Here is a 57,671-nt window from a genome sequence, read left to right as displayed (position 1 = left end):
TTGTAGTGGAGTACACCGAAGAAGTTGTTGGGCGCATGGCTTTTGACTTTGCTTTTGGATTAATCCAAGCAACCCTCAATGATGTGCCGTTTGATTTAGCAGCCGCCCTCTCCGAATTAGAGGCCCTGTATGAAGATGTGCGCTTAGGGCCAAGCACCGGATCTATCGTAGATGCTGCCGTACAAAGAAACATCCCCTATCGCCGCATGACTGAAGGCAGCATGGTGCAGTTTGGTTGGGGTAGCAAGCAAAAGCGTATTCAAGCTGCTGAAACTAGCGACACCAGCGCAATTGCAGAAGCTATTGCACAAGATAAAGAGCTTACCAAGAATCTATTGGCAGCTGCGGGCGTATCTGTTCCGATTGGCGAAGTAGTTACTACTGCTGATGATGCGTGGCGCGCTGCCCAAAAAATTGGTAGTCCAATTGTTCTTAAACCTAAAGATGGAAATCAAGGCAAAGGTGTTGTCGCTAACATTCAAACTGAAGCGGAGGTACGCGCAGGCTTTGTAGTTACGCAAGCCTTCGGACGTGAAACCATTGTTGAGCGTTACTTACCTGGGGCCGACTATCGCCTGCTAGTAGTTGGCAATCGCCTGTCTGCCGCTGCACGTCGCGAACCCGCTCAAGTAGTTGGCGATGGTAAACATACCGTCTCTGAACTAGTAGAGCTAGAGAATAAAAATCCATTGCGTGGCGATGGCCATGCAACTGCATTAACCAAAATTCGTTTTGATGACATCGCTCTTGCGCATTTAGCGAGCAATGGCTTAAGCCCACAGTATGTTCCCAAGACTGGTGAGCGCGTTTTACTTCGCAATAATGCCAATCTCAGCACTGGCGGTACCGCCACCGATGTGACTGATGATGTTCATCCGGATGTTGCAGCCAGCGCAATTGCAGCAGCCCAAATGATTGGCTTAGATATCGCTGGCGTCGATATTCTGTGTGAGGCAATTTACAAACCTTTAGAGACCCAAGGTGGTGGCATTGTTGAAGTTAATGCTGCACCAGGGCTACGTATGCATCTCAAGCCCTCCTATGGCAAGAGCCGCCCTGTTGGCGAAGATATCGTCAATATGATGTATCCACTGGGTGAGGATGGTCGCATTCCAGTGGTAGCTGTCACTGGCACCAATGGCAAGACCACTACTGTTCGCCTGATTTCTCATTTATTGAATGAGACTGGTTTACGCGTTGGCATGACGACCACCGATGGCGTGTATATCAACCATCGTCTAATTGATTCGGGTGATTGCAGTGGTCCCAAGAGTGCGCGTAATGTCCTCATGCATCCTGATGTCGATGCTGCCGTATTAGAAACAGCCCGCGGAGGAATGTTGCGTGAAGGTCTTGGCTTCGATCGTTGCGAAGTTGCGGTTGTGACCAATATTGGTGAAGGCGACCACTTAGGTCTTAACTACATCACCAGCGTAGAAGACTTAGCGATTCTGAAACGGGTCATTGTGATGAACGTTGCACCAACAGGCGCTGCAGTTCTGAATGCTGCTGATCCGATAGTTGTGAAAATGGGTGATGTTTGTACTGGTCGTGTGATTTTCTTTGCGCAGAATCAACACCACCCTGTCATTGCAGCCCATCGTGCCAAGAATAAGAAAGTAATCTACTTTGATGGCACCTATATCGTTTGCTCAAAAGGAGCGCGTGTACTCTTCCGCTTCCCTGTGAGTGAGATTCCGCTAACTCAAAATGGTGTTTTAGGCTTCCAGATTGAAAATGCAATGGCTTCCATTGGCGCTGCCTGGGCTTTAGGTCTAGATGCTGAAAAAATTGCGCGTGGACTTCATTCATTTGAAAGCTCAGCCAATGCCGTACCAGGACGTTTCAATCAATTCCAGCACAAAGGCGCCACTGTGATTGCTGACTACGGTCACAACCCAGATGCCATGCGTGCTTTAGTAAGCGCTATCGAGGCTATGAAGCCTAAGAAGAGTCACGTAGTCATTAGTGGTGCCGGCGATCGTCGCGATGAAGACATTCGTGATTTAACCCGCATTCTTGGGAATAGCTTTGACAATGTCATCCTCTATCAAGATCAGTGTCAACGGGGCCGAGAAGATGGGGAAGTTCTTAAGCTTCTACAAGAGGGTTTGGTAGGCACCAAGAAAGCCAAGCAGGTTAAAGAAATTACTGGTGAATTCCTCGCCATTGATACCGCCCTCAATGATTTATCTGCTGGCGATATTTGCTTGATCCTGATTGACCAAGTGGAAGAGTCTCTGGCTTACCTTAAAGAGAAGGTAAAGCCTTAATCCTTTGATTGATTATCAGGTGATCATCTGAAATATAAAAAGCCCAATCAGTGATTGGGCTTTTTTAATTTACTACCACCTAAGAGATATTAGCAGCTAGTTATGCCTGAGAGTGATAGTGCTGAAGGCGCTCAATCTCCTCCTTAGACCCCAACATGACAGAGACACGCTCATGTAGTTCGGTAGGAACCATATCCATGATCAGTTGCTCACCATTAGTCGACGCACCGCCAGCCTGCTCCACCAAGAAGCTCATTGGGTTTGCCTCATACATTAGACGCAGCTTTCCTGGCTTATGCGGCTCACGTTGATCCCACGGATACATAAAGATACCGCCGCGCGATAAGACGCGGTGTACATCGGCAACCATGGATGCAATCCATCGCATATTGAAATCTTTATCACGCTCTCCACTCACGCCAGCCAAGCACTCATCGACGTAGCGACGCACGGGCTCAGCCCAGTGGCGCATGTTCGACATATTGATAGCGAACTCTTTGGTTGAGTGAGCAATCTCGACGGCATGTTTAATCAAAACAAATTCGCCAGTCACCTTGTTTAAAGTGAACATGACAACACCATCACCCAAGGTTAATGCCATGGTGGTTTGTGGGCCGTACACAACGTAACCGGCTGCCACCTGGTGACGGCCTGACAATAAGAAATCCTCGGTCTGCAATGGTGCTGCAGGATCTTGTTTCTTGAGTACAGAAAAAATAGTGCCGATGGATACATTCACATCGATATTTGAAGAGCCATCCAACGGATCAAATAACAACAAATAGTCACCAGTACCTTGGACCGGGAGCGGTAACTCCATTTCTTCAGAGGCTAGACCAGCCAATGATTTGCATCCCTGTACGCCATCAATCAATAAGTCGTTGGCAATCACATCCAGTTTTTGCTGAACTTCGCCCTGGACATTGCCAGTACCAGCAGAGCCAAGTAAGCCAATCAAGGCGCCTTGGGCAACTTCATGGCTCAAGGTTGAGCAAGTATCAGCAACTGCTAATAACAACTCCTGTAGACCTGCAGGAATGTCTACACCCTTCACCTTGGTAGATGTCAGGTATTGCTTGAAATTGGTATTAAAAGTACTTGAAGCGCTCAAAAGGAGTTTCTCCGTGATGGGTTTATTTCTGTATGGACTCTATTTTGCCCTGTTCTAGCTGACTGAATTGCCCAAAGCCTTAGAAACCACCTCTTTTACATCTGCAGAGAGGGTTTCGCATGCTGCAACCCGCCTCAGAGCCAGCAGCATCTGCTCCTGATAGATCGGGGCAAACTGACGCCAGCGATCCAATCCCCTGGCCAAACGAGCGGCTACCTGCGGATTGATTGGATCTAAGGCAAGAACGGATTCGGCCCAAAATGCGTAACCGCTACCATCCACTTGATGAAAGCTGGCGGGATTGTTCATACAAAAAGCGTGGATAACACTGCGAACCCGGTTGGGGTTGTTCATTTTGAAAGCTTCGTGTTCACGCAAACGTTTGACGTCATTCAAGGTGGATTCAGCGTTTGCTACTGGAGGTCTACTCGACTGCACTGCAAACCACTTATCAATCACTAAAGCATCGTCAGCAAATCGGGTATGAAAATCTTCCAAACAAACTGCTGCTGATTTACATCCATGAATCACTAAACCAGCCAAGGCAGCGTATCGGTCAGTCATATTGTCAGCATTTTGATATTGATTGACCGCCATAGGTGCCCAGATCAACGGGTCAGCTTCAAGCAGCATGCTGAGTGCAAGATTCTTTAAAGAACGCTTGCCAGCACTTGCTGCATCAGGATTAAACGGTCCTGGTGTTTGCATCTGCTGGTAGAGGGCCGCCCACTCGATACGCAATTCGCTCGCATTAGCGTGACGGAAAGCACGACGTGCGGCATAAATCCGTTGAGGATCAACGCTTGCGCACTGTTCGTATAAATAAGTCTCAGCAGGCAAAGTCAGCGCCAGCTCTTTGAATGCCGGATCTAACTCCGGATCAGTCAAGAGAGTGCGATAAGCCTCAATCAGCTCCTTATCAGGTAAGCGATCAGCCAAAATCATCTGCATAGCTAATTTTTGACCAGCCTCCCAGCGATTAAAAGCATCGTCATCGCTCGAGAACATAGTCAGTAGGTCGGCCTCACTTTGATAAAAATCCAAATTGATCGGAGCTGAGAAATTACGATTGATCGACAGCACTGGACGACTTGTCACTTGATCAAAAGTCCAGGTTTTCTGATCTTGAGTTAACTCCAATAATGTCTCAACCTGATCATCTGCAGGAGTTAATAAGCGCATCTTCAATGGAATATGAAAGGGCTTGCTATCTTGATGTGCTGTATTTGCAGAGGGGCTTTGCGTCAAAGTAATTTGATATTGCTTTTTGTCCGCATCGTAGGATTCTTCTACCTTGACCTTGGGTGTACCCGCTTGGCTATACCAGCTCTTAAACTGGGAAAGATCGCGGCTATTGGCATCAGCCATCGCTGCCAAGAAATCATCGCAAGTCACCGCTTGACCATCATGACGCTTGAAGTAGAGATCCATGCCTTTGCGGAAACCCTCAACACCCAATAGGGTTTGATACATGCGCACGACTTCAGCACCCTTCTCATACACCGTCACGGTATAGAAGTTATTAATCTCTTGATACTCGTCTGGACGAATTGGATGCGCCATCGGACCCGCGTCCTCAGGGAACTGTAGTTGGCGCAATAAACGCACATCTTCAATACGCTTTACCGCCCTGCCAGATTCACTACCCATTTGATCCGCAGAAAACTCTTGATCACGGAATACAGTTAAACCCTCTTTAAGAGAAAGCTGAAACCAATCTCGACAAGTCACGCGGTTACCAGTCCAGTTGTGGAAATATTCGTGGGCTACCACGCTTTCGATATTGGCAAAGTCAGCATCCGTTGCAGTTTCTGCCTGGGCGAGGACATACTTGGTATTGAAAATATTGAGACCTTTGTTCTCCATCGCGCCCATATTGAAATCACCTACCGCCACAATCATGAAGCGCTCGAGATCAAGTTCGAGACCGTAGCGTTTTTCATCCCAATGAATCGATGCAATCAAGGAGTCCATTGCATGACGAGTTTTTTTCAGGTCATGTGGCTCAACCCAAATCTGCAATAACTTTTTTGCACCACTACTAGTAGTGATAGTTTCTTCAATGCACTCGAGCTTTCCGGCAACCAAGGCAAACAAGTAAGAAGGTTTTGGAAACGGATCTTCCCAAACAGCGCTATGCCAGCCATTCGGCAATTTTTCAGTACTAATGAGGTTGCCATTGGACAGCAACACTGGGCACTCTGCCTCACGAGCACGGAGCGTTACACGATAGCGCGCCATCACATCCGGTCTATCGAGGAAGTAGGTAATTTTTCTGAATCCCTCAGCCTCACACTGGGTGAAGAAATTTCCATTCGAGACGTACAGCCCCATCAGCGAGGTATTTTTCTCAGGTACACAAACGCAAATGATTTCAACAACGAAAGCTTGTCTACCTTCATTAGGCAGCGCATGAATCGTTAATGTTTCTGGAGTCAGCTCAAACTGACGGTGGGCTTCGCCATTAATACGCAAACTCACAAACTCGAGTTCATGACCTTGTAATACCAAAGGGGTGCCTGCTTCATGACCAGCACCAGGGAGAACCTCTAGGCGACTCTTCACAATCGTCCTAGCAGGATCTAAAGCAATACCTAACTCAACCTGGGAAAAGGTGTAATTGGGAGCGCGGTATTCGAGCCTGCGAAAGCTCTGTGGCAGATCAGTTTTCATAGGGCAATTTTAAGCCCCATGGAAAAATTCAACCTAACCCCAAATAAGGGTAGCAATCCCGATAGCGATGAAGGTCACAGCGGCTACAGCATGTACCCACTTAATGGGCATACGTTTGGTGAATTTCTGACCAATCCAAACAGCCGGAGCATTAGCCAACATCATCCCCAAAGTGGTGCCAACTGTCACAGAAAAGACATCGGAATATTTAGCGCCCAAGGCGATCGTAGCGATCTGGGTCTTATCCCCCATCTCCGCCAAGAAAAAGAGTCCAACCGTCAGGATAAATACCTGAAAGGCCTTATCGGCAACCTTGGATCCTGCTGCATCATCGATATGATCCGGCACCAAAAGCCACAAACCAATTCCCAGGAAGCTCAAGCCCAAAATCCACTTGAGCAGATCCGGACTCATAAAGGTAGTTAACCAGTGTCCCAATAAAGCTGCGCAAGCATGATTGGCAATCGTCGCAATCAATATGCCGCCAATAATGGCGAGCGCCTGTTTTGGATAACGCGCAGCCAACATCAAGGAGAGTAATTGGGTTTTATCACCCATCTCAGCGAGAGCGACTACACCAGTAGAAAGTGCTAATGCAGATAAGTCCATGCTCTCAATGATAGAGGAAAGCTTGGAAGCATAAGCTCCCAAGACATTCAATCATGACAGCTTAAGTGAATCTACTAAGCAACCAGCAACTCCTCCGCTGGTACGAAGTCAACTTTCTGCGCTTTAGCTACTGGCTCAGAAGTGAGATTACCTCGATGCACACTCAAGCCATTTCGCAAATGATGGTTATGTGAAAGCGCTTTCACCATTCCACTATTTGCCAAGACCTCAATGAATGGGTAGGTCGCATTCGTTAACGCAAAAGTGGAGGTTCTAGCAACCGCTCCAGGCATATTCGCAACGCAGTAGTGCAGCACACCATCTACGATAAAGGTGGGATCTGCGTGAGTAGTGGCTTTAGATGTCTCAAAGCAGCCGCCCTGATCAATTGCTACATCGACTACCACTGCGCCCGCTTTCATTTTGCGCACCATCTCTCTGGTCACCAGCTTAGGTGCTGCAGCGCCAGGCAACAATACGGCGCCAATCACGACGTCTGCCTCACATACCTCTAACTCCACCAGGAGTGGATCAGCATAGAAGGTTCTCACACGATTGCCGTAGAGCATATTTATCTGCCTTAAGCAATCAATGTTGCGATCGAAGATGCAAACGTCTGCACCCATACCCACGGCCATTTGCAGAGCATTTCGCCCCACTACGCCCGCACCCAATATGACCACCTTTGCAGGCGCCACTCCTGGCACCCCCGCCATCAAGATACCTAAGCCGCCATTTGTTTTTTCCAAATGCGAGGCCGCCGCCTGAATCGACATCCTGCCCGCAACTTCACTCATTGGAGCTAATAGCGGTAAGGCACCAGTACAGGAGGTTACCGTCTCGTAAGCGATACAGCTTGCGCCTGATGCAAGCAATGCTTTGGTCTGCTGCGGATCTGGCGCCAGATGTAAATAGGTAAACAGAATTTGATCTTCACGCAACATTGCGCACTCTTGTGGCTGAGGTTCCTTCACCTTCACCACCATCTCTGCTTTTGCAAAAACTTCAGCAGCGCTATTAATCAAAGTGGCACCAGCTAAGCGATACGATTCATCGCTTAGGCCAATTTGCTCACCAGCTCCTCGCTGTACTAAGACTGAATGACCTTGCTTACATAAGCCCCTCACATTACCTGGGGTTAAGCCAACACGAAATTCATTATTTTTTACTTCTTGAGGTACGCCAACAATCATTTATGTCTCCTTATTTGAATTCACGACTCAGTTTTGTTTTGCGATGCAAGCCAACGATGTAGAACATGGCGAGATACACACCTAATAAACACGGACCCAAGACCAATGCAATCCGCGCATCCTCATGAAAGCCCATTAACACCACTACCAAGGCAATGAATGCCAATGCGAACCACGAGGAATGGGGCCACCAAGGCGTGCGATATGCCAATTCAGCAACCTGGGCTTTCGTAAGAGAGCGGCGAAATTGAATTTGGGTGAGCAAGATTGCAATCCATACCATCAGTCCAACAAAGGTAACCGCAGCCATGACGTACTGAAATGCCTTATCTGGAACAAAGTAGTTGAGCACCACTCCGGTCATACAAACCGCCACTGTCGCCATAACCGCACGATGTGGCACGCCGTATTTAGATAGCTTGGCAAATGGCGAAGGTGCATAGCCATTCACTGAGAGCGCATACAAGAGACGTCCACCGCTAAAAATACCTGCATTGCAAGACGACAAAGCGGCAGTAATCACTACAAAGTTAATGATTCCAGCGGCTTCACGCAAACCAATTCGCTCAAACATCACCACAAATGGACTGCCTTGCTGACCAACCTCATTCCAAGGGAAGATTGCCAAAATGACAAGAATTGCGCCCATGTAAAAAATCAAGATGCGCCATGCCAAGGAATCAATCGCCATCGGAATAGTCTTGCGAGGGTTCTCTGCTTCACCAGCAGATAAGCCAATCATCTCAATACCAACGTAAGCAAATAAGACCATCTGCAAGGACAGCAACATGCCACTAATACCGTTGGGGAAGAATCCACCGTGCTGCCATAAGTTACTTAAGCCAATCGGATTCCAGTCATTGGTAAAGCCAAAGAAAATGACCGAACCACCCAATGCAATCATGGCCACAATGGCAACGACTTTGATGAGAGCAAACCAAAACTCAAACTCGCCAAATACTTTTACAGCTATGAGGTTAATCAATCCCATCATGAGAATGGAAGACAAAGCCCAGATCCACTGTGGCGTCTCAGGGAACCAAATTCCCATATAAATACCAACCGCAGTGACTTCAGCTATTCCAACGACGATCCAGTAAGTCCAATAACCCCAGCCCACCATGTATCCCGCAAGTGGTCCTACATAGCTATTGGCATAAGCGGCAAATGAACCTGCAACAGGCTCATGCACCGCCATCTCACCCAAGGTGCGAAGGACGATGAAGGCAACGATGCCAGCCAGTAGATATCCCAATAAGATTGAAGGTCCTGCGATCTGAATCGCGCTAGCTGAGCCTAGAAATAATCCAACCCCAATAGTGGACCCCAATGCCATGAGGCGAATGTGCCGTACTTTGAGGTGGCGTTGTAAACCAGTTTGTTCAGTCTGCAAAAGAGACCTCCTTTCGATTTGTCGTTGGTAAATCACCAACGAAACAAAGTCTAGGGAGGACTGCGCTTCTGCACTAGAGGATAGAAATGCGCAAAGTTCTTAAATAAATAAATGTGATGCGATATAAATGAGCACTCTACGAATGTACGAGCCCTATGCGGTATTAATTAATTTGGGATGACATCAGAATCCGTAATTTCCTACAGGGATTCCCCTTAAGGATTTGCCACCTGATTTGAAGAAATCACTTGTTGGTCAGCAATTAGATTTAAAACTTCGGCGGCTGCAGCTAAACCGCAGGCTGCAGTAACCATCACTGTAGAACCATAGCCAGAGCAAGCAAGGCCGCCACTAGCAACGCCGGCGCGAGGCTCGTGTGAGTAAATTGCGCGAATCCCAATTTTTCTTTTGAGGTTTCTTGAAAAGCCGTGATCCTGTCGGAGGCCTTGACGCACCTTTGCCAGCAACGCATCTTGCTCTGTTCTAGAAAGATCGTCACATCGCACAGAGGTGGGATCTGATTTTCCACCAGCCGCTCCACACATCACTAAAGCGCGCTGATTTTTATTGGCCCAAACTGCTAAAGCAATTTTGGTTTGCACGGAATCCGTAGCATCTAAAACAATTGCATTTTCAGGAATCAAAGCATCCAGATTTTCTGGCTCTAAAAATGCATCATGGGTAGTGAGCTTAATCTCAGGATTAATGAGTCTAATGCGATCCGTCATGGCTTGTACCTTTGCCTTACCGAACTCGCCCTCAAGCGCATGTAACTGACGATTAGTGTTGCTCTCGGCAATGTGATCAAAATCAATCAGAACAAGATGCCCAATGGCGGTACGAGCTAAAGCTTCAGCAGCCCAAGAACCTACCCCACCTAATCCAGCCACGACGACTGTGGCATGACGAAAACGCTCACGCAGCTCTGGTCCATATAGCCGTGCTACGCCCCCAAAGCGGCGATCTCCCACACTGTCTTCCATCTTGTCTTCTGCCATAGCTTCTCTTTATACTGAAAAAATGGACTCCATCGCTCAACTCCGCAAAAACTATACCTTCGGCCAGCTTTCAGAGACTGAGGTTCCGCCCAATCCACTGAGCTTATTTCAAGTTTGGTTTGATCAGGCCGTCAAAGCGGAATGTCCTGAACCCAACTCGATGACTTTAGCAACAGCAGATACAGCAGGCAATCCATCAGCTCGTATTGTCTTACTAAAAGGTGCTGATGAGACGGGCTTTACCTTCTTCACCAATTACGAAAGTCAAAAAGGCAAGGATTTGGCTGCTCGCCCTCATGCCGCTTTGTTATTTCATTGGCATGAACTAGAGCGCCAGGTTCGCGTCAAAGGGATGGTTGAGCGTGTCAGCGCCGCCGAGAGCGATGAATACTTCCACTCTCGCCCAGCAGCTTCCCGTATTGGAGCTTGGGCTTCGCCTCAGAGTGCTGAGATCCCCAATCGAGAATTTCTTGAGGAAGCTGAAAAGCGTTTCGCAGCTGACTTTGGGGATAAACCACCAAGACCAGAGCATTGGGGTGGATATCGCTTACACCCTACTGAAATTGAATTCTGGCAAGGCCGACCCTCGCGATTACATGACCGCATCCACTATCAACTCGATGGCGCTCACTGGCGCATTGCTCGCTTAGCGCCTTAATAGATTACTAGCGCTTGCCCTAGCGAAACTCTGACGCAATCAGAGATTGAAACTTTGCTCTAAATTTTGCTAGCTTAGGAGCAACTACTGCCATGCAGTAGCCCTGCCCTGGATGCTGACGAAAATAATTCTGGTGATAATCCTCAGCCGGATAAATAACGGGCGCCGTATCAATTTGGGTCACCACCGGATTGGAATAGGTCTTCGCCTCCTCCAGCTCTTTAACTACCTCGTGGGCGGTTGCGCTTTGGATGTCGCTATGCGTAAAGATCACTGAACGATATTGGGTGCCATGATCATTGCCCTGATAGTTCAAGGTAGTTGGATCATGAATAACAAAAAAGATTTCCAATAAATCACGGTAAGAGACTAGCGCCGGATCAAAGTAGACATCAACGATTTCAGCATGTCCAGTTTGGCCTGAGCAAACAGACTCATAGTCAGGGTTTGGCATCGCTCCTCCTGCATACCCTGAAACTACTGCACTCACGCCGGTGATTTGCTGGTAAACCGCCTCCAAGCACCAGAAACAGCCACCTCCCAAAGTGGCGCGTTCAAGGCTAGGGTGGTTTTTGAGGATAGATTCGTTCATACCTTTATCCTAATACCTTATTCAATCGTTTGCTTGCCACTTAAAACCCCATGTCGATAAATCGCTTCACACTCCAATTAGATGAAATCAAGGCAGCTTATGCTGCAGAACCCAACCCTACGCTAGAGGTTCGCCTTGAACGAATTGGGCGTATTGAGCAAATGATTTCCGCCAATGAAGAAAAAATCTGCAAAGTCTTGGCTGCAGACTTTGGTATTCGCCACTCGATTGAAAGTCGACTTCTAGAATTTCAGATGATTTATCAGGCATGCAAACATGTTCGCAAACATCTGAAAGAGTGGATGAAACCTCAGCTAGTGGCAACACCAGGATTCTTAGGCTCATCTCATGCTTGGACTCAAATGCAATCGATGGGAGTCGTTGGCATCATGAGTCCTTGGAACTACCCCGTGCAACTGGCGTTAGCTCCAGCTATCGCTGCATTTGCAGCTGGTAATCGCGTTTGGCTCAAACCATCAGAAAGAAGCTCACGTACCTCCGGATTTTTGGCGACATTGATCCAAGAATATTTTCACCCTAGCGAATTTTCCGTAAGCGTTGGCGGTGCTGATGTTGCCGAATCATTCGCAGCACTCCCCTTTGACCACCTCTTTTTTACGGGCTCAGGAGAGATTGGCAAGAAGGTTATGCGCGCAGCTGCAGATCACCTAACACCGATTACCCTTGAGCTAGGCGGTAAATCGCCGGCGATTGTCGATTCCTCAGCCAAGCTCAAAGACGCTGCCGCCAGCATCATCTACGGCAAGTTGGTGAATGGTGGTCAAACCTGCATTGCGCCTGATTACGCGGTGGTTCATGCAAGTGATTGCGAGGCATTTATTCAAGAGTTACAGAATGCAGCTCAAAAACAATTCTCCAATCCAGAGGAATTGACTGGTGCGATTGATGAGCAGCAGCTAGCGCGTTGGCATCAACTAGTTCAAGATGCAGTGGATCGTGGAGCACAAGCAATCCCACTTATCCATTCTGCTGATATCACTGAGTTGTCATTCACACCCGTAGCGCTCTTCAATGTTTCTGAAGATGCACTCATCATGCAAGAAGAAGTTTTTGGGCCCATCTTGCCAGTTGTGGCAATTAACGATATCGACTCCACAATTCGCTATATCAATGAACGTCCAAAGCCATTGGCTCTGTACTGGTTCGGCAAAGATAAAAAAGTGATGCAACGCATTCTGAATGAGACTAGCTCTGGTGGCGTAACAATCAATGACACGCTATTGCATGCAGCTATTGAAGATTTGCCGTTTGGCGGCATCGGTGCAAGCGGTATGGGCGCCTATCATGGCAAAACAGGTTTTGAGGCGTTTAGTCATCGCAAATCGGTTTTAGAAGTTCGAGGTTTCTTTGGACTCAATTTCTTAAGCGGCACCAAATTGGCTAGACCACCCTACGGCAAAGGTGTTGAGCGCTTACTGCGCTGGATACGTTAATCGAATTACTTGCAATTAATTCGGGAAAACCCTTGTAATTAGCATCTTAAAATGCCATAATGGCAGGCTTTTTAAAGCAATTTGATTCATCGCCCCCCAGCTATATTTCAGCGTACCGTTTAGAAGTCATAAACACCGAAGTTTAAAAAACGCGCTGCCGCCTGTCTGATGGTCGATGCCTTTGACCATCACACTCAAAAAAACAAAGAGTGTATACACGGAGACATCCCTTAAAGGGGATGTGTAATAGCATGACTTTTTCTAAAGAAACCAATCCCTCTGGAAATGATTTCCAGAATTTCGCCCTCGCGGCGCCACTCCTTAAAAACGTTGCTGAACTGGGTTACACCCAAGCCACTGAAGTGCAAGCTCAGGTTATTCCTGCAGCTCTCGCTGGCGGTGACTTATTGGTCAGCAGCCAAACTGGTAGCGGTAAAACCGCAGCCTTCTTATTGCCTTTGATTAATCAACTCATCGAAGACAACCCAAACGGCTCACCCGTACCAGGCCGCGCACAACCTAAAGTGTTAGTGCTCTGCCCTACTCGTGAATTAGCTCAGCAGGTTGCCGCAGATGCAGTGAACTTAGTTCGTGGCATGAAAGGTATCCGTATTGCAACCGTCATGGGTGGCATGCCTTATGGCAAGCAAATCCAAGCGCTGAAAGGTGCATTGTTAGTTGTCGCAACTCCTGGCCGTTTACTCGACCTGACCGATAGCAAAGCAATTCGCTTAGATGATGTCAAACAACTCGTTATCGACGAAGCCGATCGCATGCTAGACATGGGATTTGCCGATGATCTCGAGGCGATTGATAAGCGTTGCGCTGCTCGCACCCAAACATTGATGTTCTCAGCAACTTTTGCACCAAAGATTATGTCTTTGGCTAATGAATTGACTACTAACGCCAAACGTATTGAGCTTGCTCATGCTGGCGAAAAGCATGCAAACATTGAGCAGAAGCTCCACTGGGCCGACAGCATGTCACACAAGCATAAATTGCTTGAGCACATTTTGGCTGACGCCTCTTTGGATCAAGCAGTAGTGTTTGCAAGCACCCAAGTAGAAAGCGAAAAAATTGCTGACACCTTACGTGCAAATGGTTACGAAGCCAGCGCCTTACACGGTGCAATGCCTCAAGCTGTTCGTATGCGTCGTCTTGAGTCTTTGCGTAAAGGTCACACTAAGATTTTGGTTGCCACTGACGTAGCAGCTCGCGGTATTGACGTGCCACGCATTAGTCACGTGATTAACTTTGGCTTGCCAATGAAACCTGAAGACTATACGCATCGCATCGGTCGTACTGGTCGTGCGGGTCGCAATGGTGTTGCTATCACTTTGGTTGAACATCGTGATCGCGCCAAGATTCGCAATATCGAGCGCTTTACACAGCAAGACATCGTTGCTTCCGTTATCGCTGGCCTAGAGCCACAAGCCAAGCCTAGCTTTGGTGGTGGCGGTGGTCGCCCAGGTGGTGGTCGCTCGGGCGGTGGCTTTGGCGGTGGTAATCGCTCTGGTGGCGGTGGTGGTCGTTATGGCTCAGGTGCTCGTTCAGAGTCTCGTTCTGGTGGCGGAGGCGGTGGCAATCGCTCAGGCAATCATTTCGAATCTCGTTCTGGTGATTCCCGTCCATCTGGTGATTCACGTCCTGCTGGTGGTAATCGTTTTGCTGATTCACGCCCTGCACGCTCTGGCGACTCACGTCCTGCTGGTGGCAATCGCTCTGGTGACTCACGTCCTTCCGCTGGTCCACGTTTTGCTAAACCAAAATCTGGCGGTCAACGTAGAAACTTTAGCGGTAGCTAAAAATGGTTCACCGTCGTCGTCTCCGTTCTGCATGGAATCGAGTCGATTCCGGTGAATTACATCAAGCGCCACGCAAGTGGCAGCCTTGGCTCAGTGATACCGGTTCTTTAACCCAAAAAATTGAACGTGCAATTGGACAAAAGCTAGAAGTTCTAGTTTTGCGAGATTGCCGTCAAAACCTAAATAGCGACGAGAGTCGCTATTTTCATTTCAAGATTAAACGTTGTCGCATTAGAGAAGTCTTACTTTGCGCTAACGGCATTCCGCTAGTGATGGCGCATAGCATCATCCCCAGCACTAGCTCGAGCGGTAGTAACCACGAGGTTTTACGCCTAGGTAAAAAGCCTTTAGGCGCAGTGCTGTTTGCCAAAACACGTATGCACTCCAAGCAAAAACCTCTTCGAGAAATTGCGCGCCTTGATAAACAAAGCTCGTTATGGAGAAAATGCTTCCAGCAATATCCAGAGTTGCCATCAGTCAGCTGGGCAAGACGGACGCTATATCAACTTAAAGGCCGCCCACTCTTGGTGAGCGAAGTATTTCTGCCGGCACTACTTAACTATCCTAATAATTAAATAGATAGCCAAGCTTGCGATGCTGCAATCAAAGCTTCATCGCCAGGCTCGCAAGTAAACACCTCACCAAAACCAATTTGCTCAGCAGCATCAGCAATATTGTGATGCGGACAAATGGCTGTTGCGTGATCGAGTGGTAATTTTGCTTGCCCCAAATAGCGCACTGCCTCAGATGAAGTGAGAAGCCAAAGTGATTTAGCAAAATCCATCTCATGAATATCATTCCAGGCAGGACTATTGAAATCCAAAGGCACGCGTGCATAAACTGAGAATGCTTCAACTTGCGCACCAGCATGCTTCAAAGTATCAGACAGCCAATCGCGCCCACCCTCACCTTTAAAAATAATTACTTTCTTGGTGGACCAATCCCATTTCAGCTTCTGCAATTCAGTCCATAAGCCCTCGGAATCCCATTGCGCGTTGTTCTGGGGAAGAATGACTGTCGTGGGATTACTCTCAACACCGATGCCATGATTTTTGAGGGCCGCCATACTACTGCCTCCCATAACTCCAACAGGCACAGGCTTGCTAGATAAATCTTGCCAAGATTGCTCGAGCAAACGCATCGTGCATTCAATTGCATTTGGACTAACGAAAATTGCCAGCTCTGCAGTCTTGAGTGCTGCAGTGATCTGCTCCAGCAAAATATCATCGCCCTTGGGAGCAATTGTCAGTAGAGGTAATGAAATAATCTGGGGGAAGATTTCTTTCGTAAAGCCACTTTCTACTAGACTTGCCTGCATCGCTTCTGACAATTGGCGCGCCTGTCCACTTGGACGGGTAATGACAATGGTCTTGTTGCTCATTAGCGAATTACCTTGAACTGCTTACTTTGGCAAACCGTTAGGCAATAAACGCTCAGCGCCTTGAGAAATCAAATCACGCGCAACTGAGAGGCCCAAAGCCTCTGCGTCTTCCAAATTCTTTACAGCACCTTGAGCACTAGCCAGGCAACTTGCAGTGCCATCAACACTAGCGACAAAAGAGCGGATGCTCATATGATCCTGATCCCAAGTGGCATACGCCGCCAAAGGTACTTCACAAGAACCACCTAACTGGCGCGACACCATACGCTCAGCACTGACCGCATAAAGAGTTGGCAGATCATTGAGAGGCGCTAGCCACTCTTTAATATTGGGATGCTTGCTGAGAGTTTCGATGCCGAGCGCGCCCTGTCCAGCAGCTGGGGTATACGGATCAATTGGTAGTAGCGCACGAATACGGCTTTCTAAACCAAGTCGCTTTAGACCAGCAGCAGCCAAAATGATGGCTTGATATTCACCGCGATCGAGCTTACCCATGCGGGTATCTAAATTGCCACGCAAAGGCTGAATCACTAAATGTGGGAACTTGGATCTCAGAACTGATTCACGGCGCAAGCTCGAAGTACCCACTACTGCGCCTTTTGGCAAATCTTCTAGGCTCGCAAAGTCATTGGAGACAAAGGCATCATGAGCATTTTCCCGAGCCATTACGCAAGATAAATCAAAGCCTTCCGGCATAACCATAGGGACATCTTTGAGGGAATGTACCGCCAAATCAGCACGACCGTCTTCTAAGGCAGTTTCAAGCTCTTTCACAAATAAGCCCTTACCGCCCACTTTAGAGAGGGCCTTGTCTAGTATTTGATCGCCCCGGGTAGTCATTCCCAGAATCTGCACGTCGCACGCTGGATAGAGCTTTTTAAGGCAATCCCGGACGTGTTCCGCCTGCCACATGGCAAGGCGACTCTCACGGGAGGCAATTACCAGACGCTTAGGGGTGGTGGATACGGGGGATGTAGAGCTAGAAATGGGGGTTTGGGACATAACATTTAAAATAATCAAAGACCTACACCAATATACTGCGTTTATGAGCTCATCAAAAAATTCCCTTGCCAACAAAGCCCAAGCTTGGTCGGCCCGTTTTAACGAACCCGTTGACGAACTAGTTCAGCGTTATACCGCCTCTATTGGCTTTGATCAACGCTTTGCCTTGGTTGATATCGCTGGCTCGTTGGCGCATGCTGAAATGCTGGCGACCCAAAAGATTATTAGCGCTCAAGATTTGGCAGATATTCAAAAGGGTATGGCTCAGATCAAAGGTGAAATCGAAGCCGGTGAATTTAACTGGCAACTCGCACTGGAAGATGTGCACCTCAATATTGAAGCTCGCCTGACCGAATTAGTCGGTGACGCCGGAAAACGTCTTCACACTGGTCGCTCACGTAATGATCAAGTAGCCACGGATTTACGTCTATGGTTACGTGGCAGCGTTGATCAAATCGCAGCTACTCTCAAAACCTTACGCATTGCCTTGCTTGATCTTGCTGAGACTCACTCTGCGACGATCATGCCTGGCCACACTCACTTGCAAGTAGCGCAACCCATTACTTTTGGTCATCACTTGATGGCCTATTACGAAATGTTTAGTCGCGATGCAAGTCGCTTGACTGATTTGCGCGCCCGCTTTAATCGCTTGCCACTCGGTGCAGCTGCTTTAGCCGGAACGACCTATCCGATCGATCGCGAGCAAGTTGCCAAGACCCTAGGTTTTGATGGTATCTGCAATAACTCACTTGATGCCGTATCTGATCGCGACTTTGCTATTGAATTCTGCGCCTTTGCATCCATCTTGATGATGCACGTGTCTCGTCTATCTGAAGAGCTAGTGCTATGGCTTAGTCCACGCTTTGGCTTTATTGATTTGCCAGATCGCTTCTGCACTGGTAGCTCGATCATGCCGCAGAAAAAGAATCCAGACGTTCCTGAATTAGCTCGTGGAAAAACAGGTCGTGTGTATGGCGACTTGATCTCTTTATTAACTTTGATGAAGAGCCAGCCATTGGCATACAACAAAGATAACCAAGAAGATAAAGAGCCTTTGTTTGATGCAGTCGATACCGTACAAGATACATTGCGTATCTTTGCTGATATGGTTCCACATATTCAGGTTAAAGCAGATGTAATGAAGGCTGCCGCTGAAGAAGGCTTCGCAACGGCAACTGACTTAGCTGATTACTTAGTTAAAAAAGGTTTAGCCTTCCGCGACGCTCACGAAGCGGTAGCTCATGCCGTGAAAGCCTGTGTAGGCCGTAACTGCATGCTCACCGATCTATCTCTTTCTGAATTGCGCTTTGCTTGTGGCTTAGATAATCGCCCTGAGATGATGGGCGATGATGTCTTTACCCTCTTGACTGTTGATGGCTCCGTTAACTCTCGTCAGCATGCTGGCGGCACCGCTCCAGCGCAAGTACTTGCTGCAATCAAACGGGGTCGCGCAGATCTCTAAACTGCATGGGCTTTTGGGGAACACTCTCGACAGGAATGGATCGCCTAAATCAATTCCTGGGCAAGATAGCTAGCATCATGATCTTGCTGTCTTGTGTAGTATCAGCCGCCAACGCCGTACTCCGCTATAGCTTAGACATGAGCAACAACTGGCCACTGGAGTTGCAGTGGTATTTATTTGCTGCAGCTGTGATGCTAGGTGCCTCCTACACTCTGAAACGCAATGAACATGTTCGAGTCGATTTAATTTATTCGCAGCTTTCTGATCGCGGTCGTCTTTACGTTGATCTATTTGGCTTGATTGTCTTTTTAATGCCAGCCTGCATATTATTTGCCTGGCTATCTTGGACGACTTTGTTTTATCCGTCATGGCTAGTCTCAGAGCATTCACTGAATGCAGGCGGTTTGTCGCGCTACCCCATTAAGTTTGTTGTGCCTTTTGGCTTCTTCATGCTGAGCCTGCAAGGCTTATCTGAAATCATTAAACGCATTGGCGCACTCAGAGGCAAAGAAACATTGCCCGCCGCCGATCTCCATTATGAAAAGCCCATGCAATGATTCCACTTGAATGGATGCCACCGCTCATGTTTGGAGGACTCATTGTATTTATGTTGATCGGCTTTCCGGTGGCTTTTTCTTTAATGGCTGCGGGATTATTTTTTGCTGGTATTGCAATTGCTGAGAATTTCTTTGGAATGCCATTTTTGCAAGCAATCCCTCAACGCATCTTTGGCAGCGTCCTCGCTAACGACCTACTGCTAGCAATTCCGTTCTTCACTTTTATGGGCGCCATTCTGGAGCGCTGCGGCCTTGCCGAAGAAATGCTGGACTCCATGGGTCAGCTCTTTGGACGTATTCGGGGTGGCCTTGGTTACTCAGTGATTATTGTGGGCTTTATTCTGGGGGCGATTACCGGCACAGTAGCTGCTCAGGTGATCGCTATGGCGATGATTTCCCTACCCGTGATGATGCGCTACGGCTACAACATGCGCTACGCTACGGGCGTTTTAGCGGCTTCCGGAACCATTACCCAGTTAGTACCACCTTCTTTGGTGCTGATTGTCCTGGCTGATCAGTTAAAAACCCAAAGCGGCAGCGCCGATGTGGGCAGCATGTACTTGGGCGCCTGGGGCCCTTCACTGCTGCAAATTGCTCTTTTTGCCCTCTACACCTTTTTCCTCTCTCGTTTTAGGCCCGACTACCTTCCGGCCGCCCCTGAGAATGAACTCACCCTCACAGGCTGGGGGCTCTGGAAAAAATGCCTCATGGGAATCATTCCATCGGCAGTGCTGATTTTCTTGGTGCTGGGAACCATCATGACCGGCATCGCCACGCCAACTGAATCTGGCGCCATGGGTGCGATGGGTGCATTGCTCTTAGCCTGGATACGAAGGGCAAGCATTCCCAACCTGAAGGGATTAATACAAGAGGCGTATCAAAATACCATGCGTATTACTGCGATGGTGGTTTTCATCTTGATTGGTTCAACTTGCTTCTCGGTTGTCTTCCAGGGTGTTGACGGTGGTCACTGGGTAGAGAAGTTATTTTCTAATCTGCCAGGCGGTTGGATTGGATTCTTAGTAGTTGTGAACTTGTTTGTTTTCTTCTTAGCGTTCTTCCTAGACTTTTTTGAAATTGCTTTCATCGTTGTGCCCATGCTGGCACCAGTTGCAGTCAAGCTACTTTCACCAGTACTACTTGCCTCCATGAACGGCAATCCTCAAGCTGCAGCCAGCGCTGCACTAGTCTGGTTCGGAGTAATGCTCTGCGTGAACATGCAAACCTCATTTATGCATCCGCCATTTGGATTTGCACTGTTCTATTTGCGTGGCGTTGCACCGAAAGAAGTCAAAAGTAGCGATATTTATTGGGGTGCGTTACCTTGGGTCGCGCTACAACTCATCATGGTTGTTGTAGTGGCGGCATTCCCAGCATTGGTCACTACCCTCTTGGATAAGCCCGCAGCAGTAGTTCAGAGCCAAGACTTTAATTTCACCGGAGGGGATGAGACTAAATCGGGGGCACCTTCAAGCAAAGTGGATGAAGATGCTCCGGTAGTCTTTCAATTGGATAAGCCAAGTAGATAGCGGGCTCGACACCCATCCTATTTGCTAGCATTTACGATATTGAGTCAGCGAGATATTCAGATGCTCAGCATTGGTCGAAGATTTTAATAAATGTACTGTCTCTATGATGCCGTTATATGCGCTCCCTGACATCAGAACTACAGCCTCACCACCCTTACAAGAAATAATGGCTACATCATAATCACTCACAACTTGATTTATCACTTGATGCAATTGATTGATTGCATCAGAAAAATGAATTACTCGCATCACGACCTCCAATGTAGATTGGGCATAGTACAGCTATATACACGCTGCCTGAGATAAAAAAATACCCTGCAAATGCAGGGTATTAGAGGATGATTTGCTTAAACAAGATCACAGGGTGATATCTGGCTCTTGCCTTACGCAATCAACGTAGTACTCGCTGCGTCCATCAATATCCGCTTTAACCAAGCCGTGGATATCAGTTTCAAATCCAGGGAATCGCTCATTGAAGTCTCGAGCAAAGTAGAGATAGTCAATGATGCGTTTGTTGAAGCGCTCACCCGGAATCAGCAATGGAATACCTGGAGGATATGGAGTGACTAGCATTGCAGTAATGCGATCTTCAAGCTGATCCAAGGGAACGCGATCCACTTTTTTGTGCGCCATCTTCGCCCAAGCTTCTGAAGGCATCATCGCTGGCACCATGTCTGAGGTGTACATCTCCGTAGTCATGCGGGCCACATTGCGACTCTTATAGAACTCATGAATCTGCTGGCAGATATCTTTCAGGCCAACACGCTCATAACGAGGATGTTTAGCAACAAACTCTGGCAATACTTTCCACAAGGGAGCGTTCTTATCAAAGTGATCTTTAAATTGCTGTAGTTCAGTTACTAAAGTATTCCAGCGACCCTTGGTGATGCCGATGGTGAACATGATGAAGAAGGAATACAAACCGCACTTCTCCACGATCACGCCATGCTCAGCTAAGTACTTTGTAACAATGCTTGCTGGGATGCCCATGGAGCCAAAGTTGCCTTCAATATCCAAACCAGGGGTGACAACAGTCGCCTTGATTGGATCAAGCATATTGAAGTCTTGAGCAACCTTGCCGAAGTCATGCCAACTGGCATTAGGCTCCAGAATCCAATCGGAGCGCTCACCAATACCCTCTTCAGCCAAATGATCTGGACCCCAAACCTTGAACCACCAGTCTGCGCCAAACTTATCATCGACTTCACGCATCGCGCGACGGAAGTCCATCGCTTCAGCAATAGATTCCTCAACCAGCGTAGTGCCGCCAGGGGCCTCCATCATCGCAGCAGATACATCGCAAGAAGCGATGATCGCGTACTGTGGACTAGTGGAGGTGTGCATCAAATAGGCTTCATTGAAGCAGTCGCGATCGAGCTTGTGCTCTTCTGCGTCCTGCACCAGCACTTGCGAAGCTTGTGAGAGGCCAGCCAATAACTTATGGGTTGATTGGGTGGCAAACATCAAACTCTTCTTCGTACGCTTGCGATCAGAGCCGATGGCATGCATATCTTTGTAGAAAGGATGGAAAGCAGCGTGAGGTAACCAAGCTTCATCAAAATGCAATGAATCCACTTTGCCATCAAGCATCTCTTTAATCATCTCGACGTTGTAGACGATGCCGTCATAGGTGCTTTGCGTGAGCGTCATGACACGAGGCACTACGGTCTTGTCTTTAATGAATGGGTTGGCATCAATCTTCTTCTTGATGTTTTTCCACTCAAACTCTTCTTTTGGAATCGGGCCAATAATGCCAAGGTGATTGCGGGTTGGCATTAAGAAGATCGGAATCGCGCCCATCATCGTGATCGAATGAATCACCGACTTATGACAATTGCGGTCTACCAGCACTACGTCGCCAGGGGCAACGGTTGAGTGCCAAACAATTTTGTTTGATGTCGATGTGCCATTGGTTACAAAGAACAAATGATCGGCATTAAAGATGCGTGCAGCATTACGTTCACTTTGCAATACAGGTCCAGTATGGTCTAGCAACTGGCCCAACTCCTCCACTGCATTACAAACGTCAGCACGAAGCATGTTCTCGCCAAAGAATTGATGGAACATGCGGCCTACTGGACTCTTCAAGAAAGCGACGCCACCGGAGTGGCCTGGGCAATGCCAAGAGTAAGAGCCTTCAGAGGCGTAATTAGTCAGCGCACGGAAGAATGGTGGAGCCAATGAATCTAGGTAAACCTTTGCTTCGCGAATGATATGACGCGCCACAAACTCCGGCGTATCTTCATTCATATGAATGAAGCCATGCAGTTCACGCAAGATGTCATTCGGCATATGACGTGAAGTACGAGTCTCACCATACAAGAAGATTGGAATGTCTTCATTGCGCTTACGCACTTCTGTAATGAATGCGCGTAAGTTATTTAATGCGGGTAAGTCATGGTCTTCAGAGTCAGAAACAAACTCTTCATCATCGATCGACACAATAAAGCTGGAAGCCCGGGAGGCCTGCTGGGCAAAGGATGTCAGGTCACCATAGCTAGTTAAGCCAATAACCTCCATACCCTCGTTTTCAATGGCTTCGGCTAAGTCACGAATACCTGAACCTGAAATATTTTCAGAGCGAAAGTCCTCATCAATAATGATGATTGGAAAACGAAATTTCATGAGTACCCCTTAGAGTCGCCAATATGGCGATGAAGCAGATTAAGCAGATTAAGTCTTCGGCAGAGTTACGCCGACTTGGCCTTGATACTTACCGCCACGATCTTTGTACGATGTGCCACATACTTCATCGCTTTCAAAGAACAGAACTTGCGCACATCCTTCACCGGCATAAATCTTTGCAGGCAATGGAGTCGTATTAGAAAACTCGAGGGTAACGTAACCTTCCCACTCAGGCTCGAATGGAGTGACGTTCACAATAATTCCGCAACGTGCGTAAGTACTTTTGCCAACGCAAACAGTTAAAACGCTACGTGGAATCTTGAAGTACTCAACGGTTCTTGCCAAAGCAAAAGAGTTTGGAGGAATGATGCAAACCGGACCCTTGAAATCCACAAACGATTGCTCGTCGAAATTCTTCGGATCAACGATAGTGCTATTGATGTTCGTGAAAATCTTGAACTCATCAGCACAACGAATGTCATAGCCATAGCTTGAAGTGCCATAGCTCACAATTTTTTGCCCGGCAGCATCTTGGCGGACTTGCCCAGGTTCAAATGGGCTGATCATGCCTTGCTCGCCCATGCGGCGGATCCAGTGGTCAGATTTAATAGTCATGGCCGAATTGTAAAACCATCGCATGCCATATGCCCACGAATTTACGAGGTGGCAGGCGGGGAGGTAAAAATCACCCTCTCAGGGGCATTGAAGATCTCAAAATGCTTGCCGGAACAGCGAGATAGTAGGGTGAGATTGGTCTTCCGGGCAAGCTCCAGGCCCATCAAGGTCATGCCGGAGCGAGTCATCAGGAAAGGGATGCCCATCTGAGCGCCTTTAATGACCATCTCCGAGGTCAGGCGCCCCGTAGTAAAAAAGATTAGATCCTTGCCCGGCTTGTCGGCAAGCCACATGAGGCCAGAGATAGAATCAACTGCGTTGTGACGTCCAACATCCTCAATAAAGTGAAGTAGACGGACACTGTTGATACCCTCTCGCTCAAATACAGCGCAAGCGTGGACAGAGCCAGATTTCTTATAGATGGTGTCGTGAACTCGAATGCTGTCGATAAGGGCGACTATTGCCTCTTGGGTTAACTGGGGGCCATCTGGCAATCTAATCTCCGCCATCTCCTCAATCAAGCCGCCAAACATCGTACCCTGCCCACAACCCGTAGTCACTACGCGCTTACTGGTGAGGGCATCAATATCTACAGTGCTGCGATGGGTCTTCACGGCTGCTGAATCAGTCTCCCAGTCCACTTGAATACTGGCAATATCGTCCGGCGACTCAACCAAGCGCTGATTACGCAAATAACCTAGTACCAGGGCTTCAGGGGCGCTTCCCAATGTCATCAGGGTGACGACTTCCCGTTTATCCAAATAAATGGTTAAAGGGCGCTCCCCGGGAATATGGGTGGTCTTAATACGCCCCGCCTCATCCATGACCTGCACTTCATGCACCAAAGGCACGGAAGCGTGGGACATCTGAATGTTGTGGGGCAAAGCCATAAAACGCCTCTTAAATAGGTTCAAATCGGTATTAACTTTAACCGCAGACTAAAATTGCTGCTGAAGTAAGGCCCCAAGCCCCATAATCTTGTATTCCCATTTGTTGAAATTATTTCTATTTAAGTACGCATGAGTAGCCCCAAACGTCGCCTGCTAGTTACATCCGCCCTGCCATACGCCAATGGCCAGATTCACATTGGGCATTTAGTGGAATATGTCCAGACGGATATTTGGGTTCGCTTCCAAAGAATGCGTGGTCACGAGGTGCACTACGTTGGCGCCGATGACACCCACGGTACGCCGATTATGTTGCGCGCCGAAAAAGAGGGGCTCACCCCTAAAGAACTCATCGCCAATGTTTGGAAAGAACATAAACGTGACTTTGATGATTTCTTAATTTCATTTGATAACTACTACACGACAGATAGCCCTGAGAATGAAAAGCTATCTCAAAGCATCTACCTAAAACTTCGTGATGCGGGCCTGATTGAAAAGCGTGCAATCGAGCAAGCCTACGATCCCGTTAAAGAAATGTTCTTGCCGGATCGCTTTATCAAAGGCGAGTGCCCTAAGTGTGGCGCTAAAGATCAATACGGTGACTCTTGCGAAAAATGCGGAGCAACCTACTCCCCAACCGATTTAAAGAATCCATTCTCGGTAGTGAGTGGTGCAACACCGATTAAAAAAGTTTCCGATCATTACTTTTTCAAGTTATCGGATCCTCGCTGCGAAACATTCTTGCGCGAGTGGACCCAAGTAAAAACTCCGTTGCAACCGGAGGCTCGCAACAAGATGAAAGAATGGGTTGGACAGCCTGGAGATAGCAAGCTCGGAGACTGGGACATCTCCCGTGATGCACCCTACTTTGGCTTTGAAATCCCTGATGCACCAGGCAAATACTTCTATGTATGGCTTGATGCGCCAATTGGCTATTACGCCAGCTTCCTCAACTACTGCCAGAGCAAAGGCCTGAACTTTGAGGAATGGGTCAGACCTGATACGACTACCGAGCAGTACCATTTCATCGGTAAAGATATTCTGTATTTCCACACGCTCTTTTGGCCAGCGACCCTGCACTTTGCAGGCTACCGCACCCCAACCAATGTATTTGCTCATGGCTTTCTCACCGTTGATGGCGAGAAGATGAGTAAGTCACGGGGTACTTTAATTTCTGCACATAGCGTGATTGAGTCTGGCTTTAATCCTGAATGGTTCCGCTATTACTTTGCAACTAAGCTGAATGACAGTATGGAAGATTTAGATTTAAATCTTCAAGATTTTGTTGCTCGAGTGAACAGCGATCTATTGGGCAAGTACATCAATATCGCAAGTCGCAGCGCCGGTTTCTTGGTGAAACGTTTTGGCGGCGTAGTTTCTGATACAGCAATGAACAATCCACTGCTGGCTGAAATTGCATCTGCTAGTGAAAAAATTGCTGAGCTATATGAAGCTCGTGAATATGCCAAAGCATTGCGCACGATCATGGAATTAGCTGACAAGGTCAATGCCTTTGTTGATGAAAACAAGCCTTGGGAAATCGCCAAAGATCCTGAGCGGGAGACTGACTTACAGCGAGTCTGCAGCATCACCTTAGAGGCATTCCGTTTATTAAGTCTCTATCTCAAGCCAGTACTGCCTCAGGTCACAGCCGGAGTTGAGGACTTCCTCTCGATCCCAGCAATGACCTGGAATGACGTTAAAACGCCGCTCTCCAGCCAAAATCCGATCAAGGCCTATAAACACCTCATGACCCGGGTCGAAGCGCCCCAAATCGAGGCTTTATTGGCAGCAAACCTCTAAAAACGAGCCCAAATAGGCTAATTTCCGGGAATTAGCCAAAAAGTCGGCAGGTTTGTAGGAAAAATCGTTAATAATGATGGGCTAGGCAGTCAGTTGCTGCACAGTAATTTTTGCAAGTTATTGAATTAATTGAGAATTTTAGGAAATATGATGGCTAGATATACATCCGAATTCACCCAGTTCTTAAATGAGCTCAAATCCGAGAAACCTGAGCTCGAAGCGGGCCAGCAAGCGGGTCGCGCACTCCTTTGGGATAAAGAGCCTTTGACTACCGAAGACCAACGTCGCGCTAAGGCGGCCAAATTAAAGCAACGCGCTTACGTGTACTCGAATGACTGAGTTGGGAGCTGAGCCGGGAGCTCAATCTGAGTTGTTAGATAGCACCCCATCGGTAACCGATGGAATGTCTTCGGCTTTCGCCAAACTCTATGGCGAGCCATTATTTAAGCTTCCTACCGATCTATATATTCCACCAGATGCACTAGAGGTTTTTCTAGAAGCATTTGAAGGCCCTCTTGATCTTCTGCTTTATCTGATTCGTAAGCAGAACTTCAACGTCCTTGATATTCCGATGGCGCAGGTGACCCAACAGTACCTGAGCTATATCGATCAAATCCGTCACCACAACTTAGAGTTAGCAGCTGAATACTTGCTGATGGCCGCCATGTTGATCGAGATTAAATCTCGCATGCTATTGCCAATGAAGAAGGCTGATAGCGATGAAGAGGTTGAAGATCCTCGCGCAGAACTGGTTCGCCGTCTCTTAGAATACGAGCGCATGAAATTGGCTGCTCAAGAGCTCGATCAAATTCCACAACAAGGACGTGATTTCCAAATCGCTCATGGTTATGTTGATACGACCGTTGCCGTTACTTGGCCAGACGTTAATCAAGATGACCTACAAATGGCTTGGCGTGACGTGCTCCACCGTGCAAAACTAAACCAGCACCATACTATTACTCGCGAAGAGCTATCCGTACGCGACTTCATGACACGTATTTTGCGTCGCTTACAAAGCACCAAATTCGTAGAGTTCGGCGAGTTATTTGAAGAAGCCATCAAATCTGGCAAAGGCATTCCAGTAGTCATCGTGAACTTCATTGCAATGCTCGAGCTTTCACGCGAAGCCTTAGTTGAAATCACTCAAGCAGAGCCATATGCTCCAATTTACGTACGGCTCGCCTACACCCCTGTTACATGAAAATCATTAGCGACATACAAGAGCTGCGCGACCATTTACGCGGCCAAAATCGTGCCTCCTTTGTCCCAACCATGGGTAATCTCCATGAAGGCCACCTATCACTAATGCGTCTTGCTAGACAGCACGGTGACCCGGTTGTAGCCAGCATTTTTGTAAACAGATTACAGTTTGGTCCAAACGAAGATTTTGATAGCTACCCTCGCACTATGCAGGCAGATATCGATAAGCTGGAAAAGGAAGGTGTGTACATCTTGTTTGCGCCAACTGAGCGCGACCTATATCCACAGCCACAAGAATACCGAGTGGATCCGCCACAACAACTGGGCGACATCCTTGAGGGTGAGTTCCGCCCTGGATTCTTTAAAGGTGTTTGCACGGTTGTGCTCAAGCTTCTCTCCTGTGTGCAACCCAAAGTCGCCGTGTTTGGAAAAAAAGATTACCAACAGCTGATGATCATTCGTCAGATGGCCAGGCAATTTGCATTACCTGTAGAAATTATTCCGGGTGAAACAGTGCGCGCTGAAGATGGCCTTGCCCTCTCCTCTCGCAATGGCTATCTCTCCATTGAAGAGCGTGCAGAAGCGCCTGAACTACAGAAAGCCCTGCAAGAAGTTCGTGCACGAGTATTGGATTTGAGTCAGCGCAATACGAATTCACTGATCGAGATTGAAAAAATCGCAGTGGATCTTCTTACTGGCCGCGGTTGGCAACCAGATTACATTGCAATACGTCAGCAAAGCGATTTAGCCCCAGCATCCAATGAAAGCCTTCAAGCTGGCGAGCCGTTAGTCATTCTGACAGCTGCCAAACTTGGTAAAACGCGTTTGATTGATAACCTAGAAATTTAATTTCTAGGTATTAGATTTACGCAGTAATTTACAGCGTGAAGAACTGACCCACTTCTAGGTTCAACTCTTTGGCCAATTCAGCGCCAGTTACTTTTCCAGCAGCGCCTTTTGCTTTAAGGACTTCGATTTGTCCACCATGACAGGTGACAAAGAAAGAATCTAAAGTAATTTGAGTGACTTCGCCAGGCTTACCTTTTACTGCGCCAAAAGTAGCCGCTACATGCTTATGGCAGTCATAAATCTGAACCTTTTGCTCGCCAAACTTAGTCCAAGCGCCCGGCGCAGGATTGCATGCACGAATCAAGTTATAGATTTGACTAATGTGAGTAGCCCAATGAATTTGGGCAGCATTCGCATCAAACCAACCCTCGTAATTTGCCTGCGATTCATCTTGAACAATTTCTTGATGTTTATTGGCAACCACGAGATCAGCAGCCTCAAGCAGCGCTTGAACGCCCAGCGGGAATAATTTATCAAAGTAGACTTTTCCCAAAGTGTCATCAGGCGCAATTGCTACTTCTTTTTGCAAAATAACTTCACCTTCATCCAAACCATCTGATGGGCGGAAGATCGTTAGCCCTGTCTTCTCTTCACCTAAAGCGATCGCCCAATTAATTGCGCTTGGACCACGGTACTTAGGCAGGAGCGAAGGGTGATACTGAATAGTGCCGTGCTTTGGAATCTTGCAAAGCTCTTGCGGTACAAACTGCAGCACATAGGCCATCACACAGATATCAGCCTTGCTATCAATCATTGCTTGCGCTGCCTCAGGACCTTTGAGAGAGGCAAATTGCAAGGGAGTTAAAGCTCTTGCAATCGCCGCCTCTTTGAGCACTTCAGGCTTGGTTGATTTGGGATTGTCCGGCGGACAAAATACGGCAACGACTTCGTCACCGCGATCTAAAAAAGCCTCCAAGGCCGCCTTACCAAAATCCGCACTTCCAATCAGCGCAACACGCATCTTAGATCACCTTATCGTGACGAAGGCTAATCAACTCATCCGTTGAATAACCCAATTCATGGAGGATCTCATCGGTGTGCTCACCCAATAATGGTGAGCGAGTCACGTCGGTTGGGCTATCAGACATCTTGATTGGATTACCCACAGTGAGGTACTTGCCACGAATTGGATGATCTACTTCAACAACTGTTCCAGTAGCACGCAACGCTGGCTCTTCTGCGATTTCTTTCATCGACAAAATTGGGCCGCAAGGAATATCGTATTTATTCAAAATGTCCATGACTTCAAACTTCGTCTTAGTCATTGTCCATTTTTCAATTTCACCGAAAATTTCCATCAAGTGTGGCAAGCGAGCCATTGGTGAAGCAAAACGCACATCTGTAATCCAATCTTCACGACCGATCACTTTGCAAATTGCTTCCCAAACTGGAGCTTGCACGATGACATACATATAGGAATTAGGATCTGTTTCCCAGCCTTTACATTTCACAATCCAACCAGGCTGACCACCGCCAGAAGCATTGCCGGCGCGGGGTACAGAGTCACCAAACTCGCCGTTAGGGAACTGTGGATACTCTTGCATCAAACCAACGCGCTCTAAGCGCTGTTGATCACGCAACTTCACACGGCATAAGTTCAATACGGCATCTTGCATTGCCGCCAATACCTTTTGACCGCGTCCAGAGTGAGTGCGTTGATATAGCGCAGTCACAATACCAAGCGCCAAATGCAAGCCAGTACCGCTATCGCCAATCTGAGCACCAGTAACCATTGGGGGACCATCATCAAAACCAGTCGTAGATGCGGAACCGCCAGCACACTGTGCTACGTTTTCATAAACCTTGCAGTCCTCGTAAGGACCAGGTCCGAAACCTTTTACAGAGGCCATGATCATCATTGGGTTGAGTTCTTGGATACGCTCCCAAGAAAAACCCATACGATCTAATGCGCCAGGAGCAAAGTTCTCAACGAGAACATCGCACTCTTTAATCAAGCGCTCCAGAATTTCTTTACCTTTTGGGGTCTTCGTATTCACAGTGATTGAACGCTTGTTGTGGTTCAACATCGTGAAATACAAGCTGTCTGCATCAGGGATGTCGCGCAATTGACCACGAGTAGCATCGCCCTCGCCTGATTTTTCTACTTTGATGACATCCGCACCAAACCAGGCTAGTAACTGAGTACAAGTTGGTCCAGATTGAACGTGCGTGAAGTCAAGGATTTTGACTCCTTCTAATGCTTTTGCCATGATTAAAAGTCCTAATAAGATTGAAATTTTGAATTAAGCCAATTTTACCAGCGACGGATTGCGGTGCAACATGGCATGCCTACTTATTGGGCACATCGAGCGAGAGATGCCCAATATTGACTATTTGGGTGCAAATTTATTGATTTTCAAGATCGGAAAGTCGCTTTTTAAGAGCCCTTTCTTCAGCAAAACGCTCAGTCTCATCACGAATCACTGCTGCCACACCATTAGCCTGATGTTTCTCATCAAACAACATGCCCACGGTAAAGGCGATGGATAAGGTACGTCCATCTTTGTGCTTTGCTGGGACTTTTAATAATGAAGTGCCATAACGGGTTGTGCCCGTCTCCATCGATTTACTGTAGCCCTCATTATGTCTTTGGCGCTGACGTTCAGGAACAATCAGATCCAAAGTATTTCCAAGCGCCTCTTCTTCAGAGTAGCCAAATATCCTGGTTGCAGCCGCATTCCAGAGAACAATCTTTTCATGGGCATCAGCAACAATCACCGCGTCGCCGATGCAATCGAGTAGCTGGAGTAAATCTATATTTGTTTTCATACTGTCAGTCTATAGTTATTAGCTTGATCTAGGTAAATAAAAAAGGCGCCCACAAGGAGCGCCTTTGAAACTAAAACAAATACTGCTTGTTGTTATTAAACCGCTTTTGCTGCATGCAACTTAGCAATATCATCAGCGTTATAGCCAAGGTCTGACAATACTTCATCAGTGTGCTCTCCCAAAACTGGTGATGGCTTTACTTCGATCTCCAGATCAGAGAACTTAATTGGGCTACCGATTGTCAAATACTTGCCACGTACTTTATGGTCAACTTCAACAATTGAACCGCTCTTACGCAAGTCTGGTGATGCAGCCAATTCTTTCATTGAGAGGACTGGCGCACATGGAATATCAAACTTACGGAGGATATCCACAGCTTCGTACTTAGTCTTATCTTTGAGCCAATCTTCAATCGTTGCGAAGATGTCAAAAATCTTGTCTTGACGAGCTTCAGCAGTCATGTAAGCTGGATCTGTTGCCCACTCTGGCTTGCCCAAAGCTTTAGTAATTGGCTCCCAAGCATGACCTTGAATAGTGAAGTAGATGTAAGCATTTGGATCTGTTTCCCAGCCCTTACACTTCAACACCCAACCTGGCTGACCGCCACCACCAGCGTTACCACCACGTGGAACTACGTCAGAGAATGTGCCATGTGGATACTGTGGATACTCTTCGAGGTAGCCAACTTTATCCAAACGTTGTTGATCGCGCAATTTAACGCGGCACAAGTTCAATACAGCATCTTGCATTGAGCAAGATACTTTTTGACCTTTGCCAGTTTTTTGACGCTGCATCAATGCTGTCAAAATACCAATTGCCAAATGCATACCAGTATTGCTATCACCCAAAGCAGCAGCAGAGACTGTTGGAGGACCATCCCAGAAACCAGTTGTAGAAGCAGCACCACCAGCACACTGAGCAACGTTCTCATATACCTTTAAGTCTTCGTATGAGTGGCCATCGCTAAAGCCTTTTACAGAAGCAAGAATCATTTTTGGATTCAACTCTTGGATACGCTTCCAAGAAAAGCCCATACGATCTAAGGCGCCTGGACCGAAATTCTCAACCATGACATCAGATGTTTTGATCATCTTCTCTAAAACTTCCTTACCTTCTTGTGTCTTAGTATCCAATGTCAATGAACGCTTATTACCGTTCAACATCGTGAAATACAAAGCATCTGCACCTGGGATATCGCGCAACTGGCTACGAGTTACGTCACCAGATCCTGGGCGCTCAACTTTGATCACGTCTGCGCCATAAAAGCCCAGCAACTGAGTACATGCAGGACCTGCCTGTACGTGTGTGAAGTCAATGATACGAATGCCGTCTAATGGTTTAGTCATGTTTGATTCTCCTTAAAGTCTTTCTTATGTGTTGCTAAATTTGTTCTTAAAAAAAAATTACGTATTAATTACTTTTGGATTACTTCTTACCTGCTGCAGTTGATGGGTTCAAGTTAGTTAAACGTCCACTCTCTGTACCAGCTGTCTCATCGATCACCGCATTAATCAAAGCAGGCTTACCTTCGGCAATCGCCTTAGTCAAAGCAGCTTCTAATTCAGCTGGGGTAGTTACGTAGTAACCAACACCACCAAATGCCTCAATCATCTTGTCGTAACGCGCATTCTTCACAAATACTGTTGGAGCAACATCTGCACCACCAGTTGGATTCACGTCAGTACCGCGGTAAACACCATTGTTATTAAATACAACCGTAGTAATTGGCAAGTTGTAACGACAGATGGTCTCTAACTCCATACCGCTAAAACCAAATGCGCTATCACCCTCAACTGCAACTGTTGGCAAGCCGCTAGTTACAGCAGCACCAATGGCGTAGCCCATACCAATACCCATAATTCCCCAAGTGCCGGAATCGAAACGTTTACGTGGCTTATACATATCCACAATTGCGCGGCAATAGTCGAGTGTATTTGCACCTTCGTTAACCAAGTTCACGTCTGGGTTCTTCTTGATCACATCACGAATTGCACGCAAGGCACCATGGAAGTTCATTGGTGAAGCTTCTTTAGCAAGAGTCTCGGCCATCTTCGCCAAGTTCTTATCTTTCTTCTCGTTGATTGCGCCAATCCATTCAGCGCTTGGCTTCGGAACAGCAGCAATTCCTTTAAGGAGTTCGCCAACAACAGAGCCAATATCACCAATCAATGGAGCATCGATTTGTACGTTGCTATCAACTTCGTTTGCTTGAATATCGATTTGGATAAATTTCTTAGGATCTTTACCCCATGTCTTACCCTTACCGTGCGCAAGCAACCAATTCAAACGCGCACCAACCAACATCACCGCATCAGCTTCAGCCAATACAAATGAACGGGCTGCAGAAGCAGATTGTGGGTGATTGTCTGGCAACAAACCTTTAGCCATCGACATTGGCAAGTAAGGGATACCAGATTTTTCGATCAAGTCACGAATCTCTTTATCAGCCTGAGCATAAGCAGCGCCTTTGCCTAAGAGGATCAATGGGCGCTTAGCACCTTTCAATACATTCAATGCACGCTCTACAGCATCGGCCGCAGGAATTTGACGTGGAATTGGATCGATCACTTTAAAGATCGATTTCTTAGCCTCTTCCACTGGCATTGTTTGAGCCAATAGTTGTGCAGGCAAGTCCAAGTACACGCCGCCTGGACGACCAGAAACAGCTGCACGAATAGCGCGTGCAAAACCAATGCCGATATCTTCGATGTGATTAATACGATAAGCAGCTTTGCAATACGGCTTAGCAGCATTGAGCTGATCCATCTCTTCGTAATCGCCCTGCTGCAAGTCAACGATTTCACGTTCGCTTGAACCAGAAATCAAAATCATTGGGAAACAGTTAACAGTGGCATTAGCCAATGCTGTTAAACCGTTCAAGAAACCAGGTGCTGACACAGTCATGCAAATACCAGGCTTTTGAGTCATGTAACCAGCAATTGCCGCAGCGTTACCTGCGTGTTGCTCGTGACGGAAACCAATGAAGCGTAATCCTTCGGCTTGAGCCAAACGGCACAAGTCGGTAATTGGAATACCAACGAGACCGAAAATAGTATCTAGGTCATTTGCTTTTAAGGCATCAATAACGAGATGGAAGCCATCGGTGACTTGGGTATTTTGATTATCTGTTGTCATAGAAATTTATAGTTAATTACACCGCCCGAACCCACAAGCTGTTCAGTGCAATTTAGCTTTCGCTAACTGTCTCCAATTAAGTTATTAGTAGTGCCACGGGTAACCATAAGCATACCCGTTGAGGCTGAGATGAATCTTAGGCGTGGGGCCGGGGTTCATCATTGACTTCGGTCAATTTCCCCTGAAATCTAGAAGCAACTGGGGGTTTCTAATTAGACAAAGAGCTCTTTATGCTTTGTTTTGAGGCGGCTCAAAGTCTCAGGAGAGAGATTAAGGTAGGCCGCCAGCTCTTTTTTAGGAAGCAGCTCAAATAAGTCTTCGTATTTACGTAGAAACCGCTCTACACGGCCTGGGGCATCGAGCATATGCAAGGTGATCGTATGAGCCATGATCTCACTCATGAGGCGCATAACCTCAAACTCAAAGCTTTCCTTGAGAGGCTTGTGAGCGTCCAAAAACTCGGCCCACTTCTTGAGCGGCATACGGGCAACGCGCGCCTTGGTTACCGAGGCAATGCTATATGGGGCGGCCGTCTTTAGACGCCAAGCTGCATAGCTTGTTTCAATATCTTTTTCGATAGCAAAACGCAAAATCATCTCTTTTGCATCTGCACTAGAAACAATGCGCTTCAAGATTCCGTCCAGGACAAAGTACTGCTCCATTTGGTGATCACCTTGATGAAGCAGAATTTCTGATTTTTTGAGGTCTGAGATAACTAAATGGCGCTCTAAATCAGCCATTGCTTCAAGATCCAAGCTTTTTAACACCGAGTTTTGGCTCAGTTGCAAACGAATCAGGTTTTTTTCGGGGTGCTTATCTAATGCTGTCATGAATCCTTAATCCTAGAGCCCCTATTGTAGGCTTTTTTGGCTTTTTAAGCCGATCTGGAGCTAGTCTGGGATAGAATTGCGGGGTCGTGGTGCTTTATTGCAGTGCAATAAAGTTAAACGGGAAACACTAAACGTGTGCTGCCCCCGCAACGGTAAGTAAATACACCCTAGCTTCAAGGTGAAGGTGTCAGGAGTCTGAGTAAGCCACTGTGCGCGTCAATTGCATGGGAAGGCCAGATTCTGAGATTTACTAGCCCGGATACCGGCCAAGACAGGTGGAATTTTGCGGACGGGGATCTTCGCGCGCCGATGAAGCATCCCCAGCCACACTGGCCAGATGCCCAATTGACGCCTGAACTCTCACAAAGTGAAATTCTGTTCGACCCAGCTTACGGGGAAGTTAGCTAGGTGATTCGAAGGCAGAAGGTTCATCATGAAACAGTGGTTCAGCAGTAAAACGCTAGTTGCCCTAATTTGCGGCATAGCAGCAACGTTCAGCACGGTAGCTCAAAACTCTCAATCGACAATAGTTGTGTCAGGCTCACGTTTTGAAGAGAACCTCAATGAAGTTCCTGCAAACGTCAAAGTAATTACACGCGATGAGATTGCCAACTCCACATCAAACAATATTCCAGATGTGCTCTCGCAAATCGGAGGCTTAGTAGTTCGAAGTTCAAACTCTGGCCAGTTAAATCTGGATGCTACCGTAGATATGGGAGGGTTTGGGGCAACTGCAAATAGCAATACGCTCATCCTAGTTGATGGCCAACGAATGAATCCCATAGATTCATTAGGCGTTGCCTGGGAATCAATTCCCATAGATTCAATTGAGCGCATTGAAATTGTTCAAGGTGGCGCAAGCGTTCAATATGGAAATGGCGCAGTTGGTGGCGTCATCAACATCATCACCAATGGTGGCAAGATGTCTCTCAATCAAGCCAGCATCACTGCAGGTAGTTATGGCACATATATTGGGAACGCAATTCTGCGCAACAAAATTGAAAATACCACCCTACAGTTAACAGCCAACAGCTCCAACAGCCAAGGGTGGAGAGCAAACTCTGCAGCCAATGCTTATGCATTTGATGCAAAAGTTTCGCAAGCCCTGGGTGGAATAGACAATGTCTACGCTGATGTCTATTACAGCTATACAAACCAACAAACTCCAGGTGGCGTGGTTGGCCAAGTTGGGCAAGGTAACCCGCAGGCCGCTAAATTTAACAATATGGGAGCTGGAAATACTGCCAATAATTCTGGCGTACGAGCGGGTGGCATTAAGAGTCTTAGTGATGCCTACACCGCAATGATTGACATTACTTATGGCAATAGAGACATCAATTATGGTGCCCCCTACTATGCCAGCACTGATTCCGTTGGCGGCTACTTCCCAGGCCCAAGCAATGGGAATATTTCAAGCTGGGATCTAGCATTAACACCGAGGATTAAAGCCGACTTTGGTAGCTGGGGAACAACTGTAGTTGGATATGACTATGGCAAATCAAATCAAAATTCAAATAATCAGTACACGGGCGCAGCACAAGAGTTAATACTTGCAAACCAATCGCCAAATGGATGGTTCTATAACAATCAACTCAACAATACCCAATCCGCAAATCTAATTAATCAATCTGCTTACATTATTAGCCGGGTACCCCTCAGTAATGCAATTGAGGCGAGCGGTGGATTCAGAAGGCAGACTCAAAATGCCTCAACAAATGATTCGAATTTTTATGCCCCTACCCCCACTAGTGCAAGTCAAAAATATTCAGCTAATGCAGGGGATGTGGCCATCAACTATTCATACCAAAAAAATCAAAAGGTATACGCCAAATGGAATCAATCATTCCGGTTTCCAAACGTTGATGAATTTTGGGGTTGGGACCCTAGCGGCAACCGCATCTTCTCGGGAATTCTTAAACCTCAAACCACGCAGACCTATGAAATAGGAGGGGAATGGAGTACCGGAAACGTGAGAGTTTCTGGATCAGCATTTCAATCGCTAACGCAAAATGAAATACGCTACGATCCGACAACTTATTACAACACCAATTCAGCGGATAACATAGGCCGAAAAGGTGTTTTACTAGACTCCACTTTTAATCCCACATCTAAATTGAGTATTTCAGGCGGGGGGAAATTTCAAAAATCTACCTACACTACGGGCATCTATAGTGGAACTGGCGTCTCACTTGTTCCCGATCTGATACTTAACGCTAGAGCGCAATACCTTATTAATGCATCATGGTCATTCGGCGGTGTAATCAACTTTGTTAGCCAACAAATGTACGATTCCGAGCCAGGGATCAGTAATTCTCTAGCGAAAATGCCCTCCTATACGGTTGGCGACTTATTTGCCAGCTATAAGACAAATAAATGGGAAAGTCGCTTAACCATCAAGAATGTTGGTGGCGTAAATTACTCCAGCTATGGAGGGTATGGCAGCCTATCCACACCGGGCGGAGGGCTAACTTCTGGCTACTACTATTATCCAAGCGATCCTCGATCTGTATTCTTGAGTGTTAAATACACTCTGTAATAGAGATGCTTAAAAATATCGCCCAAACCTCGACCCGCTCCAGCTATTTTCTGGTCGGGCTCGCTTTATTTCTTTTGGGATTTTCTTTGGCCGTGTTTGCTGCACCGGTTTCGGTAACTGATGACCGAGGGGTTGAAGTGGTATTTGATAAACCACCCCAGCGAATTGTGAGTCTTTTGCCCTCTCTTACCGAGTCTGTTTGCGCTCTAGGTAAATGCAGTGCTTTGGTTGGTGTTGATCGATTCTCTAATTGGCCAAAATCAATTCAAGATTTGCCTAAATTGGGTGGCATGGGTGATATCAATATCGAGCGCATTGTGCAACTCAAGCCAGATGTCGTATTACTGGAGAGAGCATCCCCTGTGATTGCTCGATTAAATGGCTTAGGCTTCAAAACATTTACTCTGGATGTTAAATCGATGGGTGACGAGGAGCGCGCCCTTCAGAAGTTAGATCTCGTATTGGGGACCTCCGAGAGCGGTCGAGTATGGAATCAAATCCAGAAAGAAATCATGCGCGCCACCAAGCAGCTATCAGCCAATGGTAAAAATATTCGCGTGTACTTTGAAGTCAATCCCGCCCCATTTGCAGCTGGTAGCACTTCTTTCATTGGTGAAATCATGAGTCAATTGGATTTGGTGAACATCATTCCAAAATCGCTTGGGCCGTTTCCCAAGATAAATCCTGAATTTGTGGTGCAGGCTAAACCCGATGTCATTCTCCTGACCGAATCCACCGCCGCTGATATTCAGAAGCGCCCTGGCTGGAATTCCATTCCAGCGGTTTCTAAAAACCGAATTTGTGTATTTACTGGCGATCAAAATGACATCTTAGTTCGCCCAGGACCTCGAATGGGAGAAGCTGCGCTCATTATTTCCGATTGCATCCAGCGGAAGATGTCATCATCTCATTAATGCAAAAAAATCATTTTCTTGGCAAGTTAATTGGCTTACTCATTCTCAGTGGAGTTTTAGTACTTCTTGGAACTTTGCTCGGAAGCATGGGTCCCAGTTGGAATATGCAGGGGCCAGATCAAACAGTTTTATTTGATATTCGACTTCCACGGTCATTGGGCGCCTACCTTGCTGGAGCTTTATTGGGGCTTGCCGGCGGCATTGCCCAAAGCCTGTTTCGCAATCCCTTGGCTGACCCATACTTATTGGGAAGCGCTTCTGGCGCTTTGCTGGGTGTGGGCAGCATCCTTTGCTTTGCATATCTAGGCAACTCCTGGCTTGAAATAATTGGGCTTAATGGTGGCGCATTTCTTGGAGCATTTCTTGGAGTGCTAGCCTCCCTTCTCTTGGCGGGTGGCTATCGGAGCTCCTTGCGCCTCTTATTGTCTGGAGTAGTCATCAGCGTCATTTTGGGCGCAGCGAATTCTTTATTTACATTCATACGCCCAGATCTATTTCAAAGCATTCAATCTTTTATGTTGGGCAATACAACATTATTGAATTGGTCTGGCGTCGAGATGATGGCTATTGCTTTATTGATTTGCTTACCGCTCACACTCATCATCAGCCCAGTACTTGACGCGCTGTCACTCGGCGAAAATACCGCCCGCACTTTAGGTTTGCCACTAGATCAACTTCGCCTGATATTGATTGGCACTCTTGCTCTTGCTACTGGATGTGCCGTTGCGCAAACTGGCCTTGTAGCATTTGTTGGATTGGCAGCTCCGCACTTAGTCAGAAAGCTTTCTGGTGGGCGGCAACGAGTTCAACTTATATTTTCCTGTCTAGGTGGCGGAATCTTATTGCTCGCCTCAGATTTAATTGCACGCACCCTCTTTGCACCGATTGAAATCCCCGTTGGTGTTGTGACGGCAGTCTTAGGCGGTATATATTTGCTAGCGCTACTGAGAAGAACTCCTGCTGGAGTGCGCACATGAAAATCCGCCAACTCAATGTTTATAGAGGTCCATGCGCCATGCTCTCTGACTTGAATATAGATATTCCTCAGGGAAAATGGACCAGTGTCATTGGGCCCAATGGTGCGGGCAAATCCTCCCTCCTACAAGCTATAGCGGGCTTACTCAAGTGTGATGGGTCAATCACACTTAATGATGTCAATATTTCATCGCTCACTCACAAGGATCTTGCAAAGAAGATTGCTTGGCTTGGTCAAGACTTAAACACTGTAGATGAATTTGGTGATTCTCTTAGCGTGTACGACACCGTCATGTTGGGTCGCCTACCCCATCAAGGTTGGCTACACCTACCCTCCCAGAATGATCACGTAGTGGTTGAGCAAGCTTTGCAACAAACGGATGCCTGGCATTTACGCCAACGTCCACTACAGCAGCTATCAGGGGGCGAGCGTCAGCGAGTCTTATTGGCCCGCCTTCTTGCTGTGGATTCAGAGATTCTACTAATGGATGAGCCATTAGCCAATTTGGACCCACCTCATCAGGCTGATTTTTTACAATGGCAAGCTAATTTGCTGACACAAGGTAAAACCTTAGTAACCGTGTTGCATGAAATTCATTTTGCGCTCAGAGCTGACCATGTGGTCATGCTCAATAGGGGCAAACTGCATTTTCAAGGTTCAAGTCAAGATCCCGCAACCCATCAAGCCCTCATCGGCTTATTTGATGGCCGCATTCACCTAGAAAAGCTAGGTGGTGATTGGGTGGCTTTACCCAATTAAGCTCAAAATCGGGGGTTTCACAAAGCTTTACCCTGAGGCTACAATGCCTATATGACCGAGTACATCCCTCATATCCCGAGCGACTCTACTGAATCCGATTCGATAGCTGCATCGCTGCAGAGACTATCCAAGAAAATTCAGCTGATCTCCGACGCCGTTAAAGCGTTACATCAAGATCGCAGTCAGCTTGAAACCAAAATTGAGGATGCACAAAAACGGATTCAGCATATCTTGAGTCGTCTGCCAGAACAAAGTGACGGACGTCAATTGAACTTGCTCGGTGAGCCCGCGACCCCAACCAATCCAGAGGATGACAATGAGCCAACAACGCATTGAAGTAACCCTCGCTGGTCAAAAGATCACATTAGCAACTAGCGCTGAGCATGAGCCATTACTTCGTGCGGCCTGCACATTGGTCGATGAACAAATTCAATTAGCAATTAACGGTGGCAATCGCAGCATTGAGCGTGCCAGCATGATGGCTGCCCTGAAGATCGCCGGTGATCTTATTAAATTGCAAACTGCTTCCGAGCAAACTCAAGCTCAGAGTCATTCATCCAATCCCGAAGAGATTGCGCGACTCCAGAATGAAATTCATACCCTGGAAGATCAAGTGGATGCTCTGATGCAAAGCCTTTCCCTGCCTGGTTCGCCAAGGCCAATAGTTCCTTGAACCGATGCGCAAGCATCAGGAACGATCTTTACACTGTGGGCGTGAGCGTTTCGAATTTTCACAGTGGCAGCTTCGCGCTGTTCACTCCCTGAACTTCTTAATGCACCCGAAGCAGAGTAGCCGTTCCACCTTGAACCTTAGGGTTCAGGATGACGGCCTAGCGGCTAAGGCGGGGAATTCATGTCAATAGCCGATATCGCCATGCTGATGTTGTGTGGGAGCATATCGGGCTTCCTAGCTGGACTCCTTGGCATTGGCGGTGGAATGATTCTGGTGCCCTTCATGATTGTGGTCTTCAATCATTTGGGCTTTGGTCAAAATGTCATCGTACATATGGCCATTGCAACCGGGATGGCAACCATCCTCTTTACAACTACCTCAGCCATCTGGGCGCACCACAAACACAACTCAATTGATTGGAAGCTGGTGGCATCACTCAGTCCAGGTCTAGTGATTGGCAGTCTTGTTGGTGGTAGTGAGATTTTTGAAGCAATCAATACCTCTTGGCTATCTTTATTCTTTGCCATTTTTATCGTCTATACCTCGATTCAAATGATCATCAATAAAAAGCCTGCGGCTGGAAGAGAGTTGCCGGGCACCCTTGGTCTTTTCTCATTCGGAGCATTGACGGGTGTGATTGCCAGCCTAGTTGGCGCAGGCGGCGCATTTATTACTGTGCCATTTATGCTTTGGTGCAATGTAAAACCACATACAGCGATGGCAAGTTCTTCAGGCTTAGGATTTCCGATTGCAGCTGCAGCGACGATTGGCTATATGTATGGCAGTTGGGGCAACCCCAACCTTCCCGCAGGCTCACTAGGATTTGTCTATCTTCCAGCAGTACTTTGTATTGTGGCGGTAAGCATATTCACCGCCCCGCTTGGCGCAAAAATGGCCAGAAAACTCAATGTAGCTCAACTCAAACGTATCTTTGGTGTGATGCTATTTATGCTTGCGGCCTTCATGTTCAATGAAAGCCGCAAGGCATTTGGTTTCTAAGCCAGTATTTTTGCCGTTAGCTGGTGTATTGCTGACGCAGAATATTCTTCTGCACTTTGCCCATGGCATTGCGAGGCAAGTCAGAAACAATCTCTAAACGCTTTGGAATCTTGAAATTCGCAATTTGGGTTTTGAGTGTGGCAATCATTGCTTGCGCATCTAATTTAGCGCCTGCTTTTGGCACCACTACCGCCATTACCGCCTCACCAAAGTCTGGGTGCGGAATACCGATCACAGCACTTTCATCGACCCCATCCATATCGTCGATAAAGCTTTCGATTTCTTTTGGGTAAACGTTATAGCCACCAGAGATGATTAGATCCTTACTGCGGCCAACGATGCAGAGGTAGTCCTTAGGCGCTTTACCGCCATTGGCATCACCACCCCAGCGACCGACGTCACCCGTTTTAAACCAGCCGTCTTTTGTAAATTCCTCGGCAGTTTTTTCTGGCATACGCCAGTAGCCCTTGAATATATTGGGGCCCTTAACCTGAATACTACCGATTTCATCAACACCACAAGGCTTATTATTTTCATTCACCACGCGAACTTTTACGCCTGGCAAAGGCAAGCCAACTGATCCGCCTACGCGATTGCCTTTGTATGGATTAGAAACCAACATCACGGTCTCACTCATACCATAGCGCTCAAGAATCGGCTGGCCAATCACTTCTTTGAAGGTATTAAACGTTTCAGTCAACAAGGGTGCGGAGCCGGAAACAAACAGACGCATATTGCGTGTGACATTTTTATTAAAACCCTTATCTGCCAGTAGACGTACATAGAACGTTGGTACACCCATCATCACAGTGGAGTTTGGCATGTGATGAATTAATTGCGCAGTATCTAAACGTGGCAACCAAATCATTTTGCTACCATTAATTAATGCGCCATGAGCAGCCACAAACAATCCATGAACGTGGAAGATCGGGAGTGCATGCAATAAAACATCGCCTTTTTTCCAGCCCCAAAACTTCTGTAGCACTTGCGCATTGCTTCCCAAATTTTTATGGGTCAACATTGCCCCTTTGCTGCGGCCAGTTGTGCCGGAGGTATACAAGATAGCTGCTAAATCATCATCTTTCACTGCCACTGTTTTGAACTTATCACTTTGACCGGCAGAGCGCTCTAATAGAGTGCCCTTGCGATCTTCATCCAAAGTAAAGACATGTTTAGTGCCGGCCTTAAAGGCAACCTTGGATACCCAGGAGAAATTCTTGCTACTGCAAACCACGACTGCTGGCTCAGCATTCTCTAAGAAGTATTGAATTTCAGCTGCTTGATAAGCGGTATTCAGAGGCAGATAAACATAGCCCGCCTTAATAGTGGCTAGATACAGAAAAAGTGCTTCAGGTGATTTCTCAACCTGCACTGCAATACGAGATCCTGCAGGTAGTTTGAGGCTCTTGAGAAGGTTAGCCATTTTGGCAGTTGCGCGCTCTAGATCACTCCAGCAGTAATACAACCCATCATGCGTTTCTAGTGCACACGCCTGCTTATCTTTTGGAAAACCTTTTTCCAATAAGGAATATAAATTCATTAGAGCCTCAAATCCAAACCAGTAAATTAAATCAAATTGTTAATCAAGCTTTGCGCCAGAGGCTTTAGCAACTGCAGCCCAGCGCTTGATATCTGCGGATACAAACTTGCCGAAAGCATCGCCAGTCAAAGTTGACGTATCTGAACCGTTATTAGCCCAAATAGTTTTTAACTCGGGAGAGTTCAGGGCTTTTTGCACTTCAGCAATCATCTTGTCAACGATAGGCTGAGGCGTTCCCTTAGGGGCAAATAGGCCATACCAAGTTGATACTTCGTAACCTACTAAACCAGCTTCAGCTGCAGTAGGTACATTTGGAAATGCAGCAGAACGCTTCTGTGATGCAACTGCTAAAGCAACGATTGAACCGTTTTTGATTTGCGCTGCTGATGAACCTAAACCATCAAACTCCACGTCCACCTGGCCTGCAATCAGGTCTTGCATCGCTGGGCCTGCACCACGATAAGGAATATGGGTAATAAAGGTCTTGGTCAACATTTTGAACTGCTCACCAGCCAGGTGATGTGAAGAGCCATTACCAGCACTGGCGTAGTTGAACTTACCTGGATTTTTTTTCAGGAGCTCAATAAATTCTTTTAAGTTTTTAACTTGAACATTCTTTGGGTTCACCACAATGACTTGCGGTGGGCTAGCGATCATTGCAACGGGAATAAAGCTCTTCTCAATGTCGTAATCCAAGTTTGGATACATGGAAGGAGCGATTGCATGGTGAGCTGCGCCAACAAAAAAGCTATAGCCATCTGGAGCTGCTTTAGCTGCAATAGAGGCACCTACTGTGCCACCCGCACCACCACGGTTATCAATAATGATTTGTTTGCCTAATTGCTTGGTTAATTGATTTGCTAGTGGGCGAGCAAATGCATCAGTACCACCACCGGCAGGGAATGGCACAACAAAAGTGATGGGTTTATTTGGCCACTCTTGAGCCATTACAGCTAGCGGCGCAGCGCAAATCAAAAACAGCGCTTTTTTCAAAGTGCTTAATGAGAATACAGAATTACTGTTTGCTTTAGTAAACATGGTTGTCTCCTTTATTTTTACCAACTATTGCGTCGGTTTATTTTTGCAACTAATTTCAAGCTCTTATTCTAAGGGGACTTCCGCTTTTCAGCAGAAGTTAGCCTCAGCGTTAATACTAGGGCGCCATCAAGCGACCCACTGCCCTGGAATACACAATTTCACCATTGGCAAAGCGTTCATGGTTATCTTCCACACTTCCCAAGTCATACAGGTAATTCACCATCAGGCCAGCAGATTGGCGCAATCCCTTGCGAGATAAATCTCCAGCCCAGTTCACCAAGTGCAACTTAGCGCCATTACCCAAATGAAACTTCGCTACTGGATTACCATCGCGCCCAGTTGAGGCAAGTCCTAAATACATACTTGCCAAACTCAGTAAAGCTGCTTTTTCTTTTTCTGAAGCGAGATCAGGGTGCCAGCCACCCGCTAATCGCTCGCTCCATGATTGACTCTCAAGCTTCAGAACTGCCAAGGCTGCATCTCTTGCTGCCTTGAGATTTGGCTTCAGCCTATCGGCTGGAACACCTTCACCCAAATTGGCACCTGCGGCAACCCAATCCATAAATCCTGGAATCGGCGACAAAGTGACAAAGGTTTTTATTCCAGGGAATTCAGCATGTAACTGCTCGGCCACCCTCTTAATTAAGAAGTTACCCATCGATACGCCGCGAAGACCGGGCTCGCAGTTGCTGATGGAATAAAAAACTGCAACCTTATATTGAGAAGCTTGATCTACTGTTTCTGCTTTTTTATCAACCAAAGGTGTGATCACCGTAGGGATCTCAGGCAATAGCGCAACCTCCACGAAGATCAAGGGCTCGCTTGGCAGTTGCGGGTGAAAGAAAGCAAAGCAACGACGATCAGGCTGCAGGCGACGACGCAAGTCATCCCAGCCATCAATGGCGTGAACTGCTTCATGTTGGATTAATTTCTCAAGCACCTCTGCTGGGGACTTCCAGTCCACCTGATGCATCTTGAGGAAGCCCGGGTTAAACCAAGAAGATAGCAAGTGACGCATGTCGAAATCTACCGCAGCCAATTCTGGTTTTTTATCTAGTAGCTGCAGCAAATCGCGACGCATTTGCACTACTGCTGCAGTACCTTGACTCGCACGATTGAGACGGCGAAAAAATTCTTGGCGAGGAGACTCGGAAACTTTTTGCAACTGAATGTAATTGCGCGCACTAGAGTCAGCCACAAAATTTTGTGCTGCCTTGAGAACCGCATCCGCCTGGGGATTGAGCTTCTCAAATAGAAAAGTAAAAAATGAGACGTGTTGATCTTTTGCTAATTTGCGATAGTTATTGACCACATCATCAGCCATGCTGAGTGCATTGGATTCGCCACGCTCAGATATCAAACGCTTAATGGCGTTATTTGCCTTAGATAAATTTCGAGCTTTGGTTAACTTCTCTAGCATGGGCTTCTCTCGGAAAAGGCTAAGAATTATGGGTGTTGCATTAAATTCAATTTAATCCCTGGAACATCCATAATCAATTAATCAAAAGAGAATAACATTAACCTTAAGTTAATGATTTTTGAGTAACGCTAATTTGCCTCTGTCATTTTGCGGTGCAGCATACGGGCTTCGGCTGCTAAAGCCAAAATATTTGCATTTAATTCATTAGCCTGAAGATAGATCAAGGCGATATGCTGAGTAACCGCATATTTGGGCAGCAAAGGGGTTAGGGCAATGGCATCACCCATCAGCGCCTTTACCCTACCTGGCAAAAGTGTTTTACCCAAATCGCCAGATACCATATTCATTAGCGAAAAAATATCGCCCACCTTCATGACTACATTTGGCTTAACTCCAGCCAACTTAAAAGCATCATAAAAACCAGAGGTAGTAGCAAACCCCTCTTGAAGGGTAAGAAACTTTTCAGTCTGATATTGGGATAAATCAATACCGGCTTCATTAGGTTTGCTTTTCTGGGAAGAAGCAAAGAAAAGCTGGTCATCAAATAAAGGTACTACCTGCAGACCATCGGTTAATTTTCCAGGGGGCGTTGCAATAACAACTGCATCAATAGCGCCTTCAGACAATTTTTTCATTAGCTCTTCGTTAGACCCGAGATGTAAATCAATATCTAAATCCGGTCTACGGATTTTGGTTCCCATAATGATCCGAGGAATCACGTTTGCAGTTAATGAATACATTGAGCCCAAGCGTATTTGCCCACTCTCAAGCCCTGCCTTAGATCTCGTTTTTTTAAGGATATGCCCCATATCCTCCAGTAACTCGACACTCATCTCTGCCAAATAAATTGCCGCTGGTAGAGGCTTTAATTGACGCCCTTCCTTAACGAATAAGGGGCAGCCAACACCGCCCTCCAGTGAGTGCAGCGCCTTATGGATACTCACTGAACTCAGACTTAATTCCTCGCCGGTTTTGGAGAGACTTCCAGTCCTAATAAATGAACAGAGAATCTCCAGCTTGCGAAGAGTGACATCTGTATTTAGCATGTGACAACCTTTTCAATCACAGCTTAAGCGGACTTAGACCTAAAAACAGTAAGGAGATAAATTCCAAAAATAATCATGGGCACAGAAAGCCACTGCCCCATGGATAGGCCTAGACCTAAGAGCCCCAAGAAGGCATCAGGCTCACGGGCAAATTCTGCCAAAAAGCGGCAAAGTCCGTAGCCCAACAAAAACAATCCTGAAGCTTGCCCCACTCGACGTGGCTTGCTGGAATAAATCCACAGAACGATGCCCAAACAAATACCTTCGCCAAAGAACTGATAGATCTGAGAAGGATGACGGGGAATGGAGTCGACCATTGGAAAGACCATGGCCCAAGGCAAGTCTGTCGGCCTACCCCACAACTCACCATTAATGAAATTACCTAAGCGACCAAATGCCAAACCAAACGGAACCAGTGGCGCAACTAAGTCGCTCACAACAAAGAATGAAACCTTGCGACGATAAGCAAACCAAAGTAAGGCCAGTAAAACACCGAGCAGCCCACCATGAAAGGACATGCCGCCTTCCCAAATCTTAAAGATGCTCAAAGGATTTGCAAGGTAGTAGCCGGGCATATAAAACAGCGTATATCCCAAACGACCGCCAAGCACCACGCCCAAAACACCGGCAAACAAAAGATCTTCAAGGTCTTTATATGACCAGCCCAAAGATTGATAGCGCGCAGCGCGGATGCGCAGACGACCTAGCAATAAAAATTGAGCAAAGGCCAAGAGATACATCAAGCCATACCAATGAATGGCAAACGAGCCAATACGAATGGCAGCGGGATCAAATTCTGGATGAATCAACATACTTAGTAACGATTAATGATCACGCTTTAGATTGATTAAAGTTGTGTAATTCATGACCTAAGTCGCGATAGGCTTTATAGCGCTCGCGACCTGCAAGGCGCTCTGCCTCATTGATTGTCACAACTTCAACAATACGAGGAAAACGTGTAAGCAACCCTGGAACATCAGAGGGCATACGCATTCCCAGATGAATGAGAACATCTGCATGAGGGAGTTGAGACAAAGCCGGCGACAAGAAGTCATCAGTCAGCAAAATAGGCGTATCCATTGCTGCCTCATCATCAATAAAACAATGGGGCAAAAAATCCGTCGCACTAAATGTCCATAAAAGCTCATCTAACTTCTTGAGATCAGCCTTATCACCTACCATCACGATATGACGCACTGGCTCGCCAGCAGGTGTAGCGCTCCAGATCTTGCGTGTTAAACGACAGGCATATTCAAGCTTATCGCTAACGTTGCTATGAAAATCAATACGGGCCATAAGCGCTGTCTTCTACTTTTGTTCTAACAAGTAATTTACGAGCAATGGAACTGGGCGGCCAGTCGAACCTTTAGCGGCACCACTTTTCCAAGCAGTACCAGCAATGTCCAAATGAGCCCATTTATATTTTTCAGTAAAGCGCGACAAGAAACAGGCTGCAGTAACACTACCCGCTGGGCGTCCACCAATATTAGCTACATCTGCGAAATTGGATTTCAGTTGCTCATGGTATGCTGCATCCAAAGGTAAGCGCCATACAGTGTCCAAAGAAGCATGGCCTGCCTTAGTGAGTGCATTGACCAAACCTTCATCATCAGAGAACACGCCGCTATGCACATGACCCAATGCAATGATGCAAGCACCCGTTAAAGTAGCTACATCGATTACAGCCTTAGGTTTAAAGCGCTCCACATAAGTTAAGGCGTCACACAAAATTAAACGGCCTTCTGCATCGGTATTCAGAATCTCAATTGTTTGTCCCGACATGCTTTTCACAATATCGCCAGGGCGAGTTGCATTGCCGGAGGGCATATTTTCACAAGTTGGAATGACGCCGATGACATTCTTTTTTAACTTCATCAAGGCAGCTGCATACATAGTGCCAATGACAGATGCGGCGCCACACATGTCGTACTTCATCTCATCCATAGCTTCACCAGGCTTCAGAGAGATTCCGCCGGTATCAAAAGTAATTCCTTTGCCCACCAACACAATCGGGGCCTCGCCTGCTTTGCCACCTTGGTGACGCATCACAATAAATTGTGGTGGCGTATCTGAACCCTTAGCCACCGATAAAAATGAGCCCATACCCAATGCTTCGATTTGCTTGCGACCCAAAACCTCAACCTTGAGACCGGTCTTTTTGCTTAGGCCTTGCGCTGCTTTACCCAAGTAAGTCGGGGTGCAAATATTCGGAGGCAGATTACCTAAGTCTTTAGCCAAGTTCATACCCTCAACCATTGCTGAACCCTCTGGCACAGCAGCCTTCAACTCCTTGGCACAAGTATCGTTACCTGCAAAGATGAGGTGAGTAAAAGTATCGGCCTTGTCTTTAGCCTTGAATTTCATAGCAGGCTGACGCACTCCAAAGCGATATGCCTGATCACCGGCATATTGAATAGTTAGGCGCACCTCTTCAGCCATGAACTCAGCGCGATGCCCCAAAGCAAAGCTGGGGATGAACCACAAAGCGCTTTGGATGGAGCCGCCACTTAACTGCTTTAATGCAGCGCGAGCAATTTTTGAATAGGAATTGAGGCTTCGCGCGCTAGCAGGCGCAATATCTCCCAGAGACACCAAAAGAACACGTTTTGCTTTTACGCCAGATGCAGTCCAAGATTTTTCAGCACGAATTACGCAGGTAGAGGCTGGCTTAGCGTCAAGATCGCCCACTAAATTTGCATGGGTAACTGAACCGCCAAGCAAACGATCTAATTCAATTAAAAATCCAGACTTGGATTTACCCGCCGTCAAAGCATCTAAATCTGCCTTTGAGTACGCCAAAACCAGACAATCGGTGCTGTGCGCCAATAGGGTGCCTAGGCTCGCCTTAAGTTGTTTTGGGTTATTTAGATCGGCTTGCGCGAAAATCTTGGTGCTAAATTGAATAGTCATAATGTCTTACGGTATTTTTAAGTCAATTCAAGGGAAAAAATGGGTGTTTATCCATTATCCTCCGAGATGCAGGTTCACATCTTGAGTGAGCCCATAACAGCCAATTCTCTATCTATTCATGATTTTTCACAAAGCCCTTCGCCGCGAACTTAGTTTTACGACTGGTGGTGTTTTTTTGGTCTTGGTAACCATCATGATTACCACCCTAGTCATACGAATTCTGGGCTTTGCAGCAAATGGCGCTGTAAACCCAGAAGATGCCCTAGTTCTCATAGCGCTAGCCACTCTTGGTTATATGGCTGTATTACTCACTGTCTCTTTATTTGTCGCCGTATTAATTGTGCTTGTGCGCTGGTACAAAGATTCCGAAATGATTGTTTGGTTTGCTAGCGGCCTCAGTATTGCTAGCCTGATTCGACCGATCCTACGTTTTGCGACCCCCCTCATCATCATCATCGCCCTGTTAGCACTCTTTGTATGGCCTTGGGCTAATCGTGAATCAACCCTCATTAGCCAAAGATTTCAGCAACGCAGTGACGTTTCTATGGTTGCTGCTGGCCAATTTAGAGAGTCCGCTAAAGCCGAACGCGTATTTTTTATTGAAGAATTAGACATCGATAAAAGTGAAGTTAAAAATATCTTCGCTGCAGAAACTAAAAATGGACGGCTCAGTGTCGCTGTTGCCTCAACTGGCTTTATTGAAAATGCTAAGGGTGGCGGCAAATCAATCGTGCTTAATAATGGCCGCCGGTATGATGGGGTGCCTACGCAACCAGATTTTAGAATTCTGGAGTTTGCTGAGTACAGCACCCATATTCAAAGTAAAAGCGCACTTGATCCAGCTCCGCGCGATCGCGAAAAAACAGTCTCCGAACTCTTAAACGACCCTAACACTGACGCTATTAATCCCAATCGCGCTGAATTGCTTTGGCGTATCGGCTTACCATTAATGGCCTTAGGCCTGGTGTTAATTGCCATCCCGCTTGCCTACGTCAACCCAAGACTTGGTAATTACACTGCGATGTTTTATGCCGTGCTGATTTACCTCATCTATAGCAACCTTCTCAACCTCACGCAAAACTTTGTATCCCAGGGCAAGGTAAATGTTTTTGTCGCGGCTTGGCCTGTCCATGCACTAGCCTTTGGCATTGCTTTTTTACTTATTCGCAATCGTATCAACCCTTCACTGAAGTGGTGGCGCCGTCAACTTCCTTCATTCATGGCTAATAGATGAGATATCTATTCCCCTACATATTCGAACGCTACTTAGCTAAGCAGATCTATGCTGCCTTTGGCTTCATCCTATTTTCTTTGGTGGCACTATTTTTATTTTTTGACATTCTTAGTGAGCTTGGTTCGGTAAAAGGTCAATACACCCTGCCATTAGCACTGCTGCATGTTTTATTAAAAGCGCCAAGTCGCATTTCCGAGATCATTCCCATCGCTGCTTTGATTGGCAGTATTTATGTATTTGCGATGCTAGCAAGTCAGTCCGAGTTCACGATCTTGCGTATAGCTGGATTAGATATACGCAGAGGCTTAACTACTCTAGCCAAAATTTCATTACCTCTAGTTGTTCTGACGCTGGTCATGAGTGAATGGCTAGGGCCCTATACCGAAAATCTGTCAGAGCAGATTCGCATGAAGGCCTTAGGCTCATCCTATAGCTCGCAATTTAAAACTGGGGTGTGGGTAAAAGATCGCTTACGAGATGAAGATGGTAGCGGCCCGATTAGGCCGGGAGTTCGCTATGTCAACGTTGGCAAGATTGAACAAGATAACGAAATCAAAAATATTCGTATGTATGAGTTTGATGATGCATATCGCCTACTCTCTATTCGAAGCGCAGTATCTGGGCGCTTTGATCAAGCGGGAACCTGGATTCTGGATGATGTCACCGAAACTCGCTTTAAAGAAACCAAGCAGAGTGATCCACTCAATCCCGTCTATTCAGCCCAGACTTTTGTACATCCAATTGTTAGCCTCAATTCCGAAGTCACACCTCAAATTTTGAGCGTACTTTTAGTCAGTCCGGAAAAAATGTCGATCTTTAGCTTGGGGCGTTTTATTTCACACTTGAGAGATAACAAACAGGATGCTCAGCGTCACTCTATTGCGTTCTGGAAAAAAGTAATTTACCCATTTACGATCTTCGTTATGCTGACATTGGCACTGCCGTTTGCCTACCTCAAGGTGCGCGCCGGTAGCGTTGGCATCAAGGTATTTGGCGGCATCATGCTAGGCATGAGCTTTCAACTTTTTAACTCCCTCTTCTCTAATGTTGGACTCCTAGGCTCTTGGCCCGCACTACTTACCGCCCTAACGCCGCCATTGCTTTATTTCATCTTGGCGATTGTGGGTTTACGTTGGGTATCTAGAGCTTAATACCTCAAAATCATATAGAATCTCATTCATATATCGCAGTTGATATAAAGAATGGAATCCATATGAATCTTCACCAATTTCGTTTTGTTCGTGAGGCCGTAAGACAGAACTTCAATCTGACTACTGCTGCCAAGGCCCTCTTTACCTCTCAGCCTGGAGTCTCCAAGGCCATCATTGAGCTGGAAGATGAGTTGGGCGTGGAAATATTCCGACGCCACGGTAAACGCATTCGCTCGCTCACCGAGCCAGGTAAACGCATTCTCGCCTCGATTGAGCGCATTCTGGATGAAGTAGAAACTTTAAGACGAGTTGGTAAAGACTTTGCCAGTCAAGATCAAGGCAACTTTGTGATTGCAACCACTCATACGCAGGCACGTTACGCATTGCCAAAGGTGCTCACTGAATTTACTAAACGCTTTCCGAAGGTTCGAGTCAGTATTCAGCAGGGAAGTCCAGGACAAATTGCGGAGCTATTGATTCATGATCGTGCGGATATCGCCATCGCAACTGAAGGTATTGCCAATACCCCTGGTGTACTGGCGCTACCTGGCTACCAATGGCAACACGTGGTCATGGTGCCGCTAAGCCATCCCCTCCTTAATCAGTCAACAATCACCTTAGAAGAAATTGCGAAATACCCACTCATCACCTACGACAAAGCGTTTGCGGGTCGCAGCAAGATTGATGCCGCTTTTGCACAACGCAATCTCAGCCCAGACATTATTTTGGAAGCTATCGATGCGGATGTGATTAAGACTTACGTTGAAACTGGAATGGGTGTGGGCATTGTGGCTGGATTAGCCTACGATGCAGATCGAGATCGCAATCTCCGAGTAATTCCAGTTGGGCACTTATTTGGCAATAACGTGACGCATTTGGGTGTTAAGCAAGGAGCTTACTTACGCTCTTTTGTGTATACCTTCATCGAACTATTCTCACCAACACTCACCAAGAAAATTGTTGAGCAAGCCATGAATAGCGAGTCAGAAACATACGAGATTTAAGATTTAGAGCATCTCAGGGCGTAAATAACAGCCTATTTGAGATGGTGCCCCGGGGCGGACTTGAACCGCCACGCCTTGCGGCACCGGATTTTGAGTCCGGCACGTCTACCAATTCCATCACCGGGGCAGGTGTTTGCAGTGGAAAAACTGCATTGAAGCTTACTAAGAGGTGAGAGTGTAACAAAAAAGTTGTAGCACCCCCATTCTTGGTCTCAGAAGCCCTTAAAATGAGGTCTTCAAGCCACATTACTCAAAAGGACTTACCCGTATGGCCGGCCATTCGAAATGGGCCAATATTCAGCACCGCAAAGGACGTCAAGACGAAAAGCGCGGCAAGATTTGGACCAAACTCATAAAAGAAATCACGGTTGCAGCTAAATTAGGCGGCGGCGATATTGCTACGAACCCGCGTTTACGCCTAGCAATCGATAAGGCTAAAGATGCCAATATGCCCAATGACAATGTGCAGCGTGCAATTCAGCGCGGCACAGGCTCACTCGAGGGAGTTAACTATGAAGAGATTCGTTATGAAGGTTATGGCCTCAATGGAGCCGCCATCATCGTTGATTGCTTAACCGACAACCGCACACGTACCGTTGCTGAAGTGCGCCATGCATTTAATAAAAATGGTGGCAATATGGGTGCCGAGGGATCAGTTGCTTTTATGTTTAAGCACTGCGGTCAGATGTTGTTTGCCCCTGGCACTAATGAAGATCAACTCATGGAGATCGCACTCGATGCCGGCGCAGAAGATGTCATCACCCATGATGATGGATCACTTGAGGTGCTCACGCCAGTGCCTGACTTTTCTAAAGTGCAAGACGCGCTCACCCAGGCAGGCTTAAAAGCAGAACTTGCCACAGTGACAATGCGCCCAGAAACCGAAACCGAGTTCGAGGGTGAACAAGCCGAGAGCATGCAAAAACTTTTGGATGCACTTGAAAACTTAGATGATGTTCAAGAAGTATTTACGAATGCATCCTTGTAAGTCATCGAATTTATAAATCCCATTCATTAACCTATTTCTTAGCTCGTCATGAAAATTCTTTTAGTTGGATCCGGTGGTCGTGAACATGCATTGGCATGGAAGCTGGCTCAATCTCCACAAGTGCAAACCGTATATGTGGCACCAGGAAATGGCGGCACCGCCACAGCAAAACAAGCTGCTGCGGGAATTGAAAATCTTCCCATTTCTGGTCTTCAAGAGTTAGCGGACTTTGCCAAGCGTGAAAAAATTCATCTCACAGTAGTGGGTCCTGAAGCCCCATTAGCCGCAGGCATCGTAGATGTATTCCGCAACAATGGTTTGCGCATCTTCGGACCAACTCAGCTAGCGGCTCAATTGGAGTCCTCAAAGGATTTCTCTAAAGCATTTATGAAGCGCCACGGCATCCCAACAGCGGAATACCAAACTTTCTCAAATGCATTAGAGGCGCATGCTTACATTGATGCCAAAGGTGCACCGATCGTCATTAAAGCGGATGGTCTAGCTGCTGGCAAAGGCGTAGTTGTAGCCATGGATTTAGCAGAAGCGCATGCAGCCGTCGACATGATGCTTGCAGATAACAAACTCGGTAATGCAGGTGCACGCGTAGTTATCGAAGAATTTTTAACCGGTGAAGAAGCTAGTTTTATTGTGCTCGTGGACGGCAAACATGTTTTAGCTTTAGCCACCAGCCAAGATCACAAGCGCTTACTCGATGCTGATCAAGGCCCTAATACCGGCGGCATGGGCGCTTACTCCCCTGCCCCAGTTGTCACCCCAGAAATCCATGCGCGTGCGTTACGCGAAGTCATCATGCCCACTGTTAAGGGCATGGAAGCCGATGGCATTCCCTACACCGGCTTCCTCTACGCAGGCCTGATGATTTCTCCAGACGGCAAGATCAAGACTTTGGAATTTAACTGCCGTATGGGTGACCCAGAAACCCAACCCATCATGGCTCGACTACGCAGTGATCTAGTCAATGCGCTCGATCATGCAGTAGATGGCACGCTCAATGAGGTGGAATTAGATTGGGATCGTCGCACTGCACTAGGCGTAGTACTCGCAGCCCATAACTATCCAGATACCCCTCGCAATGGTGATGTGATCACAGGTATACCAGCTGATACTGAAGATCAATTGACATTTCATGCCGGCACTAAGCTGCAAGATGGCAAGCTTGTCACCTCGGGCGGTCGCGTTATGTGTGTAGTAGGCCTATCGGATACGGTTCGTGGTGCACAACAAAAAGCATACGACGCTATTTCTAATATCCAGTTTGATGGCATGCAATATCGCAAAGATATTGGCTATCGCGCAGTCAAATAATTAAGCAACTTCTTATCACCCAATACGAAAAAATTTTCATCCTTGTCATCTGCCGAACATACTCAAATTGATATTGCAGCCTTAAAAGATTACTTTTTAGGCCTGCAAGATCGCATCACTAGCGCAATGAGTGCGCTTGATGGCAAAGCCTTCATGGTGGATGCCTGGGAAAAGCCAGAGGATAGTAAGTTAAAGGGTTATGGACGCACCTGCATTTTGGATGGCGGAAATATTTTAGAAAAAGGTGGCGTGGGCTTCTCACATGTCCGCGGCGATCAAATGCCGCCCTCAGCATCGCACCATCGCCCAGAAGTTGCGGGACGTAGCTTTGAAGCCATGGGTGTTTCCTTGGTGTTTCATCCAAACAATCCTAAGGTGCCCACCACCCATATGAATGTGCGCTGTTTTATTGCACAAGCTCCAGACAAAGAACCGGTCTGGTGGTTTGGCGGCGGCTTTGATCTCACACCCTATTACGGTGTTGATGATGATTGCAAACACTTTCATCAAACTGCTAAAGATGCTTTGGATCCATTTGGTGAAGAGCTATACCCACGCTTCAAAAAATGGTGTGATGAATATTTTTACCTAAAGCATCGTGAAGAGCCCCGCGGTATTGGTGGCGTCTTTTTTGATGACTTTAATGATCTTGGTTTTGAGCAAAGCTTTGCAATGACACGCGCTGTTGGTGATGCGTTTATTGATGCTTACTTACCGATTGTGGAGCGTCGCTACAAAGACAGCTTTACTGCTGAAGAAAAAGCATTTCAAGAATACCGTCGTGGTCGCTATGTCGAATACAACTTAATATTCGACCGTGGCACCATTTTTGGTTTGCACTCTGGTGGACGCACTGAATCTATTCTGATGTCCATGCCACCGGTAGTTCAGTGGTGGTACAACTGGCAACCAAAACCCGGCACGCCAGAAGCCAAGCTCTACGACCACTACCTTAAGCCGCGTGACTGGCTGGCCTAACTTGAGCTCAGTGCATTTGGATACTCCAAAAAAAATTGGTATCTTGGGTGGCACTTTTGACCCGCCGCATCTTGGCCACCTGAAGTTGGCCACACATTTTGCAAAGGTCTTGCATCTTGATGCCTTACTGCTAATCCCTAGTGGTGAACCTTGGCAAAAAAATACCGACATCACTCCCGCAGAAATCCGCTTACAGCTTACTGAAGCTGCAGGCATCGATCTAGCGAGAGCATTTCTCTATTTACAAATTCCCACTCAAATTGGCGTTGATCGCATCGAAATTGATCGTGCAGGCCCGAGTTATGCCATTGACACCGCAAAAGCCCTGAGAGAGCGCTTTGGACCTGATGTCAGCTTGATCTGGTTGATGGGAGCCGACTCCCTGCTAAATCTCCCCTCCTGGAATTCCTGGGATCAATTACTAGGCTTTGTGAATTTCGCAGTAGCCAGCAGGCCTCACCATGAGATTTCTGCAGATATGGGCCCTGAAATTGAGGTTTTATTGGCAAATCATCAATGTACGGACCCAGACACCCTTGAAAAAAGCCGATTTGGCCGCATCTATTTAGATAACAGTCTTTCAGTAGACCTTTCATCAACCGAGTTGCGAAATCAGCTTAAAAGCACTTCTCGTAGCGCCATTGCCTCCGAGCACATTCCGTCTCACGCCTTAGAAATCATCACAAATCTAGGCCTGTATAAGTAATCAGGCTAAGATCACTCCTATATACAAAAATCTCAGAAAAATATTAAAGAAACTATGGACTTAACTAAAT

The 57,671-nt window shown here is 46.9% G+C and carries 51 protein-coding genes, 1 tRNA gene, 1 other RNA gene, 2 pseudogenes and 1 riboswitch (2 of these 56 cut by a window edge); of the genes and pseudogenes, 28 read left to right on the top strand and 27 right to left on the bottom strand.

Annotated features, from left to right (window positions below):
• Window positions 1-2,273, top strand: the 3' portion of a protein-coding gene (gene cphA / locus ICN30_RS05640; protein ID WP_216273893.1) for a cyanophycin synthetase. 298 nt of this gene lie to the left of the window's left edge; 2,273 of the gene's 2,571 nt are visible here — the last part of the coding sequence; its start codon lies off the left edge, out of view; it ends in the stop codon at window positions 2,271-2,273.
• A 100-nt stretch (window positions 2,274-2,373) separates the two neighbouring features.
• Here cphA and ICN30_RS05635 read toward each other — a convergent pair whose 3' ends face one another.
• The 6 genes from ICN30_RS05635 to ICN30_RS05610 form a co-directional block, all read right to left on the bottom strand.
• Window positions 2,374-3,384 carry a class 1 fructose-bisphosphatase gene (locus tag ICN30_RS05635; protein ID WP_216273892.1) on the bottom strand — a complete coding sequence of 337 codons (1,011 nt, stop codon included), beginning with the start codon at window positions 3,382-3,384 and terminating at the stop codon, window positions 2,374-2,376.
• A 54-nt stretch (window positions 3,385-3,438) separates the two neighbouring features.
• Window positions 3,439-6,057, bottom strand: a complete 2,619-nt coding sequence (gene pepN / locus ICN30_RS05630; RefSeq protein WP_216273891.1) for an aminopeptidase N — start codon at window positions 6,055-6,057, stop codon at window positions 3,439-3,441.
• 33 nt (window positions 6,058-6,090) lie between these two features.
• Window positions 6,091-6,666 (bottom strand): TMEM165/GDT1 family protein, encoded by a 576-nt coding sequence (locus tag ICN30_RS05625; RefSeq protein ID WP_216273890.1) that lies wholly within the window; start codon window positions 6,664-6,666, stop codon window positions 6,091-6,093.
• 74 nt (window positions 6,667-6,740) lie between these two features.
• Window positions 6,741-7,859, bottom strand: coding sequence for an alanine dehydrogenase (gene ald, locus ICN30_RS05620; protein ID WP_216273889.1), 1,119 nt, complete (start codon window positions 7,857-7,859; stop codon window positions 6,741-6,743).
• 10 nt (window positions 7,860-7,869) lie between these two features.
• A complete protein-coding gene (locus ICN30_RS05615; protein ID WP_304610401.1) occupies window positions 7,870-9,195 on the bottom strand; it encodes an amino acid permease in 1,326 nt (441 codons plus the stop codon).
• A gap of 272 nt (window positions 9,196-9,467) precedes the next feature.
• The gene (locus ICN30_RS05610) at window positions 9,468-10,250 is read right to left on the bottom strand and encodes a ThiF family adenylyltransferase (protein ID WP_216273886.1); all 783 of its coding nucleotides are present in this window, start codon (window positions 10,248-10,250) and stop codon (window positions 9,468-9,470) included.
• A 22-nt stretch (window positions 10,251-10,272) separates the two neighbouring features.
• On the opposite strand from ICN30_RS05610, the gene pdxH reads away from it, so the two are divergent.
• Window positions 10,273-10,908, top strand: a complete 636-nt coding sequence (pdxH, locus tag ICN30_RS05605; RefSeq protein ID WP_216273884.1) for a pyridoxamine 5'-phosphate oxidase — start codon at window positions 10,273-10,275, stop codon at window positions 10,906-10,908.
• A gap of 19 nt (window positions 10,909-10,927) precedes the next feature.
• On the opposite strand, the gene msrA is transcribed toward pdxH, so the two are convergent.
• On the bottom strand, window positions 10,928-11,500 hold the full coding sequence (gene msrA / locus ICN30_RS05600; RefSeq protein WP_216273882.1) for a peptide-methionine (S)-S-oxide reductase MsrA: 573 nt from the start codon (window positions 11,498-11,500) through the stop codon (window positions 10,928-10,930).
• Window positions 11,501-11,550: 50 nt separating this feature from the next.
• On the opposite strand from msrA, the gene ICN30_RS05595 reads away from it, so the two are divergent.
• The 3 genes from ICN30_RS05595 to ICN30_RS05585 all read left to right on the top strand — a co-directional run bounded on the left by ICN30_RS05595 (window position 11,551) and on the right by ICN30_RS05585 (window position 15,334).
• Window positions 11,551-12,954 (top strand): aldehyde dehydrogenase family protein, encoded by a 1,404-nt coding sequence (locus tag ICN30_RS05595; RefSeq protein WP_216863401.1) that lies wholly within the window; start codon window positions 11,551-11,553, stop codon window positions 12,952-12,954.
• A 251-nt stretch (window positions 12,955-13,205) separates the two neighbouring features.
• Complete coding sequence (locus ICN30_RS05590; RefSeq protein ID WP_216179145.1) at window positions 13,206-14,759, top strand: DEAD/DEAH box helicase; 1,554 nt, start codon at window positions 13,206-13,208, stop codon at window positions 14,757-14,759.
• 2 nt (window positions 14,760-14,761) lie between these two features.
• The gene (locus ICN30_RS05585; RefSeq protein ID WP_216273880.1) at window positions 14,762-15,334 is read left to right on the top strand and encodes a chorismate lyase; all 573 of its coding nucleotides are present in this window, start codon (window positions 14,762-14,764) and stop codon (window positions 15,332-15,334) included.
• On the opposite strand, the gene ICN30_RS05580 is transcribed toward ICN30_RS05585, so the two are convergent.
• Both ICN30_RS05580 and hemC read right to left on the bottom strand, forming a co-directional pair.
• Window positions 15,331-16,140 carry a uroporphyrinogen-III synthase gene (locus ICN30_RS05580; RefSeq protein WP_216273878.1) on the bottom strand — a complete coding sequence of 270 codons (810 nt, stop codon included), beginning with the start codon at window positions 16,138-16,140 and terminating at the stop codon, window positions 15,331-15,333. The genes ICN30_RS05585 and ICN30_RS05580 overlap by 4 nt on opposite strands.
• 21 nt (window positions 16,141-16,161) lie before the next feature.
• A complete protein-coding gene (hemC, locus tag ICN30_RS05575) occupies window positions 16,162-17,142 on the bottom strand; it encodes a hydroxymethylbilane synthase (RefSeq protein WP_216273876.1) in 981 nt (326 codons plus the stop codon).
• A gap of 43 nt (window positions 17,143-17,185) precedes the next feature.
• Between hemC and argH the strand changes: the two genes are divergently transcribed.
• From argH to ICN30_RS05560, 3 genes are read left to right on the top strand one after another with little or no spacing between them, the layout of a single operon-like run.
• Window positions 17,186-18,604 carry an argininosuccinate lyase gene (gene argH, locus ICN30_RS05570; protein WP_216273874.1) on the top strand — a complete coding sequence of 473 codons (1,419 nt, stop codon included), beginning with the start codon at window positions 17,186-17,188 and terminating at the stop codon, window positions 18,602-18,604.
• Between the two features lie 5 nt (window positions 18,605-18,609).
• A complete protein-coding gene (locus tag ICN30_RS05565; protein ID WP_216273872.1) occupies window positions 18,610-19,161 on the top strand; it encodes a TRAP transporter small permease subunit in 552 nt (183 codons plus the stop codon).
• Window positions 19,158-20,690 carry a TRAP transporter large permease subunit gene (locus ICN30_RS05560; protein WP_216273871.1) on the top strand — a complete coding sequence of 511 codons (1,533 nt, stop codon included), beginning with the start codon at window positions 19,158-19,160 and terminating at the stop codon, window positions 20,688-20,690. Before ICN30_RS05565 ends, ICN30_RS05560 begins: the two co-directional genes overlap by 4 nt.
• A gap of 24 nt (window positions 20,691-20,714) precedes the next feature.
• On the opposite strand, the gene ICN30_RS05555 is transcribed toward ICN30_RS05560, so the two are convergent.
• The 4 genes from ICN30_RS05555 to ICN30_RS05540 all read right to left on the bottom strand — a co-directional run bounded on the left by ICN30_RS05555 (window position 20,715) and on the right by ICN30_RS05540 (window position 24,814).
• Entirely contained in the window at window positions 20,715-20,939 is a 225-nt protein-coding gene (locus tag ICN30_RS05555) for a type II toxin-antitoxin system Phd/YefM family antitoxin (protein WP_216273869.1), read from the bottom strand.
• 108 nt (window positions 20,940-21,047) lie between these two features.
• Entirely contained in the window at window positions 21,048-23,315 is a 2,268-nt protein-coding gene (locus ICN30_RS05550) for an arginine/lysine/ornithine decarboxylase (protein ID WP_216273867.1), read from the bottom strand.
• Between the two features lie 48 nt (window positions 23,316-23,363).
• The gene (gene dcd / locus ICN30_RS05545; protein WP_041484826.1) at window positions 23,364-23,930 is read right to left on the bottom strand and encodes a dCTP deaminase; all 567 of its coding nucleotides are present in this window, start codon (window positions 23,928-23,930) and stop codon (window positions 23,364-23,366) included.
• Between the two features lie 41 nt (window positions 23,931-23,971).
• Entirely contained in the window at window positions 23,972-24,814 is an 843-nt protein-coding gene (locus ICN30_RS05540; protein ID WP_216273923.1) for a formate dehydrogenase accessory sulfurtransferase FdhD, read from the bottom strand.
• Window positions 24,815-24,949: 135 nt separating this feature from the next.
• Between ICN30_RS05540 and metG the strand changes: the two genes are divergently transcribed.
• The 4 genes from metG (at window position 24,950) to panC (ending at window position 28,669) form a co-directional block, all read left to right on the top strand.
• Window positions 24,950-26,620: a methionine--tRNA ligase gene (gene metG / locus ICN30_RS05535; RefSeq protein WP_216273865.1), complete on the top strand. Its 1,671-nt coding sequence runs from the start codon at window positions 24,950-24,952 to the stop codon at window positions 26,618-26,620.
• Between the two features lie 150 nt (window positions 26,621-26,770).
• Window positions 26,771-26,959: a DUF3460 family protein gene (locus ICN30_RS05530; protein WP_215299638.1), complete on the top strand. Its 189-nt coding sequence runs from the start codon at window positions 26,771-26,773 to the stop codon at window positions 26,957-26,959.
• The gene (locus ICN30_RS05525; protein ID WP_216273863.1) at window positions 26,952-27,821 is read left to right on the top strand and encodes a ScpA family protein; all 870 of its coding nucleotides are present in this window, start codon (window positions 26,952-26,954) and stop codon (window positions 27,819-27,821) included. Before ICN30_RS05530 ends, ICN30_RS05525 begins: the two co-directional genes overlap by 8 nt.
• The gene (panC, locus tag ICN30_RS05520; RefSeq protein ID WP_216273861.1) at window positions 27,818-28,669 is read left to right on the top strand and encodes a pantoate--beta-alanine ligase; all 852 of its coding nucleotides are present in this window, start codon (window positions 27,818-27,820) and stop codon (window positions 28,667-28,669) included. Before ICN30_RS05525 ends, panC begins: the two co-directional genes overlap by 4 nt.
• A gap of 28 nt (window positions 28,670-28,697) precedes the next feature.
• Here panC and ICN30_RS05515 read toward each other — a convergent pair whose 3' ends face one another.
• From ICN30_RS05515 to ICN30_RS05490, 6 genes are all read right to left on the bottom strand, one after another.
• Window positions 28,698-29,630, bottom strand: coding sequence for a methionyl-tRNA formyltransferase (locus tag ICN30_RS05515; protein WP_216273858.1), 933 nt, complete (start codon window positions 29,628-29,630; stop codon window positions 28,698-28,700).
• 1 nt (window position 29,631) lies between these two features.
• Window positions 29,632-30,879, bottom strand: a complete 1,248-nt coding sequence (gene frc, locus ICN30_RS05510) for a formyl-CoA transferase (RefSeq protein WP_215334619.1) — start codon at window positions 30,877-30,879, stop codon at window positions 29,632-29,634.
• Window positions 30,880-31,015: 136 nt separating this feature from the next.
• On the bottom strand, window positions 31,016-31,438 hold the full coding sequence (locus tag ICN30_RS05505) for a PAS domain-containing protein (RefSeq protein WP_216273856.1): 423 nt from the start codon (window positions 31,436-31,438) through the stop codon (window positions 31,016-31,018).
• A gap of 95 nt (window positions 31,439-31,533) precedes the next feature.
• Window positions 31,534-32,784 (bottom strand): formyl-CoA transferase, encoded by a 1,251-nt coding sequence (gene frc / locus ICN30_RS05500; protein WP_216273854.1) that lies wholly within the window; start codon window positions 32,782-32,784, stop codon window positions 31,534-31,536.
• A 79-nt stretch (window positions 32,785-32,863) separates the two neighbouring features.
• Window positions 32,864-34,573 carry an oxalyl-CoA decarboxylase gene (gene oxc, locus ICN30_RS05495; protein ID WP_215334616.1) on the bottom strand — a complete coding sequence of 570 codons (1,710 nt, stop codon included), beginning with the start codon at window positions 34,571-34,573 and terminating at the stop codon, window positions 32,864-32,866.
• 212 nt (window positions 34,574-34,785) lie between these two features.
• Window positions 34,786-35,403: a Crp/Fnr family transcriptional regulator gene (locus tag ICN30_RS05490; RefSeq protein ID WP_216273852.1), complete on the bottom strand. Its 618-nt coding sequence runs from the start codon at window positions 35,401-35,403 to the stop codon at window positions 34,786-34,788.
• 70 nt (window positions 35,404-35,473) lie between these two features.
• Window positions 35,474-35,689: riboswitch (cobalamin riboswitch) on the top strand.
• A gap of 147 nt (window positions 35,690-35,836) precedes the next feature.
• On the opposite strand from ICN30_RS05490, the gene ICN30_RS05485 reads away from it, so the two are divergent.
• The 8 genes and pseudogenes from ICN30_RS05485 to ICN30_RS05450 all read left to right on the top strand — a co-directional run bounded on the left by ICN30_RS05485 (window position 35,837) and on the right by ICN30_RS05450 (window position 42,260).
• Window positions 35,837-37,939 (top strand): TonB-dependent receptor, encoded by a 2,103-nt coding sequence (locus ICN30_RS05485; RefSeq protein WP_216273849.1) that lies wholly within the window; start codon window positions 35,837-35,839, stop codon window positions 37,937-37,939.
• Between the two features lie 5 nt (window positions 37,940-37,944).
• Entirely contained in the window at window positions 37,945-38,853 is a 909-nt protein-coding gene (locus ICN30_RS05480; protein ID WP_216273847.1) for an ABC transporter substrate-binding protein, read from the top strand.
• Window positions 38,853-39,830, top strand: coding sequence for an iron ABC transporter permease (locus ICN30_RS05475; protein WP_216273845.1), 978 nt, complete (start codon window positions 38,853-38,855; stop codon window positions 39,828-39,830). The genes ICN30_RS05480 and ICN30_RS05475 overlap by 1 nt, the downstream gene beginning before the upstream one ends.
• Entirely contained in the window at window positions 39,827-40,588 is a 762-nt protein-coding gene (locus ICN30_RS05470; protein WP_216273843.1) for an ABC transporter ATP-binding protein, read from the top strand. The genes ICN30_RS05475 and ICN30_RS05470 overlap by 4 nt, the downstream gene beginning before the upstream one ends.
• A 51-nt stretch (window positions 40,589-40,639) precedes the next feature.
• Window positions 40,640-40,924: a hypothetical protein gene (locus ICN30_RS05465; protein WP_216273841.1), complete on the top strand. Its 285-nt coding sequence runs from the start codon at window positions 40,640-40,642 to the stop codon at window positions 40,922-40,924.
• A pseudogene (locus ICN30_RS11740) lies at window positions 40,899-41,123 on the top strand (cell division protein ZapA); the annotation flags it as partial. The gene ICN30_RS05465 and the pseudogene ICN30_RS11740, both read left to right, overlap by 26 nt.
• A gap of 99 nt (window positions 41,124-41,222) precedes the next feature.
• Window positions 41,223-41,441, top strand: a non-coding RNA gene (gene ssrS, locus ICN30_RS05455) — 6S RNA.
• Complete coding sequence (locus tag ICN30_RS05450; RefSeq protein WP_216228671.1) at window positions 41,442-42,260, top strand: sulfite exporter TauE/SafE family protein; 819 nt, start codon at window positions 41,442-41,444, stop codon at window positions 42,258-42,260.
• A gap of 16 nt (window positions 42,261-42,276) precedes the next feature.
• Here ICN30_RS05450 and ICN30_RS05445 read toward each other — a convergent pair whose 3' ends face one another.
• From ICN30_RS05445 to ICN30_RS05415, 7 genes are all read right to left on the bottom strand, one after another.
• A complete protein-coding gene (locus ICN30_RS05445) occupies window positions 42,277-43,800 on the bottom strand; it encodes a malonyl-CoA synthase (protein WP_216273839.1) in 1,524 nt (507 codons plus the stop codon).
• A gap of 39 nt (window positions 43,801-43,839) precedes the next feature.
• Window positions 43,840-44,838, bottom strand: a complete 999-nt coding sequence (locus tag ICN30_RS05440) for a tripartite tricarboxylate transporter substrate binding protein (RefSeq protein WP_216273837.1) — start codon at window positions 44,836-44,838, stop codon at window positions 43,840-43,842.
• A 115-nt stretch (window positions 44,839-44,953) separates the two neighbouring features.
• On the bottom strand, window positions 44,954-46,258 hold the full coding sequence (locus ICN30_RS05435; RefSeq protein WP_216273834.1) for a malonyl-CoA decarboxylase: 1,305 nt from the start codon (window positions 46,256-46,258) through the stop codon (window positions 44,954-44,956).
• A gap of 128 nt (window positions 46,259-46,386) precedes the next feature.
• On the bottom strand, window positions 46,387-47,304 hold the full coding sequence (locus ICN30_RS05430; protein ID WP_216273832.1) for a LysR substrate-binding domain-containing protein: 918 nt from the start codon (window positions 47,302-47,304) through the stop codon (window positions 46,387-46,389).
• A 23-nt stretch (window positions 47,305-47,327) separates the two neighbouring features.
• Window positions 47,328-48,116, bottom strand: coding sequence for a prolipoprotein diacylglyceryl transferase (gene lgt / locus ICN30_RS05425; RefSeq protein WP_216273830.1), 789 nt, complete (start codon window positions 48,114-48,116; stop codon window positions 47,328-47,330).
• A 19-nt stretch (window positions 48,117-48,135) separates the two neighbouring features.
• Window positions 48,136-48,600 carry a DNA polymerase III subunit chi gene (locus ICN30_RS05420; protein WP_216273828.1) on the bottom strand — a complete coding sequence of 155 codons (465 nt, stop codon included), beginning with the start codon at window positions 48,598-48,600 and terminating at the stop codon, window positions 48,136-48,138.
• A 12-nt stretch (window positions 48,601-48,612) separates the two neighbouring features.
• Window positions 48,613-50,208 (bottom strand): leucyl aminopeptidase, encoded by a 1,596-nt coding sequence (locus ICN30_RS05415; RefSeq protein ID WP_370626603.1) that lies wholly within the window; start codon window positions 50,206-50,208, stop codon window positions 48,613-48,615.
• A gap of 124 nt (window positions 50,209-50,332) precedes the next feature.
• Between ICN30_RS05415 and lptF the strand changes: the two genes are divergently transcribed.
• The 3 genes from lptF to ICN30_RS05400 all read left to right on the top strand — a co-directional run bounded on the left by lptF (window position 50,333) and on the right by ICN30_RS05400 (window position 53,603).
• Window positions 50,333-51,448, top strand: a complete 1,116-nt coding sequence (lptF, locus tag ICN30_RS05410; RefSeq protein ID WP_216273825.1) for an LPS export ABC transporter permease LptF — start codon at window positions 50,333-50,335, stop codon at window positions 51,446-51,448.
• Entirely contained in the window at window positions 51,445-52,599 is a 1,155-nt protein-coding gene (lptG, locus tag ICN30_RS05405; RefSeq protein ID WP_216273823.1) for an LPS export ABC transporter permease LptG, read from the top strand. The genes lptF and lptG overlap by 4 nt, the downstream gene beginning before the upstream one ends.
• A gap of 62 nt (window positions 52,600-52,661) precedes the next feature.
• On the top strand, window positions 52,662-53,603 hold the full coding sequence (locus ICN30_RS05400; RefSeq protein ID WP_216228679.1) for a CysB family HTH-type transcriptional regulator: 942 nt from the start codon (window positions 52,662-52,664) through the stop codon (window positions 53,601-53,603).
• Between the two features lie 42 nt (window positions 53,604-53,645).
• On the opposite strand, the gene ICN30_RS05395 is transcribed toward ICN30_RS05400, so the two are convergent.
• Window positions 53,646-53,730: transfer RNA gene (locus tag ICN30_RS05395), tRNA-Leu, on the bottom strand.
• A 141-nt stretch (window positions 53,731-53,871) separates the two neighbouring features.
• Here ICN30_RS05395 and ICN30_RS05390 point away from each other — a divergent pair.
• The 5 genes and pseudogenes from ICN30_RS05390 to rsfS all read left to right on the top strand — a co-directional run.
• Entirely contained in the window at window positions 53,872-54,591 is a 720-nt protein-coding gene (locus ICN30_RS05390; RefSeq protein WP_216228681.1) for a YebC/PmpR family DNA-binding transcriptional regulator, read from the top strand.
• Window positions 54,592-54,639: 48 nt separating this feature from the next.
• A complete protein-coding gene (gene purD / locus ICN30_RS05385; RefSeq protein ID WP_216273821.1) occupies window positions 54,640-55,917 on the top strand; it encodes a phosphoribosylamine--glycine ligase in 1,278 nt (425 codons plus the stop codon).
• A gap of 66 nt (window positions 55,918-55,983) precedes the next feature.
• Window positions 55,984-56,895 carry an oxygen-dependent coproporphyrinogen oxidase gene (hemF, locus tag ICN30_RS05380; RefSeq protein ID WP_216273921.1) on the top strand — a complete coding sequence of 304 codons (912 nt, stop codon included), beginning with the start codon at window positions 55,984-55,986 and terminating at the stop codon, window positions 56,893-56,895.
• Entirely contained in the window at window positions 56,879-57,601 is a 723-nt protein-coding gene (locus ICN30_RS05375) for an adenylyltransferase/cytidyltransferase family protein (RefSeq protein ID WP_370626602.1), read from the top strand. The genes hemF and ICN30_RS05375 overlap by 17 nt, the downstream gene beginning before the upstream one ends.
• Window positions 57,602-57,655: 54 nt before the next feature.
• Window positions 57,656-57,671: pseudogene (gene rsfS / locus ICN30_RS05370) on the top strand (ribosome silencing factor) (its annotated part continues 368 nt past the right edge of the window); the annotation flags it as partial.

Source organism: Polynucleobacter sp. 31A-FELB, assembly GCF_018882405.1.
Lineage (GTDB): Bacteria > Pseudomonadota > Gammaproteobacteria > Burkholderiales > Burkholderiaceae > Polynucleobacter.
Note: the sequence above shows the minus strand (reverse complement) of the source record. Positions and strands in the feature narration are given on the sequence as shown.

Excerpts from the sequence above, each read along its gene's own strand:
- pepN (WP_216273891.1), bottom strand. The coding sequence starts at position 6,057 with ATGAAAACTGATCTGCCACAGAGCTTTCGCAGGCTCGAATACCGCGCT.
- ICN30_RS05625 (WP_216273890.1), bottom strand. The coding sequence starts at position 6,666 with ATGGACTTATCTGCATTAGCACTTTCTACTGGTGTAGTCGCTCTCGCT.
- ald (WP_216273889.1), bottom strand. The coding sequence starts at position 7,859 with ATGATTGTTGGCGTACCTCAAGAAGTAAAAAATAATGAATTTCGTGTT.
- ICN30_RS05615 (WP_304610401.1), bottom strand. The coding sequence starts at position 9,195 with ATGGCATTGGGGTCCACTATTGGGGTTGGATTATTTCTAGGCTCAGCT.
- ICN30_RS05610 (WP_216273886.1), bottom strand. The coding sequence starts at position 10,250 with ATGGCAGAAGACAAGATGGAAGACAGTGTGGGAGATCGCCGCTTTGGG.
- pdxH (WP_216273884.1), top strand. The coding sequence starts at position 10,273 with ATGGACTCCATCGCTCAACTCCGCAAAAACTATACCTTCGGCCAGCTT.
- msrA (WP_216273882.1), bottom strand. The coding sequence starts at position 11,500 with ATGAACGAATCTATCCTCAAAAACCACCCTAGCCTTGAACGCGCCACT.
- ICN30_RS05595 (WP_216863401.1), top strand. The coding sequence starts at position 11,551 with ATGTCGATAAATCGCTTCACACTCCAATTAGATGAAATCAAGGCAGCT.
- ICN30_RS05590 (WP_216179145.1), top strand. The coding sequence starts at position 13,206 with ATGACTTTTTCTAAAGAAACCAATCCCTCTGGAAATGATTTCCAGAAT.
- ICN30_RS05585 (WP_216273880.1), top strand. The coding sequence starts at position 14,762 with ATGGTTCACCGTCGTCGTCTCCGTTCTGCATGGAATCGAGTCGATTCC.
- ICN30_RS05580 (WP_216273878.1), bottom strand. The coding sequence starts at position 16,140 with ATGAGCAACAAGACCATTGTCATTACCCGTCCAAGTGGACAGGCGCGC.
- hemC (WP_216273876.1), bottom strand. The coding sequence starts at position 17,142 with ATGTCCCAAACCCCCATTTCTAGCTCTACATCCCCCGTATCCACCACC.
- argH (WP_216273874.1), top strand. The coding sequence starts at position 17,186 with ATGAGCTCATCAAAAAATTCCCTTGCCAACAAAGCCCAAGCTTGGTCG.
- ICN30_RS05565 (WP_216273872.1), top strand. The coding sequence starts at position 18,610 with ATGGGCTTTTGGGGAACACTCTCGACAGGAATGGATCGCCTAAATCAA.
- ICN30_RS05560 (WP_216273871.1), top strand. The coding sequence starts at position 19,158 with ATGATTCCACTTGAATGGATGCCACCGCTCATGTTTGGAGGACTCATT.
- ICN30_RS05555 (WP_216273869.1), bottom strand. The coding sequence starts at position 20,939 with ATGCGAGTAATTCATTTTTCTGATGCAATCAATCAATTGCATCAAGTG.
- ICN30_RS05550 (WP_216273867.1), bottom strand. The coding sequence starts at position 23,315 with ATGAAATTTCGTTTTCCAATCATCATTATTGATGAGGACTTTCGCTCT.
- dcd (WP_041484826.1), bottom strand. The coding sequence starts at position 23,930 with ATGACTATTAAATCTGACCACTGGATCCGCCGCATGGGCGAGCAAGGC.
- metG (WP_216273865.1), top strand. The coding sequence starts at position 24,950 with ATGAGTAGCCCCAAACGTCGCCTGCTAGTTACATCCGCCCTGCCATAC.
- ICN30_RS05530 (WP_215299638.1), top strand. The coding sequence starts at position 26,771 with ATGGCTAGATATACATCCGAATTCACCCAGTTCTTAAATGAGCTCAAA.
- ICN30_RS05525 (WP_216273863.1), top strand. The coding sequence starts at position 26,952 with ATGACTGAGTTGGGAGCTGAGCCGGGAGCTCAATCTGAGTTGTTAGAT.
- panC (WP_216273861.1), top strand. The coding sequence starts at position 27,818 with ATGAAAATCATTAGCGACATACAAGAGCTGCGCGACCATTTACGCGGC.
- ICN30_RS05515 (WP_216273858.1), bottom strand. The coding sequence starts at position 29,630 with ATGCGTGTTGCGCTGATTGGAAGTGCGGATTTTGGTAAGGCGGCCTTG.
- frc (WP_215334619.1), bottom strand. The coding sequence starts at position 30,879 with ATGGCAAAAGCATTAGAAGGAGTCAAAATCCTTGACTTCACGCACGTT.
- ICN30_RS05505 (WP_216273856.1), bottom strand. The coding sequence starts at position 31,438 with ATGAAAACAAATATAGATTTACTCCAGCTACTCGATTGCATCGGCGAC.
- frc (WP_216273854.1), bottom strand. The coding sequence starts at position 32,784 with ATGACTAAACCATTAGACGGCATTCGTATCATTGACTTCACACACGTA.
- oxc (WP_215334616.1), bottom strand. The coding sequence starts at position 34,573 with ATGACAACAGATAATCAAAATACCCAAGTCACCGATGGCTTCCATCTC.
- ICN30_RS05490 (WP_216273852.1), bottom strand. The coding sequence starts at position 35,403 with ATGACAGCATTAGATAAGCACCCCGAAAAAAACCTGATTCGTTTGCAA.
- ICN30_RS05485 (WP_216273849.1), top strand. The coding sequence starts at position 35,837 with ATGAAACAGTGGTTCAGCAGTAAAACGCTAGTTGCCCTAATTTGCGGC.
- ICN30_RS05480 (WP_216273847.1), top strand. The coding sequence starts at position 37,945 with ATGCTTAAAAATATCGCCCAAACCTCGACCCGCTCCAGCTATTTTCTG.
- ICN30_RS05475 (WP_216273845.1), top strand. The coding sequence starts at position 38,853 with ATGCAAAAAAATCATTTTCTTGGCAAGTTAATTGGCTTACTCATTCTC.
- ICN30_RS05470 (WP_216273843.1), top strand. The coding sequence starts at position 39,827 with ATGAAAATCCGCCAACTCAATGTTTATAGAGGTCCATGCGCCATGCTC.
- ICN30_RS05465 (WP_216273841.1), top strand. The coding sequence starts at position 40,640 with ATGACCGAGTACATCCCTCATATCCCGAGCGACTCTACTGAATCCGAT.
- ICN30_RS05450 (WP_216228671.1), top strand. The coding sequence starts at position 41,442 with ATGTCAATAGCCGATATCGCCATGCTGATGTTGTGTGGGAGCATATCG.
- ICN30_RS05445 (WP_216273839.1), bottom strand. The coding sequence starts at position 43,800 with ATGAATTTATATTCCTTATTGGAAAAAGGTTTTCCAAAAGATAAGCAG.
- ICN30_RS05440 (WP_216273837.1), bottom strand. The coding sequence starts at position 44,838 with ATGTTTACTAAAGCAAACAGTAATTCTGTATTCTCATTAAGCACTTTG.
- ICN30_RS05435 (WP_216273834.1), bottom strand. The coding sequence starts at position 46,258 with ATGCTAGAGAAGTTAACCAAAGCTCGAAATTTATCTAAGGCAAATAAC.
- ICN30_RS05430 (WP_216273832.1), bottom strand. The coding sequence starts at position 47,304 with ATGCTAAATACAGATGTCACTCTTCGCAAGCTGGAGATTCTCTGTTCA.
- lgt (WP_216273830.1), bottom strand. The coding sequence starts at position 48,116 with ATGTTGATTCATCCAGAATTTGATCCCGCTGCCATTCGTATTGGCTCG.
- ICN30_RS05420 (WP_216273828.1), bottom strand. The coding sequence starts at position 48,600 with ATGGCCCGTATTGATTTTCATAGCAACGTTAGCGATAAGCTTGAATAT.
- lptF (WP_216273825.1), top strand. The coding sequence starts at position 50,333 with ATGATTTTTCACAAAGCCCTTCGCCGCGAACTTAGTTTTACGACTGGT.
- lptG (WP_216273823.1), top strand. The coding sequence starts at position 51,445 with ATGAGATATCTATTCCCCTACATATTCGAACGCTACTTAGCTAAGCAG.
- ICN30_RS05400 (WP_216228679.1), top strand. The coding sequence starts at position 52,662 with ATGAATCTTCACCAATTTCGTTTTGTTCGTGAGGCCGTAAGACAGAAC.
- ICN30_RS05390 (WP_216228681.1), top strand. The coding sequence starts at position 53,872 with ATGGCCGGCCATTCGAAATGGGCCAATATTCAGCACCGCAAAGGACGT.
- purD (WP_216273821.1), top strand. The coding sequence starts at position 54,640 with ATGAAAATTCTTTTAGTTGGATCCGGTGGTCGTGAACATGCATTGGCA.